At 35.8% G+C, this 57,671-nt stretch carries 51 protein-coding genes (1 of these 51 running past the window's edge); 14 read left to right on the plus strand and 37 right to left on the minus strand.

Features of this window, described 5'->3' with window-relative positions:
• Positions 1 to 534 precede the first annotated feature (534 nt).
• Positions 535 to 717, plus strand: a complete 183-nt coding sequence (locus A8143_RS01710; protein ID WP_066755361.1) for a hypothetical protein — start codon at positions 535 to 537, stop codon at positions 715 to 717.
• Here the strand turns inward: A8143_RS01710 and A8143_RS01715 are convergent.
• The 3 genes from A8143_RS01715 to A8143_RS16815 are packed head-to-tail and all read right to left on the minus strand — an operon-like array spanning position 701 to position 6,549.
• Entirely contained in the window at positions 701 to 1,372 is a 672-nt protein-coding gene (locus tag A8143_RS01715; protein WP_066755364.1) for a hypothetical protein, read from the minus strand. The two genes, A8143_RS01710 and A8143_RS01715, sit on opposite strands and share 17 nt — an antisense overlap.
• Positions 1,373 to 6,106 carry a fibronectin type III domain-containing protein gene (locus A8143_RS01720; protein ID WP_217494775.1) on the minus strand — a complete coding sequence of 1,578 codons (4,734 nt, stop codon included), beginning with the start codon at positions 6,104 to 6,106 and terminating at the stop codon, positions 1,373 to 1,375. It lies immediately after the preceding gene.
• Positions 6,107 to 6,123: 17 nt separating this feature from the next.
• Positions 6,124 to 6,549 carry a hypothetical protein gene (locus A8143_RS16815; RefSeq protein ID WP_139134240.1) on the minus strand — a complete coding sequence of 142 codons (426 nt, stop codon included), beginning with the start codon at positions 6,547 to 6,549 and terminating at the stop codon, positions 6,124 to 6,126.
• A gap of 124 nt (positions 6,550 to 6,673) precedes the next feature.
• Between A8143_RS16815 and A8143_RS17275 the strand changes: the two genes are divergently transcribed.
• On the plus strand, positions 6,674 to 6,808 hold the full coding sequence (locus A8143_RS17275) for a hypothetical protein (protein WP_262485613.1): 135 nt from the start codon (positions 6,674 to 6,676) through the stop codon (positions 6,806 to 6,808).
• 313 nt (positions 6,809 to 7,121) lie between these two features.
• On the opposite strand, the gene A8143_RS16955 is transcribed toward A8143_RS17275, so the two are convergent.
• Positions 7,122 to 7,289 carry a hypothetical protein gene (locus A8143_RS16955; protein WP_175437460.1) on the minus strand — a complete coding sequence of 56 codons (168 nt, stop codon included), beginning with the start codon at positions 7,287 to 7,289 and terminating at the stop codon, positions 7,122 to 7,124.
• A 530-nt stretch (positions 7,290 to 7,819) separates the two neighbouring features.
• Here A8143_RS16955 and A8143_RS01725 point away from each other — a divergent pair.
• The 4 genes from A8143_RS01725 (at position 7,820) to lptB (ending at position 14,211) form a co-directional block, all read left to right on the plus strand.
• The gene (locus A8143_RS01725) at positions 7,820 to 10,045 is read left to right on the plus strand and encodes a hypothetical protein (protein WP_066755370.1); all 2,226 of its coding nucleotides are present in this window, start codon (positions 7,820 to 7,822) and stop codon (positions 10,043 to 10,045) included.
• A gap of 96 nt (positions 10,046 to 10,141) precedes the next feature.
• Positions 10,142 to 10,915, plus strand: a complete 774-nt coding sequence (tatC, locus tag A8143_RS01730) for a twin-arginine translocase subunit TatC (RefSeq protein ID WP_066755373.1) — start codon at positions 10,142 to 10,144, stop codon at positions 10,913 to 10,915.
• A gap of 11 nt (positions 10,916 to 10,926) precedes the next feature.
• Entirely contained in the window at positions 10,927 to 13,434 is a 2,508-nt protein-coding gene (locus tag A8143_RS01735) for a DUF5686 family protein (protein WP_066755376.1), read from the plus strand.
• A gap of 12 nt (positions 13,435 to 13,446) precedes the next feature.
• The gene (lptB, locus tag A8143_RS01740) at positions 13,447 to 14,211 is read left to right on the plus strand and encodes an LPS export ABC transporter ATP-binding protein (protein WP_066755379.1); all 765 of its coding nucleotides are present in this window, start codon (positions 13,447 to 13,449) and stop codon (positions 14,209 to 14,211) included.
• Positions 14,212 to 14,278: 67 nt separating this feature from the next.
• Here lptB and purS read toward each other — a convergent pair whose 3' ends face one another.
• Entirely contained in the window at positions 14,279 to 14,533 is a 255-nt protein-coding gene (gene purS / locus A8143_RS01745) for a phosphoribosylformylglycinamidine synthase subunit PurS (RefSeq protein WP_066755381.1), read from the minus strand.
• Positions 14,523 to 15,404 (minus strand): CDP-alcohol phosphatidyltransferase family protein, encoded by an 882-nt coding sequence (locus tag A8143_RS01750; RefSeq protein WP_066755383.1) that lies wholly within the window; start codon positions 15,402 to 15,404, stop codon positions 14,523 to 14,525. Before A8143_RS01750 ends, purS begins: the two co-directional genes overlap by 11 nt.
• Positions 15,405 to 15,587: 183 nt before the next feature.
• Here A8143_RS01750 and A8143_RS01755 point away from each other — a divergent pair, with 183 nt between their 5' ends.
• Positions 15,588 to 16,685, plus strand: coding sequence for a putative type IX sorting system protein PorV2 (locus A8143_RS01755; protein ID WP_066756125.1), 1,098 nt, complete (start codon positions 15,588 to 15,590; stop codon positions 16,683 to 16,685).
• Positions 16,686 to 16,687: 2 nt separating this feature from the next.
• Entirely contained in the window at positions 16,688 to 21,847 is a 5,160-nt protein-coding gene (gene porU2, locus A8143_RS01760; RefSeq protein ID WP_066755385.1) for a putative type IX secretion system sortase PorU2, read from the plus strand.
• A 2-nt stretch (positions 21,848 to 21,849) separates the two neighbouring features.
• Here the strand turns inward: porU2 and A8143_RS01765 are convergent, their stop codons facing one another.
• The 9 genes from A8143_RS01765 to A8143_RS01805 form a co-directional block, all read right to left on the minus strand.
• Entirely contained in the window at positions 21,850 to 22,617 is a 768-nt protein-coding gene (locus tag A8143_RS01765) for a M15 family metallopeptidase (protein ID WP_066755387.1), read from the minus strand.
• Positions 22,618 to 22,646: 29 nt separating this feature from the next.
• Positions 22,647 to 23,231, minus strand: a complete 585-nt coding sequence (locus tag A8143_RS01770) for a hypothetical protein (protein WP_066755389.1) — start codon at positions 23,229 to 23,231, stop codon at positions 22,647 to 22,649.
• Positions 23,228 to 23,863, minus strand: coding sequence for an alpha/beta hydrolase (locus A8143_RS01775; protein ID WP_066755391.1), 636 nt, complete (start codon positions 23,861 to 23,863; stop codon positions 23,228 to 23,230). The genes A8143_RS01770 and A8143_RS01775 overlap by 4 nt, the downstream gene beginning before the upstream one ends.
• Positions 23,841 to 24,590, minus strand: coding sequence for an alpha/beta fold hydrolase (locus A8143_RS01780; protein WP_066755394.1), 750 nt, complete (start codon positions 24,588 to 24,590; stop codon positions 23,841 to 23,843). The genes A8143_RS01775 and A8143_RS01780 overlap by 23 nt, the downstream gene beginning before the upstream one ends.
• Before the next feature lie 56 nt (positions 24,591 to 24,646).
• Positions 24,647 to 25,213, minus strand: coding sequence for an elongation factor P (gene efp, locus A8143_RS01785; protein ID WP_066755397.1), 567 nt, complete (start codon positions 25,211 to 25,213; stop codon positions 24,647 to 24,649).
• A gap of 9 nt (positions 25,214 to 25,222) precedes the next feature.
• Positions 25,223 to 25,999: an acyl-ACP--UDP-N-acetylglucosamine O-acyltransferase gene (gene lpxA, locus A8143_RS01790; protein WP_066755400.1), complete on the minus strand. Its 777-nt coding sequence runs from the start codon at positions 25,997 to 25,999 to the stop codon at positions 25,223 to 25,225.
• Positions 25,996 to 27,399, minus strand: a complete 1,404-nt coding sequence (locus A8143_RS01795; RefSeq protein WP_066755403.1) for a bifunctional UDP-3-O-[3-hydroxymyristoyl] N-acetylglucosamine deacetylase/3-hydroxyacyl-ACP dehydratase — start codon at positions 27,397 to 27,399, stop codon at positions 25,996 to 25,998. The genes lpxA and A8143_RS01795 overlap by 4 nt, the downstream gene beginning before the upstream one ends.
• Positions 27,400 to 27,402: 3 nt before the next feature.
• Entirely contained in the window at positions 27,403 to 28,452 is a 1,050-nt protein-coding gene (lpxD, locus tag A8143_RS01800; protein ID WP_066755405.1) for a UDP-3-O-(3-hydroxymyristoyl)glucosamine N-acyltransferase, read from the minus strand.
• 80 nt (positions 28,453 to 28,532) lie between these two features.
• Complete coding sequence (locus A8143_RS01805; protein ID WP_317040027.1) at positions 28,533 to 29,780, minus strand: HD domain-containing protein; 1,248 nt, start codon at positions 29,778 to 29,780, stop codon at positions 28,533 to 28,535.
• A 41-nt stretch (positions 29,781 to 29,821) separates the two neighbouring features.
• Here A8143_RS01805 and porX point away from each other — a divergent pair, with 41 nt between their 5' ends.
• From porX to A8143_RS01825, 4 genes are all read left to right on the plus strand, one after another.
• Positions 29,822 to 31,366 (plus strand): T9SS response regulator signal transducer PorX, encoded by a 1,545-nt coding sequence (gene porX / locus A8143_RS01810; RefSeq protein WP_066755407.1) that lies wholly within the window; start codon positions 29,822 to 29,824, stop codon positions 31,364 to 31,366.
• A gap of 44 nt (positions 31,367 to 31,410) precedes the next feature.
• Positions 31,411 to 31,824: a tRNA (adenosine(37)-N6)-threonylcarbamoyltransferase complex ATPase subunit type 1 TsaE gene (tsaE, locus tag A8143_RS01815; protein ID WP_066755410.1), complete on the plus strand. Its 414-nt coding sequence runs from the start codon at positions 31,411 to 31,413 to the stop codon at positions 31,822 to 31,824.
• A complete protein-coding gene (locus A8143_RS01820; RefSeq protein WP_066755413.1) occupies positions 31,821 to 33,041 on the plus strand; it encodes an alanine dehydrogenase in 1,221 nt (406 codons plus the stop codon). The genes tsaE and A8143_RS01820 overlap by 4 nt, the downstream gene beginning before the upstream one ends.
• Before the next feature lie 119 nt (positions 33,042 to 33,160).
• On the plus strand, positions 33,161 to 33,466 hold the full coding sequence (locus A8143_RS01825) for a hypothetical protein (RefSeq protein ID WP_066755415.1): 306 nt from the start codon (positions 33,161 to 33,163) through the stop codon (positions 33,464 to 33,466).
• Between the two features lie 55 nt (positions 33,467 to 33,521).
• Here the strand turns inward: A8143_RS01825 and A8143_RS01830 are convergent, their stop codons facing one another.
• The 5 genes from A8143_RS01830 to A8143_RS01850 are packed head-to-tail and all read right to left on the minus strand — an operon-like array spanning position 33,522 to position 39,224.
• Positions 33,522 to 34,796, minus strand: coding sequence for a serine hydroxymethyltransferase (locus A8143_RS01830; protein WP_066755418.1), 1,275 nt, complete (start codon positions 34,794 to 34,796; stop codon positions 33,522 to 33,524).
• Between the two features lie 42 nt (positions 34,797 to 34,838).
• Entirely contained in the window at positions 34,839 to 35,297 is a 459-nt protein-coding gene (locus A8143_RS01835) for an XrtX-associated membrane protein (protein ID WP_066755419.1), read from the minus strand.
• Positions 35,281 to 35,823, minus strand: a complete 543-nt coding sequence (gene xrtX / locus A8143_RS01840) for an exosortase X (protein WP_066755422.1) — start codon at positions 35,821 to 35,823, stop codon at positions 35,281 to 35,283. The genes A8143_RS01835 and xrtX overlap by 17 nt, the downstream gene beginning before the upstream one ends.
• 40 nt (positions 35,824 to 35,863) lie before the next feature.
• The gene (locus tag A8143_RS01845; RefSeq protein ID WP_066755424.1) at positions 35,864 to 36,109 is read right to left on the minus strand and encodes a PID-CTERM protein-sorting domain-containing protein; all 246 of its coding nucleotides are present in this window, start codon (positions 36,107 to 36,109) and stop codon (positions 35,864 to 35,866) included.
• Positions 36,110 to 36,116: 7 nt separating this feature from the next.
• Positions 36,117 to 39,224 carry a T9SS type A sorting domain-containing protein gene (locus A8143_RS01850; protein ID WP_083261175.1) on the minus strand — a complete coding sequence of 1,036 codons (3,108 nt, stop codon included), beginning with the start codon at positions 39,222 to 39,224 and terminating at the stop codon, positions 36,117 to 36,119.
• 264 nt (positions 39,225 to 39,488) lie between these two features.
• Here A8143_RS01850 and A8143_RS01855 point away from each other — a divergent pair, with 264 nt between their 5' ends.
• Complete coding sequence (locus A8143_RS01855) at positions 39,489 to 41,891, plus strand: GumC family protein (protein WP_066755428.1); 2,403 nt, start codon at positions 39,489 to 39,491, stop codon at positions 41,889 to 41,891.
• A gap of 20 nt (positions 41,892 to 41,911) precedes the next feature.
• Positions 41,912 to 42,487 (plus strand): class I SAM-dependent methyltransferase, encoded by a 576-nt coding sequence (locus A8143_RS01860; protein ID WP_066755430.1) that lies wholly within the window; start codon positions 41,912 to 41,914, stop codon positions 42,485 to 42,487.
• Position 42,488: 1 nt separating this feature from the next.
• Here A8143_RS01860 and A8143_RS01865 read toward each other — a convergent pair whose 3' ends face one another.
• The 17 genes from A8143_RS01865 to A8143_RS01945 all read right to left on the minus strand — a co-directional run.
• On the minus strand, positions 42,489 to 43,640 hold the full coding sequence (locus tag A8143_RS01865) for a glycosyltransferase family 4 protein (RefSeq protein ID WP_066755434.1): 1,152 nt from the start codon (positions 43,638 to 43,640) through the stop codon (positions 42,489 to 42,491).
• Positions 43,641 to 44,618 carry a glycosyltransferase family 2 protein gene (locus A8143_RS01870; protein ID WP_066755437.1) on the minus strand — a complete coding sequence of 326 codons (978 nt, stop codon included), beginning with the start codon at positions 44,616 to 44,618 and terminating at the stop codon, positions 43,641 to 43,643. It lies immediately after the preceding gene.
• A 96-nt stretch (positions 44,619 to 44,714) separates the two neighbouring features.
• Complete coding sequence (locus A8143_RS01875) at positions 44,715 to 45,695, minus strand: glycosyltransferase family 2 protein (RefSeq protein ID WP_066755440.1); 981 nt, start codon at positions 45,693 to 45,695, stop codon at positions 44,715 to 44,717.
• A gap of 37 nt (positions 45,696 to 45,732) precedes the next feature.
• Positions 45,733 to 46,662, minus strand: a complete 930-nt coding sequence (locus tag A8143_RS01880; RefSeq protein ID WP_066755441.1) for a hypothetical protein — start codon at positions 46,660 to 46,662, stop codon at positions 45,733 to 45,735.
• A gap of 5 nt (positions 46,663 to 46,667) precedes the next feature.
• Entirely contained in the window at positions 46,668 to 48,125 is a 1,458-nt protein-coding gene (locus A8143_RS01885) for an MBOAT family O-acyltransferase (protein WP_066755444.1), read from the minus strand.
• Positions 48,126 to 48,152: 27 nt separating this feature from the next.
• On the minus strand, positions 48,153 to 49,097 hold the full coding sequence (locus A8143_RS01890; protein ID WP_066755447.1) for a glycosyltransferase family 2 protein: 945 nt from the start codon (positions 49,095 to 49,097) through the stop codon (positions 48,153 to 48,155).
• Positions 49,098 to 49,181: 84 nt separating this feature from the next.
• Positions 49,182 to 50,426, minus strand: a complete 1,245-nt coding sequence (locus tag A8143_RS01895) for a glycosyltransferase family protein (RefSeq protein WP_066755450.1) — start codon at positions 50,424 to 50,426, stop codon at positions 49,182 to 49,184.
• Positions 50,427 to 50,473: 47 nt separating this feature from the next.
• Entirely contained in the window at positions 50,474 to 51,748 is a 1,275-nt protein-coding gene (locus A8143_RS01900) for a hypothetical protein (RefSeq protein WP_066755453.1), read from the minus strand.
• Positions 51,748 to 52,239 (minus strand): KdsC family phosphatase, encoded by a 492-nt coding sequence (locus A8143_RS01905; RefSeq protein WP_066755456.1) that lies wholly within the window; start codon positions 52,237 to 52,239, stop codon positions 51,748 to 51,750. Before A8143_RS01905 ends, A8143_RS01900 begins: the two co-directional genes overlap by 1 nt.
• Entirely contained in the window at positions 52,239 to 52,988 is a 750-nt protein-coding gene (locus tag A8143_RS01910) for a crotonobetainyl-CoA--carnitine CoA-transferase (protein WP_066755459.1), read from the minus strand. The genes A8143_RS01905 and A8143_RS01910 overlap by 1 nt, the downstream gene beginning before the upstream one ends.
• The gene (locus A8143_RS01915) at positions 52,985 to 54,031 is read right to left on the minus strand and encodes an N-acetylneuraminate synthase family protein (protein WP_066755462.1); all 1,047 of its coding nucleotides are present in this window, start codon (positions 54,029 to 54,031) and stop codon (positions 52,985 to 52,987) included. The genes A8143_RS01910 and A8143_RS01915 overlap by 4 nt, the downstream gene beginning before the upstream one ends.
• Positions 54,021 to 54,776 carry a cytidylyltransferase domain-containing protein gene (locus tag A8143_RS01920; protein WP_083261176.1) on the minus strand — a complete coding sequence of 252 codons (756 nt, stop codon included), beginning with the start codon at positions 54,774 to 54,776 and terminating at the stop codon, positions 54,021 to 54,023. The genes A8143_RS01915 and A8143_RS01920 overlap by 11 nt, the downstream gene beginning before the upstream one ends.
• An 11-nt stretch (positions 54,777 to 54,787) precedes the next feature.
• Positions 54,788 to 55,198 carry an adenylyltransferase/cytidyltransferase family protein gene (locus A8143_RS01925; protein WP_066755465.1) on the minus strand — a complete coding sequence of 137 codons (411 nt, stop codon included), beginning with the start codon at positions 55,196 to 55,198 and terminating at the stop codon, positions 54,788 to 54,790.
• A gap of 3 nt (positions 55,199 to 55,201) precedes the next feature.
• Positions 55,202 to 56,131 (minus strand): NAD-dependent epimerase/dehydratase family protein, encoded by a 930-nt coding sequence (locus A8143_RS01930; RefSeq protein WP_066755467.1) that lies wholly within the window; start codon positions 56,129 to 56,131, stop codon positions 55,202 to 55,204.
• Positions 56,124 to 56,657 (minus strand): SIS domain-containing protein, encoded by a 534-nt coding sequence (locus tag A8143_RS01935; RefSeq protein WP_066755469.1) that lies wholly within the window; start codon positions 56,655 to 56,657, stop codon positions 56,124 to 56,126. The genes A8143_RS01930 and A8143_RS01935 overlap by 8 nt, the downstream gene beginning before the upstream one ends.
• Positions 56,638 to 57,519 carry a PfkB family carbohydrate kinase gene (locus tag A8143_RS01940; protein WP_066755472.1) on the minus strand — a complete coding sequence of 294 codons (882 nt, stop codon included), beginning with the start codon at positions 57,517 to 57,519 and terminating at the stop codon, positions 56,638 to 56,640. The genes A8143_RS01935 and A8143_RS01940 overlap by 20 nt, the downstream gene beginning before the upstream one ends.
• Positions 57,520 to 57,521: 2 nt before the next feature.
• On the minus strand, positions 57,522 to 57,671 hold the 3' portion of the coding sequence (locus A8143_RS01945) for a hypothetical protein (RefSeq protein ID WP_066755473.1). Its footprint extends 861 nt past the window's final position; the window shows 150 of its 1,011 coding nt (coding positions 862-1,011); its start codon lies beyond the right edge, outside the window — the gene reads right to left on this strand; it ends in the stop codon at positions 57,522 to 57,524.

The following is a 57,671-nucleotide window of genomic DNA, read 5'->3' on the forward strand; positions in this document are numbered from 1 at the left end:
ACGTGTCAGTCTAAGACTGATGGGAGAGTTAACTAGTTTAGGACAGCGTTCTTTTAAATAATTCTTAATAAGCAAAAATTCAAAGACTTCTTTAATAAAAATGTGGCTACGCTTTAGGGTTTAAATGGAATATGATACCCTAATGCTAATTGCATAACAATCAGGGGGGCTTCACGACCTACTTTTCAAGGAATAATTTGTTAAAGACCGGTTTTAGACAGCAAAGCTGTTTAAAGCTTTCTTTAATACCTTCTTGCAAATCAGGATAAATTATAATTTCATATTATTACAATACACTTATGTAATAAAGAAAATAAATAACAAAAACCTGTATTATTCGGTATATTTGAAGGAAATTCTTTTGTCAAACATATAGTTTTCCTTAAAAGTAAAGGCATTACGTAAAGCAAACCGACTGGTCGAAAAATACACATCCATTCTACTCATCTCCCTAAAATGGAAAACGGACACCTTTCTCCTTCTATTGAAATTGTACAAGGGCTCATGAAAGTTTTTGACTAGAGTGCTGATCAATTGCTCAATGAAGATGAAAACACTGCTGTAGATATTCAGGACAAAGAATTAAACGAACAGCTAGCCCTCATTAATCAATTGGACGAAGATGAAAAGAACGCGCTTATTAAAATGATCAACTCTATGCTGACTAAAAAGCGCATGAAAGATCTATTGGATGGGAAGATTAGGATGGTGGGGTAGATTTAGTTATTTCATTCAATTCTTCAATAGAGTGATTATCTAAATAATTGATAACTTGTTTACAATTATCATATAGAAAATGCCCTTGAAATTTAGCATCAACTTCTTTTTCATAATATGCCTTCAGCTCTCCATAATTAGGATTGTCATTTAGTTTCGCTGAAATAAGCCCTGTAATAATATGTCCTCCCAAATCGTTTAATTCAGGAACTCTCTTGGAAGGGTCTGAATTAAGTAAAATATCTATGTCTGCAACAGTGCTATATTTATTGTAAAAGGGTTCTGCAACTTTAGAATAAAAATCAGCAACTATTTTCATCCATTCTGCAATGTCATCATCTGTTTTTATTACAAAACGATAGTTAATATCTTGGAAGTAATCATCTTTTTGAAGCATTACTGTAGCTGACAAACCTTCCTGATTCAACGCAATTTTCTTGGTAGATGCAATTTCCTTAAAACATACACTACCAAATACACCTGTTTTGAACTCATCAATATAGTTTTCAACGCCATAACCAAAATTTAAGATTAGCTTATCCTTTTCACAAAAAAAAGAACATCCTTGATGATCCGCCTTCGACTTAAATCCTTTTGGTTTTAGAAGAGTTGTAAACTCCTTCTTTAATTTTTGCTTAACTTCTTTGTAATCCATTTATTTAATTCTTGGTCGTATTAAATATTGCGTAAAATCTGTTGTTGAACTATTTACCCAAAACTCAACACCTGTTTCTAATTGTATTTGTGATTTGCCATTTATGAAGTCAACACCACTCCCTTCAAAAGCATTAACAGCATTACTACCTCTCATTTCTACCTTAGATATAGTTACTCCATTATGAGTTCCTCCTCCGTCAACTAGAGGGTAAATATCCTTTTGGTTTTTAGTACAAGTACTTGTTAAATCTGTTTTATTGACCAAATCTTTTGAACTTGTTTTCGCATCAATAATTTTATATTTCTTAATCCCGTTAACTTCTATTTGAATTAAATCATCAGGGATTATCGTCTTCACTTTCGTTACTCCATTTTCAATATAAGTAACGTCCAATGTTATTTGACTACCAATTTTACTATTTGGATAGAGCGTTTTTAATTGTGTAGAAACTCTATTTTGAAATGTCTTCCAGTTCTTAAGTCCTACTTCTGCAATATCTAACACATTATCATCAAATGCTTTTGCACCATCTAACAGAACATCAAAGGCATCATCCACCCCGTTAGCCAGTATCCAATTATTATTTCCTCCTGAAAATATATCATCAATGTTTTTAGAAGAATTAAATCCTTTGTATGAGCTTGCCATTTTCTGCATCTTGGCAACTGTCACAGCAACAATTGCCGGTTCAAATAGCATTTCAGCATAAGCTTTGAAGTACTCAAAACCTATGAAAAATGCGCAATCAGCATCGTACCTTAAAATGTACTGGTCATATTCATTTCCTGAATAAATTGAGCAGGCTTTTCCTGATGCTTCAGCCTGCTTTATCGCTGTATAGAAGCTTGCTCCCTGATGCATTTTAACCTGATCTCGCATGATTAGATCAAGAAAATCATACTCATACGGCTCAAACATTCCCAAAAGCCAAAAACAGGTAATGATATTGGTTCTGAGCAGTAGTTTTGTGTTGAGCCAAACTGTTGGCTGCGCTCTCACATCTCCCACAAACCAAGGTATTTTATCATATTCAGGAAGACCAACGATATCCGGATTTTGTGCTGCCTGAAAATTGTACAATTCCTCAATATAATCCATCACTTCCAGCATGGGGCCAGGTACTGGAGGCATCCAATTTTTGACATGTGGAATTGGGAAACTGGTGTAATCAATTGTATTGACGTTATAGGTTGCAAGTATTCCGTTCCAAAGGTCTCTGGGTGAAAAAACAATGTCATAGTAATCATCTCCTTGAGATACCTTATTAAAGTAAACATCGAACGTTGGCTTGCTAATGATGTTAAAATCTTTAAAAAAGTCAACTATATCCCCGTTGTGCGTAATTTTTGATGGGTCGTCCATTGAATGCCAATAAGTTCTTCCATTAGAATACTGAACACCCATATCAGCATAAAATGCAAAGGTTTGGCTTCCAATTGTTGTATTAAGATGCTGTACGAGTTCAGCTAGAGAATCTAGTTCCAAAGTAGATAAATCCAATTCCTTCGACAGGCCTACAAAAAGCATTTCAGCAGGGCCATCAATATCATAAGCGTCATAGTCAATGCAAGTTCCTTCCGTACAATTAGAATAAGTGACTGAATCAATGTTAATCACATGTTTGTAATCTTTAGGATAATACCATGCGTCTAATTCGGCATATTGATGAGCATTAATTGTGGTATCTTCATTCCACGTCCATACACAATAGCAATCAGTATAAGCGCCATATTGAATTTTTGGAGCTTTAGTGAAAACGGTTGTTGAAGGATTTAAATCTGAAAACCCTTTAAAGCGTTCATTCTTTAAGAAATTGTTTTTTTCCTCTGAATTTTTAGGCAAAGTTTTGATGGAGTCTAGCTGTTCGGGCGAATAATAACCGCAATAATAATTTTGATCTCCACTCAAAGATTGCGCAAGAAAAGGTCTGTATACAGTTGATTCGATCATGAACTTATACACTTTGCCATTGATATCGAATACTGCTTTATTGGCTCCATCGATGATTAAAGGTGTGCCGTCTAAGAGAGGAACAGCAGTTCCTTCAGGTATATTTATCCATAGGTTATCATCGTCATTATAAAACCTTAGACGTTCTTTAATATCCCTATATGCACTCCCATCCTCCTCATTATCCAAAAAAGAAAAGACAGGTGTAAAATGCTGCATATCATACCACTGTTTATGGGTTAGATGGGTGGCTCCGACAGTGTAGTCTAATAGGTTATTTGTCGTCGCTTGCGGAATGGTAGGAAAGGTGTGCTCAAGTCCAAAAACACCATGACCAAGTTCATGAGCGTATGTTTGAGCAGGTTCACCTGACTTTATAAATCCAAGGGCTTTGCCACGGACCATGTATCCGTCTAAATCACTGTCGAAATTTGGAACAATAAATAGGTAGTAAGCATTGTTTACTTTTTCGTGCGAATCGAAATAAACATCTCGGAGCATTTTCATCTCTGAGGAATATTTATTCATTAATCTGGTAGATGGACTTTCAAGACCGTTTTCATTAGCGTCAAAAGTTAAATTTTCATACTCATCTGCGATTGAAACTTCAAAATTAATACAAGCTTGACCGTAGATGGTATTGAGACTTGCTTCAAGGTCTTCGGGTATTGAAGCTTCATTGACAGGAATGACGATTAATTGTTTCGATTTATTGGCATAAACACTTAAATTGAGTTTGCCTATTTTTAGGCCATAATCGTCTAAGGCATAAATAAACTTGGAGGTGAGTGTGTTGCCAACCGTAATTTCGTAAGTAGAGTCGTTAATTGATCTTGCGTCAAGGGGCGTTCCATCAGCATATATGAATGCTGGATTATCAACTCCTTCTTCTGATCTGATGATGGCGTGTACAAGGTCTGTTTGATTAGAGGCTACGGATTTATAAGAGGAAAAGTAAAGACTATTGTCTTGAAGTTTTATGCAGGGATAGTGTTTGGACCATTGGTCATATTGCTTAGCATCAAAACCATAGACTTGATTTTCTGAAGGTTTGAAAATAATTTGATGATCCGCCCGAGCAGCCAAAACATCTTCATCCCAAGAAATTAATCCATCAATTTCAATGGTTCCGTCAGGATATACGGTGTAAATAAGTCCTGATTCATCTTCAAAGACAAGAGGCCCTCCACTTTTAGGAAAATCATACGTTCTTTCTTTATCTCCGAAATAGACGGTAATGGTAGAATCATCATTAAATGAAAACCCATCTTCGTTGATGATGCCTGGAATTGTAATTCGACTATTTTCGTCAATCCATTCATCCATGGCTTGACTGAGAGCCTCGACCCTTCCTTCGCGCATCACCATGTCCTCATCGATATAAATATTGTTGAATTTAACGCCCATATTCATGAGCATAAAAGGAATGTTGATTTTTCCTCTCCCATTAAATCTACCGGGCTCAAAAGCGGGCTCAGCCGAATAAATAACCATTTCAAACTGGCCAACAGCAACAATGTCTCCGGGTAATAAAAATACAAGCGGTGTGTTTATAGGGGAGACTGCTGGTAGTGCAGTGCTGCCACAAGCGTAATCATTTTTGGCTTGAGTAGTAAAAGTTGCCGTATTGCTCCAGTCGGAAGAAGCGCTTCCGGTTACTCCTTTCACCCGGCACTCGTATTGAGTTTCTGGTTCGAGATTATTAATTTTGAGAGATTTGTTTTCAGTAGAATAGGGGAACCAAGCGTAATCATCATTTCCAGTTTTCCGGAGTTCTAATTCATAGTTTTCAAATAAATCGCTACCATTCCACCAAGCAAAACCCTGTCTTACTCCTGTTCCATTAGCCTTTAATTCTAATGAAACACCGTCAATTAAACTTCCAGCAACAGAGCCATAGGTGAAAGTACATACCTCGGAATAACCATTATTTCGATACAAAGCTCTACCAGAAGGATCTATGGCCTGAACACGCCAAACATAGGACATTCCTAATTGCAGTGGAGGTTGAAGAATACTATAATTGACCATAGAATTAGTGGTCATTTCGATATAAATGGGCAACGAGCTTTCCACCACTACATTCGGGTCGCTGCCATCAGGACGAATTTCAAATAATTCAAAAATATATTGTGTTGGGCCAGCGAGAGGCGATGCCATGTGCAGGGGTGACCATGTAAACAAAACGGCTTGCGGGTCTGTAGTAGAGATTTCGTTGCCACAAAAAGGAAGGTTAAGTAAGGGAGGGTCGAAAAGTGCAAACCAAGTCTGGGCACAAGCAGGATTCCCGATGACTGGTTGATTTGCCGAAGAAACATCTATGACTTCAACACAAACAGTAGCAGGACCTTCAGGGAGTATTTTAGAAGCTTCATATTCCGCTGCTGATAACCCGGAGAAAATTAAATTTTCAGTTGCTAAATAGGGCGCTAAGTCATTTCCAGAAATTTCAACTGGAACACCAGGTGAAAGTGTTATTGTTGGAAAAGCAATGATATCTGTTGAAACTATAGTGTATCCACTTCCATCAATACTAAAACGTAGTTTAACTTGGGCGGCAGGTACAGCGAAATCGGTTAGCGTAAGAATGACACGCATTTGGTTGCTGAATGGATCAGCATAATCAGGTAAATAAGAGTTATAGGGGGGACTAATTTGTATAAAAGTTTGAACTGGATAAGTTTGAGCCTTCCCTGTGCTTGAAAGCAACAAAAGGAGCACCAGAAAAACTGTATTAAAAGGTGCTTTCCAAAGGGAATTAATATGCTTAAACGAGTTCAAATTTTTGGGTTATTGGATTAACTTAGAGGTAAATATAGTAAAAAAGGTTTAAAAGACACTGGTGTTATGTTGAATATTGAATGATGAAGTGAGGTTGTTGGGTGATTCAAACTTCTGCCTTCTGCGATTGACATTGGATGTTCTGAGTTTAAGTAATGATGAATGATGAATGATGAATGATGAATGTTGAATGATGAAGTGTGGTTATTGGATGATTCAAACTTCTGCCTGCTGCTATTGACATTCGATGTTCTGAGTTTAAGTAATGATGAATAACGAATGAAGAATGTTGAATGATGAAGTGAGGTTGTTGGGTGATTCAAACTTCTGCCTTCTGCGATTGACATTGGATGTTCTGAGTTTAAGTAATGATGAATGATGAATGAAGAATGATGAAGTGAGGTAGTTGGGTGATTCAAACTTCTGCCTTCTGTGATTGACATTAGATGTTCTGAGTTTAAGTAATGATGAATTACGAATGAAGAATGTAGAATGATGAAGTGTGGTTATTGGATGATTCAACCTTTTGTCTTTTGCGATTGACATTCGATGTTCTGAGTTTAAGTAATGATGAATAACGAATTTAGAATGTTGAATGATGAAGTGAGGTTGTTGGATGATTCAAACTTCTGTCTTTTGCGATTGACATTGGATGTTCTGAGTTTAAGTAATGATGAATTACGAATGAAGAATGTAGAATGATGAAGTGTGGTTGTTGGATGATTCAACCTTCTGCCTTCTGCCTTCTGCAATCGACATTCGACATTCGATATTCTGAGTTTAAGTAATGATGAATGATGAATAACGAATTAAGAATGTTGAATGATGAAGTGTGCTATTGGATGATTCAAACTTCTGCCTTCTGCGATCGACATTCGATATTCTGAGTTTAAGTAATGATGAATAACGAATTTAGAATGTTGAATGATGAAGTGAGGTTGTTGGATGATTCAAACTTCTGCCTGCTGCTATTGACATTCGATGTTCTGAGTTTAAGTAATGATGAATAACGAATTTAGAATGTTGAATGATGAAGTGAGATTATTGGATGATTCAACCTTCTGCCTTCTGCGATTGACATTCGGTATTTTGAGTTTAAGTAATGATGAATAACGAATAACGAATGTTGAATGATGAAGTGAGTTATTGGATGATTCAAACTTCTGTCTTCTGCGATTGACATTCGATATTCTGATTTTAAATAATGATGAATTACGAAGTATGCTTATTGTTTGATAAAATTTGCTAATACCTTGGTTAAATTTAGACTGTTAAAGTGATTGATTGAAAGGAGAGGTTGATTAACTGTTAACTAGTTGATGCACTCTCCGCTAAGGATTGGAGCGATTGTTTAAGCTCTTCGCCCGTCCGTCCGTCTGAGACGGACGGACGGGCGAAAGCGAGTGCGGAAAGCCTGACGCTAATGGAACGTAGTGGAATTAGGGGAGCGGCCAAAAAAATAGGGTTACCTTTTTAAAACATTAACATAAAGTAGTGTAGATTCCATTTGAGGGTTAGGTTTTTACAGATATATTTGGTTATGCTGCCACGAAGATGATTTGTGGCAGTTTTTTTTTGTTCGATAATCTGTTCACTGATGGCTTGTTGATAAAGTGATGAATGAGTTGGTTTTTGACCTGTGAATTTGACTACATTTACGTGACCAAAATTATATTTGGCGTTGATAAAGTGAATTAATTGATGTTATTTTAAATGAAAAACTTTTACATTTTAATTCTGTTTTTAGTGACAGGAACTGGATTTTCTCAAGATTCTTGGGATGATTTGACTGGTAAGGAACGGGCTTTTTTATTTGATATTACACGTAAGGTGGAAGTTTTAAAGCCTGAATTATTTCATTTATTTGAGTTTACGGATTCAATTCCTTATATCAACGATACTTTGCCGGATTATAATTACGTTGAGCGGCAAATTGTTCAGCAGCCGGACTTGTTAATGTTTCATGAGTCTGAAATCGCCAGGAAATCGCCAGGTGTTGTGGCGGATTTAGCTGTACGTTATGCGATTTGGGAACTCGGTCAAGTTTTGCAATATCGAAATTCAACTGATGAAAAAGATGAGCCTTTAAAAGAGAAGCTTAAGATTTTTGAAAAGTATGTTTTAGAAGAGGCTCCTCAAAACGCGGTAAGAACTTTAAATAATGGAGATTATACGCTTGCCAAAACGGTTCAAGGTTACTACACTGCTTCATTGACAATTGCAGATAAAATGGCTGGGATTTTAAACTCTGGCTATACACGGATTGAACAAATGTTGATATTAAACGCCATCATGATGGCAGAAGAAAAATATGTTCACACCAGGGCAAAGGAAATTTACGCGCTACTAGGAGGTCCAGAAATAGCAAGTAATGATTATTTGTCAGCAGTGGGAGACGGTGGAAATTGGGCTGAAATTCAAGGTGGGGTTACAACGCCTTATTCGATGGGATTGCCTGACGATAAAGGGCTTTTTCGTTTTGTGATAGAAGAGGATGTTGATGAGGATAATAATAAAACAACTATTCGCGTAAAGGATGTTGTTTCTTCTCAACAAAATACTGCCGCTGATGCCAGTACATTTGTACATATTGATGTGGAAGGTTATCACCCCGAGCGGCAGACAACAATTGCTATACATAAAGGAGATAAGGCATATGTACTTTATGGAAAAAATGAGCATCGTTTAGTATCTCCGGATTCATCTTATGGAGAAGGTACAACGTATTGGAGGTTGATGAATAGACTTGAAAACTATTACATTGCAAATACTCGGGAAGACCTTTACGGTAAACGTGGTTATGAATATCAAATTGATTTGTACGAGAAAAAAATTGAAGGTACATTACTTCAAATCAAGAAAACTGAAATAAAGTTGGATAAGTTAAGGCACACGCCCGAGGGGAAGCCTAAGATGAAGAAGAAAAAACTAAAGAAAAAGAACTTAGGGACTTCCTACCAAGATAATCAAGGTCACCCTACTAGTGCAATGAGTAAACTCGATAAGAAAAAAAATATAGAGCAAAAACGTTTGGTTTATTTAAATGGCGTTTTATCCGGGCAAAAGAAAATGTTAGCACAATTAATTGAAGATATGGAACAAGCGCACGAAAACCTTATAAAATATGAGGCAAAGCTTGATTATATGCGCAAAAATATGGGATATATCATGATGGAGTATGAAGAAGAAAACGGGGTGTATACCTATAAAGACGGGGCTAAATTTAATTTTAGAACCCAGGATTTTGTTTTTCCGCCAAATGATCGAAATGAATCCTTTCAAATCTTTCATATTTCATTTGGGAAAGAGGTTTTTTCTGAACAGATAGAAGAAAATTTTGCACATATAAATTTGGCCTATAAAAAATCGGATGATGTTTTTGCATTAAAACGGGTAGTTCGTGATAACGGTAAAAAGGAATTGAGCAAAATTGATTCACTTCAAATTTTGGAAGTTTTTAATTTTTTGAAAGAGAAAAATACAAAAGCAGAAATTACTGTTGCAGGTGGGGGGATTATTGATGAGAAGAATGGGGAAATTCGAAGAAGTCAACGAAGTGAACTTTCAGAATTTGACGGTGAAAATACACCAAATTTTGGAGCTGTAGTTTATAAAGCTACAATGGACGCCCATGTCCATTTTGAGTTAACAGTTTATGATGATCCGATGTTACCGCAAAATTTTACGCAGTATGAAGAGGATTTCAATCGCCTTTCCAATAGGCCTGCAGATATGAATGCCGTTGATTTCTATTCTGGGATTCGAGCTAAAGCTGAAGCGGAGGTGTGGATTGAAACTTTAAAAACCTATGCTGAATTATGGGTAAAGCAAACTGATGACCGTAAAAGGATAATAAAGAAGCTGAACAAAATAAAAGTGAAAAAAGTAAGTTTTATGAATGGCTTATATTCGACTAAAGTCCCAAATTTGCAAAATTAATTTTTCGCTGAATCGTCTATGCAAGTAGATAAAAAGCGATTTAAAATGAATAATAAGTAGTAATTTTACCCGGTGTCAGAATCAAATCAAAATAATATGCCATTCCTTGCTCATTTGGAGGAGCTGAGATGGCGATTAGTACGCAGTGTAATTGCAATTTTAATCTTTGCAATTGCTATTTTTTATTTTACAGATTGGATAACGACCAATGTCTTTTTAGCGATGGCTAAACCTGACTTTCCGATATTTGAATTGTTTTGTAAGGCTTTTGGAATTTGTACTGAAGAAATAGCAATAAACCTTCAAAGTATCCAAATGTCAGGTCAATTTAGTACCAATTTAATGATGGCAATTGTTGGTGGATTTATTCTCGCTTTTCCTTTTGTTTTTTATCAAATTTGGTCCTTTATAAAACCTGGATTAAGACAAAATGAAATCAAGTCAGCAAGAGGATTGGTTCTTTTTGTGAGTGTCTTGTTTTTTCTTGGTGTGGCTTTCGGATACTTCGTAGTAGCGCCTTTATCGGTTCAGTTTTTGGGGAACTGGAAAATGACCGATGCAATTCAAAATAATATCACAATCAACTCATACTTGAAGACAATAGTTACCACTGTTCTGTTTACAGGCTTATTCTTTTTACTTCCCGTCGTGATTTTTATTTTTTCAAAATTGGGATTGGTTACTCCTACTTTTCTAAAAAAGTATAGAAAGCATGCTTTTGTTGTTGTTTTAATAATATCTGCTATTATTACTCCGCCAGATTTGTTTACGCAAATAATTGTAAGTATACCTATTTTGTTTCTGTACGAATTAGGAATACTGATTTCAAAAAATATTGAGCGTAAACGAATAAAGGATGGTTTGCAATAAGTGAAAATTAGATGGAACCCAAACCGCTATATTTTTTATCAATTCGAAATTGGTTGACAAAGTTTGTACTTTTATGCTGTTTACAAGTATCGTCTAATATTTATGGACAAATTCAGGTATCAGGTACGGTTACGGATTCATTAACGGGGGAAGTTATTCCTTTTGTCAAGATCAAATTTTTAAGTGCCAATACTTTTGAAGCGACCAATATTGAGGGTAGTTTTTCAATTGAATCACCCTACCATTATGATACCTTAAAATTGCAATATATAGGATATCGACCCATTGAAATTCCATTAACAGACACCGTAATTAGTGGATTAACAATTCAATTATCTGAATTGTCAATGAATTTGACCGCCGTTGTAATTGAGGCAGGTGAAAACCCAGCTTTTGAAATCTTGCGTCAAGTTAAAAACAACAAAAAACGCAATGACCCTGAAGCTTTAATGGCTTATGAATGTGAGGTTTATAATAAGATGCAATTTAACCTGCATAATTTGTCCGAAGGATTCGAGTCTAACCCATTATTTAGGAAGTTCGATTTTATCATGAATTATATCGATTCTGCAGATGGTGACAAGTACTTACCGGTTTTATTGACTGAATCGCTTTCAGATTATTATTATAAAAGTAATCCTAAGCAAAAGAAAGAAGTTATTCGTGCTACACGTGTTACTGGTGTTGATAACCTTGAACTTGGTCAGTTTACGGGTGATTTATATCAAAATGTAAATGCTTATGAAGATTATATAGGCTTGTTTAACAAAGAGTTTATGAGTCCAATCGCGAATGAAGGCAAATTATTTTATAAATATTACCTTCAGCCTAACGACACACTCGACGGCACTCCTTGTTACCATATCAAGTTTATCCCAAAACGGAGAGGGGACGCATTGTTTGAAGGAGAGATGTGGATTACACACGATCAATATGCTTTGAGACTGCTGAAGGCATCAATTCCAAATGGAGTTAACCTCAATTACGTTTCTGATTTTAAAGTGGAGCAACAGTATGGTATGGTTGACTCCAACTATATGCTTGTTCAAGAGCAAATGACCGCAGATTTTGATTTATTTAATGAACAAGAAAATACACGATTAATTGGTGTAACTATCCATAAGAATGTTACCCGAAAGAATTTTCTGCTCAATGCGGTGAAACCATTTAATTTTTATGTGAAAGATATTGTAATTGAAGATAGTGCAGACCACCGTTCAGAAGAGTATTGGCAAATTGAACGACATTCAGACTTGTCGAAAGAGGAAAATGGCGTAATTAAAATGGTAGATTCATTAAAACAAAATAAAACCTATCGATTATTTGAAAACTTTACTTACATGGGGTATACCGGTTTTTGGCGGGCCGGGCCGGTGGAATTTGGTAGTATTTATACTGGTTTCAATAGAAATGTTGTTGAGGGTACTCGACTGATGCTTTCTGTTAGAACATCAAATCAATTTTCAAAAAAGGTTGAAATATCGGGGTTTACGGCTTATGGAACGTTGGATCAGGATTGGAAATATGGAGGCAGTCTGCGATGGAAACTACAAGAAAGTCCTCGTGAAATGCTAAGGTTTGCCTACCGTAAGCGAATAGATCAGTTAGGGCTTATTGCGACAATTGGAGATGTTGGTAATAATTTCAGTACACTCCTGTCTGCAGCACCGTTGGACAAGCTAACTATGGTAAAGCTGGGGTCCGTCGAATTTGAGAAAGATTGGTCTTTTGACATGCGTACGTTTAACGCTGTGGAATGGAAAAACTACGTTCCCCTCGGTAGTTCAGATTATAGTAGGATAAACCCAGAGTCCGGGGATACAAATAAAATCAATTCATTGACTTCCTTTCAGGTACGAAATCAAATCATGTTTACCAAAGAAGAGAAGTTTTTGAAGGGGCAATTTGATCGAATCTCACTTGGCTCGCGATACCCCATTATTTCCATCACTCATACTTGGGGAATAAAGCATGTGCTAGAAAGTGAGTATGACTTTCATCGGTTGGATTTTATTTGGACTCATCGTCCGCGGTTCGGAATGCTCGGTCGTTTGAATTATACCATCCACGCTGGTAAAATCTTTGGACAAGTACCCTATCCATTTTTGCAAATTCATCAGGGCAATGAAACCTACTACCTACAAGCCTATAACTTCAACTTAATGAACTATTATGAGTTTATAAGTGATCAATGGGTTCGTGTGCTTTTTGAACATCAGTTTCAAGGGTTTATTATGGATCGAATTCCGCTGATTAGAAAATTGAAATTTAGGGCTGTAGCGTCAGGTAAAATGGTTATAGGAACTTATTCGGCTAAGCATAATCAAGAAATGTTATTACCTTTTTATTCGCAAAGGCTAACAAGTCCTTATTACGAAGTTGGTGCTGGCTTGGAGAATATTCTTAAATTTATACGCATCGATGCTATTTGGCGTTTATCCTATAGGGACAATGTTGATTTATATGGTGACCCGGTAGCAAATTTTGGAGTGAAATTTATGTTCACTTATGATTTTTAGAGATTTATTAGAATGAAATTAAGAGCAGAAGATATAAAGAAGAGTTACAAGGGAAGGCATGTCGTTAAAGGTGTTTCAGTTGAAGTAAATCAGGGAGAAATTGTAGGTTTATTAGGTCCCAATGGAGCAGGAAAGACGACTTCATTCTATATGATAGTTGGATTAGTTCGCCCCAATTCAGGCAAGGTATTTTTAGACGATTTAGAGATTACCAAACATGCCATGTACAAAAGGGCACAGTTGGGGATAGGTTATTTACCACAGGAGGTTTCCGTATTTAGAAAGATGTCCGTTGAGGATAATATTATGACGGTACTTGAAATGACTGATTTATCGAAGCAAGAGCGACATAAAAAATTAGAATCTCTCCTGGAAGAATTTGGATTAAATCACGTTCGAAAAAATTTGGGGCAAAGTTTATCGGGAGGAGAGAAACGTAGGACAGAAATAGCGAGGGCTTTAGCCGTAAATCCTAAATTTATTTTATTGGATGAGCCTTTTGCTGGGGTTGATCCTATTGCAGTAGAGGATATCCAAAAAATAGTATCCCAATTAAAGCGCAAAAATATTGGGGTATTAATCACAGACCATAATGTTCAAGAAACATTGTCTATTACTGATCGAACATATTTGCTTTTTGAAGGAAGCATTTTACGGGAAGGTACGGCAGAAGTATTGGCAGAAGATCCTTTGGTAAGGAAGGTTTATCTCGGTGAAAGTTTCGAATTAAAAAAGAAAAATTACGACATCGATGCTGAAGAGAATAAAGCGGATTAAACTTCTGTATAATGCAAAAAAAAATCGCCCAAATATGAGCGATTTTTTTTGATATAAATTCTTTTAACTATTCTGCTTCTGTTACCGTGAAAGTATATCCTTCCATGATTTCATTCACTAATAATTTTTTACAAGCTTCTTCTGTTTTTGCTTCAGCCTCTTCTTTTGATGCTGCTTCTATGAAAATACGGATGTGTTTTCCTATTCTAACATTAGTAATTTCTGATAGTCCTAAATTTCCCATTGATTGGCTAACAGCTTTCCCTTGAGGGTCTAACAAAGCCTCTAAAGGCATTACATCGATTTCCGCTTTAAATTTCATTCGTTCTAGCTTTTACAAACTGGTTATTAATTATCGACAAAAGTACATATAATATTATTATCAAAGGCAGTGCCCAAAAGAATAAAATTGCCAACAAGGCAATTGCTATTGTTAAAAAGAGATAGCGAATTTCATTTCCTTTGATTTTGAAATGTTTAAACTTTAAAGCAAAGAGTGGTATCTCGGCTACCATTAAAATTGACAAAACAAGGGAAGATAACATTAAAAACAATGGGTTAGAGATAATAGTTGCAGCACTATATTCCCAAGAAGCCGTCGAAAGTTCGCCCAATGCTATTTGATTCATTGTAGAACTATAGAGTAACGGCAATACAGCGATGTACAAAGTCATGGCAGGCGTAGGTAGACCAATAAAAGAATCAGATTGGCGTGTATCAATGTTAAATTTGGCTAATCTAAATAGCGCAAATACCGGGATTATAAATGCAAAATAAGGTAGAAATTTATGCCAACCATAATTAATGATCGTTGGACTAATTCCATTTTGTTCCACTATTATTTCTCCGTCAATGATGATATCTTTGATGTAATACGAACTTATAGATTCTCCAAATGTACTAAGCTCTGGAAAAATAGGGAGTTGACTACCTAGCATGACAAAAACAATAATGCCCGGTGCCACTCCAAAAGTAACCATGTCAGCTAGTGAATCTAATTGTTTACCAAGTTCACTGGGAACTTTTAGTAACCGGGCCATAAAACCATCCAAAAAATCAAGTAGAGCAGAAATAAAAATACAGTACGGTGCTAATACAATATGACCTGTTAAAGCAAATAGAATGGCCAATATTCCACCCACTAAATTACCAGCTGTAAACAGGTTTGGTATGAGACGTTTAATTGCTGTCATACTACAAAAATGCAGATTTATATTCGATTTTTATTCAAGATTTTTTCAAAAGTCAAGAACCAGAATTTAAAATATGCGTAAATACAATCGCGTGAGTGGATTAATGCGCACAATTTTTTTTTAAAACAAAAGTTATAGATGCATGACGTTTTATTATTTCCTATCTTTATGCTATTGAAAATTATGAAAAATCTACTTCTATTCTTCGTACTAACCTGTGTTGGTACAATAGGTTTTGCTCAAATAAGCGATTTAACGCCGAAATATTCCAATGATTTTTTATCAATTGGTGTTGGAGCAAATGCTCTTGGTATGTCAAATGCTGTTGTAGCTGGTGTTGATGATGTAACAGCTGGTTACTGGAATCCAGCAGGCTTAACAGATGTAAACGATTTTTTACAAGTAGGAGCGATGCACTCGGAGTATTTCGCCGGTATTGCTAAATATGATTACGTCGGGATTGCAAAACCGATTGATGATAAAAGCACCGCTGGCTTCACTTTCATTCGATTGGGTGTTGATGACATCGCAAATACCACTCAGCTATTGGATAAGGATTTAAACGTCAATTACGATAATATCACTACTTTCTCTGTAGGAGATTATGCTTTCCTCTTTTCCTATGCACGCAAACTACCAATTGAAGGTTTAAGTTTTGGAGGGAATTTTAAAATTGTTTATCGACATGCAGGTGATTTTGCTAGAGCCTGGGGCTTTGGTATTGATGGAGGTTTAAAATATCAAAAGGGTGAACATTGGAAATTCGGACTTTTAGCACGAGATGTCACAACTACATTCAATGCCTGGCGCTATTCATTGGACGATGAAATGATTGAAGTTTTTGAGAATACAGGTAATGAAATTCCGAAAAATGGTTTAGAGATTACCTTACCTAAATTTATCATGGGTGCCCAATATAAAACAAACATTATTAAGGAATTTTACGTTAAGTCTGAAGTGAACATGGCTTTAAATACTGACGGAAGAAGAAATGTACTAATTCGTACCAATCCAATTTCCGTAGATCCATACGCTGGTGTTGAATTAGGGTATGGAAAATGGGTGGCCTTGAGGTTTGGAGCAGGAAATATGCAGTGGATTAAGAATACAGATTTATCAGAATCTTTGACCTTTCAACCAAACATTGGTATTGGTGTAGGTTTTAAAGGGGTAAATATCGATTACGCCTTCACAGATATTGGTGATGTGTCTGTCGCTCTTTATTCACACGTTTTTTCGTTGAGGTTTAAATTGAACGATCCAAAAATTAACAATGAATAATTATGGCAAATAAGTACTTGATCTTTTTCGTTCTATTGTTTTGTTTTAATGTACGGGCTCAATATGGGAACGAATGGATTGATTACAGTCAGCGGTATTATTCTTTTAGGATATATGAAGATGGTGTCTATCGATTAGATTACAGTTTTTTGGCTGCGGCAGGTGTTCCCGTTGGTTCTATCGCTCCTGATAATTTCCAAGTTTTTGGATTTGAAAAAGAGCAAGATATTTGGATTGAAGGTGGTGAAGATGGGAGCTTTGATCCCGGCGATTTCATTGTTTTTTACGCTAAAAAAAATACAACATGGTTAGATTCATTACTTTTTGATGAACCTGATGAAGTAACCAATCGTTACTATCCACTCTATAATGATACAATCAACTATTTTTTGTCTTGGAATAATGAGGTCGATAACCAACGAATAACGGCAGAGGTTGATACCGATTTTGGAGCATATACCAGTCGAGCATATTATATGCGAAAAGTCTATAAATCAAGTCATAATTACTATAATGAAGGATATAAGGTTGCCGGATTATCGCATTCGAACTATTCTGCAGGTGAAGGTTGGTTAGGACCTCGTTTGTTCATGTCATCAGCAGTGAATTATCAAGATGATTTTTTGGTGTCTACAAATGCTTATACTGGACCAGGGGCTCCAACTGTTAAAATGGAATCAATCACTGTTGGAGCGTCTAATGCAGCCTTTGACGGAATGGGAAACCATCACCTAGAAGTTCAGCTAGGACCTTCTCATATTACTATCATTGATACGGTTTTTACTGGTTATCAAATGAATCATTTTAAATACGATTTATTACCAAGTAGTCTAGGTTCTTCCACAACAAAAATTAGGTATCAATTAATTAATGATTTAGGTGTTGCTTCAGATTATCAGGCAGTTGCTTTTACTGAGATGATATATCCGCATTCCACCAACCTTGGAGGAACGTCATTTGCCAAAATGATCATTCCTAAAAATGAGTTTGAGGCCAAATCATTCTACGAATTCTCAAACTTTGTTGCTCCTAATCCGTGGGCTTTTGTATTAGGGGATGAAGTCAAAAAAATTCCAGTAGTTGTATCGGGAAGTAACTATCGTGTTTTAATTCCTAATCCTGCGCTCACGAGCGATGAAAATTTTGTGATTTTTGATGAGTCGCAAATGAAAACACCAACTACCTTAACTCCTGTCAATGGAAGTGGCTTGTTTACTGACGTTTCATCCTTTTCTTACGAATCGGCTTACTTGATGATTACGAATCAGCTTTTGATGTCTAGTGCCAATGAATATAAAACGTATAGAGAAGGAACTTTAGGTGGGTCTAATAATGTTATTTTGATGGACCAACATGAATTGAACCTCCAATTCGGTGGCGGTGTTCCTAAACACGTTATGGGAATTCGAAGATTTGCACATTATGCCTACAATCAAGCAACCACAAAGCCAGAACATCTTTTTATAATTGGTAAAGGAATTAGAGAAGCGAATGAGAGTATTGCAGCTCCAGGAGGTACCCGAAAATTACCGAGTTCCTACCAGTCTTGTATGGTCCCAACTTTCGGCTATCCAGCAAGTGATATGTTAATTACAGCGCAACTCGATGGGAATTTATGGGCACCATTAATTCCAACCGGCCGTATTGCCGCCAAATCTAACGAAGAAGTTTTAGTTTATTTAAACAAGGTTAAAGAATATGAATTGGCGCAAGATCCATTGTCTTATTATTCGGTAAACGATAAGCTCTGGCAGAAAGAGATTTTACATTTTGGGGGCGGAGCAAATGCAGTTGAACAGTCTACGTTTAAAATTTATCTCGGAAGGTATGAGGATGATTTAGAAGGACCGAATTTTGGGGGCAATGTAACCTCTTATTATAAAACAGTTTCTGATCCTGTTGATCCTTCAGTATTGACAGAAGTTACCGACCGAATAAAAGAAGGAGTTTCCTTAATCACTTTTTTTGGTCATGCAACGGCGGACGGATTTGATACGAATATTGATGATCCTGCAAATTGGAATAATCAAGGCAAATACCCTATAGTTGTTGGTAATGCATGTTTAACCGGTAATATTTTTGAACCAACCGTATATTCTGCCTCTGAGGAATATGTCTTGATTGAGAACGCCGGTTCAATAGCCTTTCTTGCGAATGTTAAACAAGCTTTTTCAAATTCGCTAGATAGTTATTCAAGTGTGTTTTTTAATCGTATGTCTAATGTCGATTATGGTCAGTCATTAGGCACGCTTTCACAAAAAACGATTGCGTCCGTTGAATCAGAAATTATGTCATTCGGTTTGCAAAATGTGTGCAATCAGATGACCTTGCATGGAGACCCGGCTATAATACCGAATCACCATGACAAACCTGAATTAGAAATCAACCATTCGAGTCTGTTTTTTACTCCAGCAGTTATTGATTTAACCGTTGATTCATTGGATGTTAATGTTGTACTTTATAATTTGGGGAGGTCGGCAGTTGATACCTTTGCAATTGAATTGAAAAGGTCATTCCCTAACGATGGAGGAGATTCCGTTTACACCAAATTGGTTCATGGTATCGATTATATTGACACGGTTGTATTTACAATTCCTTTCTACAATAATATCGGGGTAGGAATTAACTCGTTTACGGCTTCGGTTGATATTCCCAGTATCGTAGCGGAGCAATTTGATGAGGTTGGAAATAATACGTACACAAAACAGGTGTTATTTGATGTAGATGGCATCTACCCTGTTTGGCCATATGATTTTGCAGTTGTGCCAAATGATAAAATTACGCTAAAGGGATCAACTGTTAATCCATTTGCTGGTTTAGCTAATTATCGTTTTGAAATTGATACAACGGATTTATTTAACAGTCCTGCGAAATTGGTTAAATCCAAAAGCTCACTGGGCGGCGTAGTCGAGGTTAATTTTGACGAATGGGAGAGTGCAGTTAGTGGATCCTCGGCTGAATTGACATTAGAAGATAGCATGGTTTACTTCTGGCGCGTAGCTGTTGAAGATACAGGTGATTATTATTGGATTGAACATTCATTTCAGTATATCAATGGCAAATCTGGATGGGGGCAAGATCATTTCTTTCAGTTTAAACGAAATGATTATAACTTCTTGGATTATGAACGCGGAATAAGAAAACGGCTTTTTGGACCTTCTTATAAAACTATAGATTGTACAGTATATGGAAATGCTTCTGGTTGGTATGAGTTTGCTTTTACGCTTTTTCATATTGACGGAAGTTTGGACCCAGGCTATGGAGAATATAATTTCTGCTCTACCCAACCTCAATTTTTAGTTGCAGTAATTGACCCTTATACATTAAAATCATGGGGTACAAGATGGGATGCGGGTGGTGCAATTGAAATGCAAAACCCGGATCATAATTTCGGTAATGCCAACGATAATGGTGGTTGTCGTGCAAGGGTTGAGGATCACTTTGGCTTCTATCAAAATAATGCGACACAATTGGAGGCATTTGAAAATATGATTTTGAATGAAATTCCGGACAGTTTTTACTTCCTCATTTATACTTCTCGCTATGCGAATTATTCAGAGTGGGACACCGAATACCCCGCAGTATATGATGTCTTTACTGAAATTGGATGTGATAGTATTTATCCAGGGCGGGAAGAAGTACCATTTATTGTTTTTGGTAAAGCCGGAAATCCAGCAGCCACTAAAGAGGTTTATGGACAATTTTTAGATGATTTAATTCAATTAGATGATACTTTGTGGGGCTATGATCATTATGGTGAAGAGGCTTCCACTATTATCGGTCCGGCAAGTGAATGGGGAACTTTGTATTGGGACCAAGACGCAATGGAACCAATGACGAATGATTCGTCGCGACTTTTACTAACTGGAATTACTGCTGAAGGAACAAGAGCACTAATTCTTGATACCTTATTCACTGCTAACGATTCAATTTTATACTTAAATACGCTCGTCGAGGCCGATGATTATCCTTATATACAATTATCAGCAAAACATTGGGATTTAACTGGTTTTACCCCTGCTCAAATTGATGGGTGGCATGTATTATACGAGCACGCACCTGAAGCAGCATTAGATGGTACGGCAGGTGTTTATTTTTTGCCCTCTGACACCTTACTCGAAGGGCAACGGTTAGCTGTGGCATTTGATATTAAGAATATTAGTGACAAGCCGATGGATTCATTACTCGTTGATTATTGGGTAGAAGACGCTAATCATAATTTGGTTCCTATTACTTACCCAAGACAAGATTCTTTAAGGGTTGGTCAAACCATTCGAGATACGTTGTTAGTACCCAGTGTTCATCTTCCAGGATACAATAGTTTATGGGTGGAGGTAAATCCATATAACGATTTGGGAGCTAAGGATCAATTTGAGCAATATCACTTTAACAACATGGGGCAACTGCCTTTTTATGTCAATGCTGATGTTGAAAACCCAATATTGGATGTGACTTTTAATGGTTATCATATCTTAAATAATGATTTAGTGGACCCGTATTCAGAAATTGTAATCAGTCTTAAGGATGAAAATCCGTATTTAATTATGGAGAATGAAGAGGATACGGCAAATTTTGGCATTTATCTTACAGATCCTAAAGGCATACAGAAGCGATTGAATTTTAGAAATAGTCTGGGAGAGCCAATGATGGAGTGGGTTCCGGCCGATCCAAGTAACCAAAAGTTTAAAATAATCTATAAAGGGAATTTTGATCAAAATGGCACTTATCGATTGTTGGTGCAAGCTGTTGATCAATCTGGAAATATCTCAGGTGATTTTGAATATGATATCGAATTTGAAGTGGATCATAAATCCTCGATTACTAATTTGATGAATTATCCAAATCCATTCAGTACGAGCACACAATTTGTGTTCACATTAACAGGAGCTAGAATTCCGGATGAGTTCACCATTCAAATTATGACGATTAGTGGCAAAGTAGTTCGAGAAATCACAAAACATGAATTAGGACCAATTAAGATTGGACGTAATATAACCGAGTTCGCTTGGAATGGTACAGATGAATATGGAGATGCTTTAGCGAATGGTATTTATCTATATAGGGTGATTGTAAAACTTGATAACGAGGATGTAGAATTGCGCGAAAGTGGAGCGGATCAATATTTTGTAAAGGATTTTGGAAAAATGTATTTAATGCGTTAATATCATTCAACAATCTCAAAAAGCTCCCTTGCTTTTGCTCGATTGTACCGGTTAAAATGCCACCATTCTGTCTGGATATTCCAAAAACCTCCGGCCTTCATAACTTTTCTTAATAACTCTCTATTAGCCACCTGATATTGAGTGAGCAAGCCCGAATCTAAATACGCTTTTTCATATCTAGGATAAGCAATTTTGCGTATGTCATCGTATTCCGCGCCCATGTCTAAAGGAACGCCAGAACTATCCGCAATTGTTAAGTCTATTGCAGCACCATAATTGTGTAAAGAACCATTTTTTGGGTTAGAAACAAATTTAGTTTTTTCATGAATTGGCATTTCCAAAATATCCCACATGTATTGTTGTACAGATCTAGGTCGAACTCCATCATAAACATAAAGCGAAAGCGTACTATCTATTTCCTTTAAAGCGGATTGAGATTTCTGAAGATCTTCGGCTACGGACGGTTGAAGGTAAATCCGTGCTAAACTTCCATACATGTCTCGTTGCATGAAGTTATTAGGTGTTGAATAACGAACGTCAACAATAATATCAGGTATAAGTGTTTGAATGTTGACTAATCCTGCTGTAATTATTTTTTTTTCTAAACTATCAATAGCGTAGAGGGGAGCCGGCTTAAAATCAGTTTTTTGTCTTAAAGAGTCAGAAAATATGATCGTCACGTTCGTCTCATCTTCGACATGTTCTTTTTCTTGTACTGGGGAACAACTTCCTAATAGAAAGAGGACAAAAAAAATAACTAATTCACGCATGGGCCTTTTGTTTTAAGAGTATTCGTTTGTTATTCGAGATAAAAAACCAAACCAAACTTTAAATGAAGTGGTTCAAGAATAAAACCTGGTAAGGGCATGTTGGGATCATTGATGAAATCGTACATTAACAAGATTTGATAGTAAGAGCGACTGCCCATAGCTCCAGCATATCCTGCACCTGCCATAAAAGCAGGAACGTTAACTCGGTTATTATAATTATTCACATAATCAGGTGTGTTGAACAAGTTATATTCTACTTGCATTAGAATTGGGTCAATAGGTCTGAACCGGGTAAATACACCTCCTCCAAATGCGCTTAAGTTTACGCTTGCATTCGTAAAAACAACACGTTGAAATTGATACATTGCTGAAAATCCCGCTGAAAATTTCTCAGTGATATCATAACCTATCATTGGGGCGGCATAAATATATGTTCCGAAAGTACCAAGGGATAGTGAGAACTCACCACCGACGTAGATATCCTGTTTAAGATTATACAATGAAAAGTTTTTATCCGAATCTTTTTCGTTCTCTTTTTTGGCGTCTTCAATATCATATTGCCCAAAAACAACTGTAAAGCTTGCGATAAACAAAAATGTTAGCACCTTTTTCATATGACCAATTTATACAATAATTCTTTATTCAAATCATGATTCCCCTTAAACGTATGAAAAGCAAATTTCATGCCTTCTTTCGACAATTTTTGGTGATATTCTTTCGCTTTTTCAACAGTAGAAAATTCATCGGAATCTCCTATTACCATGTGGTTTTGTGTAGCGTAAAAATTCTGCTTAACGGTATCATCCATATCAGGAGGAAAAACAGCTGCCCAGAGAATAAACTCGTTAAACGGTGTATTACCGTAACCAATCCAACGTGAAGCTGTTGCGCCGCCTTGAGAGAAACCAAGTAATATTCGACGATTAAAATGATGATCCGCATCGATACTTTCAGCAACGGCATCTAGCAAGCGAATATAGTTTTTAATGTCATTCAGTCGATCCTCTTTTGTCATCCATGATGCACCAACTCTGCCACTCGTGCCTTCTCGATAAAAGCGATGTGGTCCTTCGGGGCAGATCACATAATATTTATCCGGATCCAGAAAATGAAACTTGCGGATAAAATACTCGGGGAGTTGACTATAACCGTGAAGAGCAATTAACAAGGTACAGGCTTTATCAGGATTCCCAAAGGTAAAATAGCGTCCGGTGTGTTGGTAATTAACTTGAACTTCTTTCGTCATCCATCCATTTTTTTATTTCGGAAATTACTTCTTTTTGGGATTCTTTGTGTGGGGCATGCCCACAATTTTCGAGGATCAATTTTGTAGACACCCCTTTTGTTTTTTCGATGATTAAATTGACTTGTTCTTCTGTTCCATATTGGTCGTTTTTACCTTGAATAATAAGATTTGGAACATCAATTTTTTCTAATAATGAGATTATTTCCCAGTTTTTGAATTCTTCAGATAACCATATATCATTCCAAGCGAAAAATACTTGATGATATTGATTCCCGTGGTATTTTTTTAATCCTTCAAATTTCCCCAGATCAAATAGGTCACGGGCTTCTTTCACACCAGCAATTGTAATGTCTTCAACAAAAACATGAGCGGCTTCAGTGATAATTCCTTTTATGCGATGCCCGTATTTAGCAGCAAAAATTAAAGCGATACTTCCTCCATCAGAATGACCGTAAAGGTAAATCGGTTTGTCGTTGTGCTTACTTGTAGAAATAATTTCAAACAATTCTTCTGCCGCAAGATGAAGATAATTGGCTTGCCGATGAGTAAGGTCACCTAAAGACTCCCCATATCCCTTTCTATCGTAGACCAATCCGTAAGAATTGGTTTTGTCGCAGAGTGAGTTCGGAAAATTCTTCCATTGCTTAACAGAACCAAGTCCTTCGTGAAGAAATATAATTAATCGATTTGAAGATGGATCTCCAATGTATTTAACATTTAATTGCATATAAAAAAAAACCGTCCCTACAGAGTAAAGACGGATGTTTTAAGCGATTATTGTGTTTAGGATTTAATTCGTTCTGAATACTCTCCCTTACGTGTGTCAACTTTAATCTTGTCACCAATGCCAATGAACAAAGGCACCTTAATTTCAGCTCCAGTATCTATCGTAGCAGGTTTAAGTGTGTTTGTTGCCGTATCTCCTTTAATTCCAGGTTCTGTATAAGTAACCTCCGCATCGATGTAGAATGGCAATTCTACTGTTAATGGCAACTCTTCTTCAGCATGGAAAACTATTGTACAGACAATTCCTTCCTTTAAAAATCCTGGATTGTCAATCATCGACTTGTTGATGAATACTTGCTCGAAAGTTTCAGTATTCATAAAATGATAACCATCACCCTCAGGGTAAAGATATTGGTAATTTCTTGTTTCTACCCGAACGATATCAATTTTATGTCCAGCAGAAAACGTGTTGTCCACAACTTTTCCTGTTTCGATATACTTTAGTTTTGTGCGCACGAAAGCAGGTCCTTTGCCGGGTTTAACATGTTGAAATTCTACTACGGTAACAATTTTACCACCGTGCATCATACAAAGTCCGTTCTTAATATCTGATGTAGTTGCCATAAATTTAGTTTATAAAGGGCCTTTGATAATCCCCTTTTTTGATTCTTTAATAAAGTTTAATACTGTTTCCTTTTCTTCGCAATCAGGAATTTCTGTTTCAATGGACCGAACGCCATTTGTGACCGAATTATGAAGAATAAATAAATTTCGATAAATATCTTCAATGTTTTTTAACGTTTCATCGGTCATTCCTCTCCTACGTAAACCTATTGCATTAACACCTGCAAATGTAAGCGGCTCTCGAGCTGCTCGAATATAAGGAGGGACGTTTTTACGCACACTAGTCATTCCCGCCACAAACGCATGTTGACCGATTCTTACAAACTGCTGAACACCACACATTCCTTCAACTATGGCCCAATCTTCAATTACAACATGACCGGAAATCCCTGAACTATTCGCAATGATTACATTATTCCCAATTGTGCAATCATGGCCAATGTGAACGTAACACATCAGCAAACAATTTTTGCCGATGGAAGTTTTTAATTTATCGTCTGTTCCTCGATGTATGGTGACGCATTCTCTAATGATCGTATTGTCACCAATTTCAGTTGTAGTATATTCCCCATGAAACTTGAGGTCTTGAGGAATCGCAGAAATTACTGCACCCGGAAAAATTTGAACATTTTTGCCAATTCTGGCACCTGGGTAAATGGTGACATTAGGTCCAATAACAGTTCCTTCACCGATTTCAACATCCTCATATATTGTTGTGAACGACTCAATGGTGACGTTTTCGGCAATTTTCGCCGCAGGATTAATATTTGCTAATTTACTAATCATTCCGTTTTATCTTTCACGACTTGAGCAAGCATATCAGCTTCCATAACAACTTTACCGTTTACATAGGCTTTTCCTCCCATGTTTACTAACCCTCTTCTAATTGGAGATAAAAGTTTAAGGTCAAAAACGACGGTGTCACCAGGGCGAACCATTGTTTTAAATTTAACATTATCAATTTTCATAAAATAGGTCGAGTAGAGGTGAGGATCTTCGACTTTGTCCAAAGCAAAAATACCACCAACTTGTGCCATAGCTTCTATTTGTAAAACACCAGGGAAAATTGGATTACCTGGGAAATGACCTGTAAATTGAGGCTCGTTCATGGTGATGTTTTTAACCCCAATTATTCCATCCTCAGTGATTTCAAGCACTTTATCTACCAACAAAAATGGATAGCGATGAGGTAACATTTTTTCAATAGCGACAATATCGTAAAGCGGTTCCTTTTCTAAATCGAAAAATTTCCCCTTATTCGCAGCATTTTTTGCATGCTCTTTAAGAATTTTGGCAAACCTAACGTTACCGCTGTGCCCCGGTCTAGCCGCTAAAATATGACCTTTAATTGGTCGGCCTAATAAGGCTAAATCGCCAACAATATCAAGCAATTTATGACGAGCAGGTTCATTTTCGAAATGTAATTTTGTATGGTTCAAAGTACCAATACCATCAACAGTGACGGACAAATCTTCTTTACCCAGTAATTTTGCTAATCGATCAAGTTCTTCTTGCTTAATATTTTCACGTTCGATTAATACGATGGCATTATCCAAATCCCCTCCTTTGATGAGGTCATTCATTGCTAAATACTCCAACTCACGCAAGAAAACAAAGGTTCTACATTTTGAAATTTCAGTTTCAAAATCATCAATTTTGTACATGCTAGCATGCTGCGTTCCTAGTACGGGAGAATTGTAATCAACCATTACTGTAATTCGATATTCTTTATCGGGAATGGCTAAAAATTCAATTCCTTTCTCTTCGTCCTCCCACTTTATATTTTCATCAAGAATTAAATAATCTCTCTCTTGATTTTGCTCTTCTAATCCTACTTTTTTGATGGCCTCTAAAAAAGGAAACGAACTTCCATCCATAATAGGAACTTCCGGAGCGTCTAATTTGATCAAAGCATTATCAACCTGCATGGCGTACAATGCAGCCAATAAATGTTCTGTTGTATAAACTTTAGCACCATTTTGCTCAAGGGTAGTACCTCGTGCCGTAGAAACGACATTGTCAGGGTCAGCTTTTACAGTAGGTTGCCCTTCGATATCAATTCGTTGGAATTTGTAACCATGTTTTTCTGGAGCAGGACAGATGGTTAAATTTACAATTTCTCCAGTGTGTAATCCAACACCACTCAATTTGATTTCACCTTTTAAGGTATGTTGTTTATCAGCCATTAATTACGGGTTATTTGCTTTGATTTTTTTCAATTCTTCTTCTAATTCTCTTAAACGATCCAAAATTTGAGGCAATCGTCTAAATCCCATATAAGATTTTTTATAGTCATCTGCGTCATAAGCTGGAGAGCCTAATAACGTAGTACCTTCTTTTTTTATTGTCTTAGGAACACCTGCTTGCGCTCCAATTAAAGTTCCATCAGCTAAACTAATATGTCCTACTATACCAACTTGGCCACCAACCATCATGTTTTTACCTAGTTTGGTTGAGCCGGCAACACCAACTTGTGCAGCCATTACAGTATTATCTCCAACTTGCACGTTGTGTCCAATTTGAACGAGGTTATCGAGCTTAACTCCTTTTTTAATAATAGTCGAACCTAATGTAGCGCGATCAATGCACGTGTTTGCTCCAACCTCTACGTGGTCTTCTATGATCACATTTCCAATTTGTGGAACCTTTTGATAATTATTTTCTGAATTTGGAGCAAAACCGAAACCGTCAGCACCTATGACCACTCCAGCGTGTAACGTACATGACGAACCAATAACGCAGTCACGGTATATCTTTACACCAGGAAAAACTTTAGTGTTTGCTCCAACTTTTACATTGTCTCCAATATATGTGTTGGGATAAATGTGTACGCCATCTTCAATAATAGCACCCTCACTTATATATGCAAATGCTCCGATGTATACATCTTTACCAATTGTAGCAGAGTCTGCGACGTGAGAACCATTTTCTATTGCAGGTTGTTTTGCTGTGGCTTGATCATATAAACCTAATAGTTTTGCAAAGCAACTGTAGGCCTCCTCAACTTTTATTAATGTTATACCTTTTGGTAAATCTTTCTGCGGTTCAAAACTACGATTTACAATGACAATTGAAGCTGCCGTATCGTAAATATGTTCCTCGTATTTAGGATTGGCCAAGAACGATAATGTTCCCGTTTTTCCCTCTTCAATTTTTGAAAGGCCGTTTACAGAAACCTCCGGATTACCGACGATTTCGCCTTCTAATATAGATGCAATTTGTTGTGCAGAAAATTCCATTGTGCCAAAATTAATAATTAATAGTCCGAGTACTTATGGATTCTAACGAAGTTTTCAACAAAGTAGTTGAAATAACAACATTATGACTTGGTTTTTATTTTGCAAAGATAGTACTTCTCAACTGGAGTAGACAAAGCAGAGATGTTTAAGTTGTCAGAAGCTTTGGCTAAATCCATTATTTTTCCTTTTCTAAGCTTAATTAAAATTTGATTGGAATCACCGTCGTATGCGCTGTTAACTAGCTTTTCATTACGAATAAAATAACCTAATTCACTCGGTGAAATGTCTAAAGCAGTTTCAATTTTTTTTGATGCTTTATCCAATTGTTTTTTTGTGAAAGGTGATTTAGAGATGGAAGTTTTAAATAACCGTCTACTCGAAATGTCTTTGCAAAGTTTTGATAAAATTGGATCCGAGCTAAATTGCCATACCTTAATGGATGAGCTGATATCACTATCATCGATTAATGCAAAATGCTTGAGCATGGTAGGATCATTCTTAAATTCTTCGAATGAAATATCATTTTTTAAAAACAATTCCAAGCTAGGACTAGCAAATAAGCTCTCACCGTGCTGATAAAGGTGTTTAGCTCTTTTTAAAATACTTGTCAGCATAAATTCAGAAGAAACCACAGTTTTATGCATGTATACCTGCCAGTACATTATTCTTCGTGCACCGATAAAGTTTTCGATTGAATAGATCCCTTTCTCTTCAATAACTAATTGGTTATTTGCGACATTTAACATGGCGATAATTCGCTCACTTCCTATTACTCCCTCTGAAACACCTGTAAAAAAACTGTCCCGTTGAAGGTAGTCAAGCCGGTCCATATCTAATTGACTGGAAACAAGCTGGTGTAAGAATTTTTTAGGGTGCTTATCCGTAAATATTTCAATACCAACCGTAAGTTTCCCCTTAAACTCTTCGTTAAGCCGTTCCATGAATAAAAGCGAAACTTCTTCGTGATGAATTGATTTTAACAAAGAATGTTCGAGCGTGTGAGAGAAAGGACCATGCCCAATATCATGGAGCAAAATAGCTATCAAAGCACCTGTTTTCTCTTTTTCAGAGATATCAACTCCTTTTGAACGTAAAACTTCAATGGCTTGATTCATAAGGTGCATTGCTCCCAAGGCATGATGAAACCGCGTATGATTGGCACCCGGATAAACTAGATGAGACAAGCCCAATTGTTTTATTCTCCTAAGTCTTTGGAAGTAAGGGTGCTCAACAAGGTCAAATATTAATTCGTTAGGAATTGTAATAAAACCGTGTACAGGATCGTTTATTATCTTTCTTTTGTTGTGCGTTCGTGATTGCAATTTCAAATGATTAATTTAACAGTTCAAAACTAACCAAAAAATAAAGAATGGAAGCAAGAATTTTGTGGGCAGATGATGAAATTGATTTACTTAAACCTCATATTTTGTTTTTAGAACAGAAAGGATATGAGATTGATACAATAAATAATGGAGCTGATGCCGTGGAGATGGTGGATGAAAAACACTATGATATTATCTTCTTAGATGAGAATATGCCAGGACTTAATGGTTTGGAGACCTTAGCAAAAATAAAGGATAAAAATCAAAATGTGCCGATTATAATGATCACTAAAAGTGAGGAAGAATACATTATGGAGGAGGCAATTGGAGGTCAAATTTCTGATTATTTGATTAAACCTGTAAATCCGAACCAAATCTTGTTGGCATTGAAGAAAAATTTGCTCAAGAAAGATTTGGTCAGTCAAAAAAATTCTCATGATTACCAAGTTCAATTCCGTCAGATCGGTATGCGTTTAAATGACAGGTTAGACGTAGATGAATGGAGCGAAATTTATCAACAACTTGTGAATTGGGAGATAAAGCTAGAAGAGTCCTCTGATGAAGGGATGAAAGAAATTTTTGCAATGCAAAAGAAGGATGCCAATAACCAATTTTGTCGTTTCATAGATGATAATTATGCAAACTGGGTAAATGGGGATGAAGATGCCCCTTTGATGTCTCATCAATTATTGAAAGAACGTGTTTTTAGTTCTTTAGGAGAAGAGCCTGTTTTTTTAATCGTAATTGATAATTTACGGTACGATCAATGGATGGTATTGAAACCGTTGATTGGCGAATTTTTTAACGTAGAAAAGGAGGAACCATTTTATTCGATTCTCCCTACGGCAACTCATTATGCAAGGAATGCAATATTTGCTGGTTTAATGCCAAGTGAGATCGAAAAAAGATATCCAAAACTGTGGCTCAACGAAAATGACGAAGGAGGAAAAAATCTGCATGAAGAAGAGCTGTTAGCAGAGAATTTAAAGCGCAACAATAAAAAAATCAAAATGTCCTATAATAAGGTGGTAAAACTTGATTTTGCAAAAAAGTTGGTAGAGCGTTTTCATGATTTGTTGCAGAACGATTTGAATGTTATAGTTTATAATTTTGTGGATATGTTATCCCATGCAAGAACTGAGATGGAAGTTATAAAGGAATTAGCTGATGATGAATCGGCATATCGGTCTTTAACAGTTTCCTGGTTTAATCATTCTCCCTTAAAAGAAATCTTTAAAAAAATTGCTGAAAAAGGAATTAAAACATATTTAACCACGGATCATGGAACAATAAGAGTTGAAAATCCTGTAAAAATTGTTGGGGATAAATACACAAATACCAATTTGCGCTATAAAGTAGGAAAGAATTTGAGCTATAAAGCAAAGGATGTCATTGAATCCACTAATCCAGAAGCAATAAAATTACCGAAAGAAAATGTGAGTTCAAATTATGTTTTTGCAAAAGAGAACGACTTTTTCGCCTACCCCAATAATTTCAATTATTACGCCAATTACTATAAGGACACTTTTCAACATGGTGGTGTTTCGCTAGAAGAAATCATCATCCCTTTTGTCGAATTGTCGGCAAAATAAATGGAGGAAATTGAAATTTGATTTATCTTTGAATAAAAGGGTGAATGAAATTAGAAATGAATGAACTGGCTGATATTCCCAACACAGCCGTTCAGTTTTTGAAGCAGGTGGGTGAACACAAAATGTTTGCGTTTCATGGAAGTATGGGTGCGGGAAAAACGACATTTATCACGGGTTTATTGAGTGAAATGGGTATTGATGACCATGCCTCATCTCCAACATTTTCTATCGTAAATGAGTATTTTTCTCCACAATATGGGAAGGTTTATCATTTTGATTTTTACCGAATTGAAGATGAAATGGAAGCTTTAGATATAGGTGTGGAGGAAATATTTGAGGAGGATGCGTATTGTTTTATCGAATGGCCCGAGAAAATCGATAACCTTCTACCAGAGAATTGCGTATCGGTTTATATTGAAAGCGAGATTAATGCAAGAACAATTCACATAGATTTATGATAACCGATCCAGAAACATTAAAAGCATTAATGAAGGAAGGTAGCTTATTACCTCAAGAAGAAATGCTAGCCATTGGAAGTAAAAAAGACAAACTATCCATAGGAATTCCAAAAGAAACCACTTATCAAGAATGTCGTGTTGCGCTTAATCCAGAGGCTGTGCAGTTTTTAGTAAGTAATGGACACCATATTATCGTTGAAGCGGGGGCAGGAAAACACTCTCGCTACGAGGATGTTGATTATTCTGAGGCCGGAGCCGAAATCGCTTATGACAAACAAAAAGTTTTCAAAGCAAATCTTATCTTGAAAGTTGCGCCACCCGCCGACGATGAAATAGAAATGATGCCTGGAAACCAAACCTTAATCTCGGCATTGCAATTGACGCTGCAACCAAAAAAAACATTGGTCAGTTTAATGCAAAAAAAAATAACGGCCATTGCTTGGGATTATATACAAGATGAACATGCCATTTTTCCTGTCGTACGAGCTATGGGTGAGATTGCAGGTAATACCTCCGTTTTAATTGCATCCGAACTTTTGTCTGATTTTAAAACAGGAAAAGGAATTATGATGGGAGGAGTTGCTGGCGTTCAACCCAGTGAAGTCGTGATATTGGGTGCGGGAACAGTAGGGGAGTACGCGTGTAGAAACGCGCTTGGATTAGGGGCGTCAGTAAAAGTTTTTGACAGCTCAATTTCAAAACTAAGAAGATTACATAATGATGTTGGAAATCGAGTTTATACTTCCGTGATTCAACCTAAGCTACTTAGTAAAGCTATTCAACGGGCTGATGTTGTAATTGGTGCAATTCGTGCACCATATGGACGCACACCATGTGTTGTCACAGAAGAAATGGTGAAGTCAATGAAGCCAGGTTCTGTAATTGTCGATGTTAGTATTGATCAAGGCGGATGTTTTGAGACTTCTCGAATTACAAATCACGACAATCCAACGTATACTGTTCATGATGTAATCCACTATTGTGTACCAAATATCGCTTCCCGTGTATCAAGAACTGCCTCTATTGCTTTGAGTAATATTTTCTCACCCATATTATTAGATATAGGAGATGTAGGTGGATGTAAGGGCATGATTCTTAAAAATCATGGGTTTAGAAGTGGTGTTTATATTTATCAAGGGCAACTCACCAGTCAAATTCTTGGAAAAGTATTTGATTTACCTTATAAAAATATCGAGTGGCTATTAGCAGCTAGATAGTTGGCGCTAAATTGGTTGCTAAGAAGTATATTATATTTCGTAATGCCGTTGTATATGTTATAGGCATTAATTTACTACTCTTTTTGTTTTTACCATTTTATGCTTCATGGTCACCTGCTATGAGTGAGGTATTTGAGGGCGGATGGAACCAAATATTTTTATACGAAGATGAATTTCTTTTTATGGGACTATCTCCTTTTTATTTGCTTTTCCCACTAATGTTATTGAGTAAAAATAGAATCGTTAAGATGGCTTTAAAAGGAGTACTTTTAATTCTTGCAAGTTTTTATTTTGCATATGGGGTAGTTGCTACAGGAATGCCAGTGCAAGATTTTGTGCCAAGAATGGGAGTATACTTATTGATTCCTCTTATTCCTGAACTTATTTATTTGTACTATCTGGATTCCTTGGGTAAAAGAAAATAAAAAAAGGGATTAAAGTATGCCTTAAATCCCTTTTCAATAAATGCTGATTACGTGTTTACCAAGCAAAAAGTGGTAAGTCACTCATAAGTTGATTCACTTCTTTTTTAACGGCTGTTAGCTCCGCTTCATTATCTTTATTCATGAGTACGCGGTCAATTAAATCAACAATTGTTTCAATTTGATTCTCTTTAATTCCTCGAGTGGTAATTGCTGCGGTTCCAATTCTTATGCCTGAGGTTACAAATGGTGATTCTGTATCGAACGGCACCATGTTTTTATTGACTGTAATGTCTGCAGCAACGAGGGCATTTTCAGCATCCTTACCAGTTAGCCCCTTTGAACGCAGGTCGATAAGCATAGAGTGGTTTTCTGTTCCACCAGAGATGATCTGATAACCTTTTTCAACAAATGCAGCCGCCATTTTTTTTGCATTTTTTACAACCTGCTCCATATAGATTTTAAACTCAGGAGCGTTAGCCTCTTCGAAAGCAACTGCCTTAGCAGCAATAACATGTTCGAGTGGACCACCTTGTGAGCCTGGGAAAACAGCTGAGTCTAACAAAGAACTCATTTTTCGCACAGTGCCTTTTTTGGTAGTAATGCCCCAAGGGTTATCAAAATCATGTCGCATCATTATGACACCACCTCTTGGACCTCTTAACGTTTTATGTGTTGTTGTTGTTACAATATGGCAATGATCAAAAGGATCGTTTAACAAACCTGCGGCAATTAATCCAGCTGGATGCGAGATGTCTGCTAAAATTATTGCTCCGCAAGCATCTGCAATTTTTCTAATTCTTTCATAGTCCCAATCACGTGAATATGCAGAGGCTCCGCAAATAATAAGTTGAGGTTTTTCTCGCATGGCTATTTCTTCCATTTGGTCATAATCAACCAAACCAGTTTCTTTATTCACTCCGTAGAAGAAATTTGTAAATCTTTTACCAGAAAAATTCACTGGAGATCCGTGGGTAAGGTGTCCGCCATGAGAAAGATCAAAACCTAAAATTTTATCTCCTGGTTGAAGACATGCCAGAGTAACAGCGTAGTTTGCTTGAGATCCTGCATGGGGTTGAACATTTGCCCATGTTATGTTGAAAAGCTTTTTAAGTCGTTCAATTGCTAAGTTTTCGACCTGATCAACGATTTCACAACCTCCGTAATATCGTTTTCCCGGTAAACCTTCAGCATATTTGTTGGTCAATACTGATCCCATTGCTTCCATTACCTGTTCACTCACAAAGTTCTCTGAAGCAATTAGCTCAATTCCCTCTTTTTGACGTTTATTCTCCTTTTGAATGAGGTCGAAAATTTCCGTATCTCTAGCCATAAAATTTTTTTTTGTAAAAATAGGAATTTACAGGATTGCAAATCATTTTCCTTGCGGGAAAAATCGAAACAAAAGTACTAGAATCATAAAAGGCATAAAAGATTGAGCTATTCCCATTACTGTTCTAACAACTCCGTAAAGGTCATTCATTTTACCTGTAATTAATCCAAGGGAGTAGAATAGTGCTGAAATGGCCAATAAACCGACATAAGAATAGATGACTATTTTATTAAATTGAGGATTATTGAAGAGAAGTTTGACAATCCAATAAGTCAAATAAAAAAACAGGAAAGTAAAGAGAAAAGTCAATATCCATTTTAGGACATTAATTTGACCGGGTGTCCAATCTAGAAAAAAATAGAATTCATACCTCGCCTGATTCATCCGTCCTTTGGTTAAGGTAGCATAAATCCAATTGATATTATAGAATAAATAACCGCGAAGAAAACCAAGGTTAACGATTAGTAGGGTTAATATAATAACCTTAACTTTTCGACTCATGGGGTGTGTATTTTTTTGCCCAGAAATACCACAGGGCGAAGATCACGGAGTAAACGAAAATTGTAAACGTGTACAGGTGGTTAAAATCGAGGTATTTAGGGTAGTAGTTGTTGATTAAAACGAGAATCATTATCCGCAGAACATTTGCGGCATGTATGATAATTAACCCCATGGGGATGTACCAGAGTTTTTTTAACCATTTGCCCGGAAAAGCGAGAATAAAAATTGAAAAGATGGAAAAAAGTTTAAATCCATTACATTCATGCCCAACCCATATTCCTTTATTGTTACCTCCGTCTAATATCAATACAACATGATCACTCTCAATGTCAATATGGGTAATAACATCAAAGATTGAGAAAGCTTCACGCGAGAGATAAACAATACTATAGCTAATCCAATAATCCCAATCAGTATAGGGTTTGATAAGAAGATAATACGCCAATAACCATAGCGTGTATAAACTTGCAGCAATAATTAGGAATCGGGCGATAGAATTGAACTGTTTACCTTCGAATAATCCCATGTGATTCCTTGGTTAATACAATACAAGAAGTTAAAACGCCTTAGGCAGTCTTTAATTGTGTGTAAAACATACGAATCGCTAAAGCAATACCCGCAATGATTAAGAAAACTAAACCACTGTCAATTGGCACACATTCTGGTTCCCAGCAAGGAGGAGTACCACCTGCGGCTCCGCCACCACCTGGTGGTGGACCTCCTGGAGGTTGTGCGAATAGGGATAAACCTCCAATTAAAAAGCTCAGGGTTAGTACAACTCTGGCGGTAATTAAACGATAGATATTATTCATTTTAACGCTATAATATTACTTTCTTGTTAACAATTTGGTTTTCAGTTTTAACACTGATAATGTGGAAGCCTTTTAAATGCTCAGGCAAAGTTATAATATTTGAACCACTTATCAAACTAGTTTGAATCGAATATACTTCAGTTTGACCTAGAACGTTTGTAATTGTTATTGTGCTTAAACCGACTTCCTCTTCTGATACTGCAATATCAATTACATGTCCCATTTGGTTAATTACTACAGTACCACTTTGCATTTCACTTTCATTTATTCCAGCGAATGCTGCGCCATGGTTTCCTTCGCCATTCGTTAAAATAAGCGTGAAACGACTGATGTCTGATAAATCTTCTTCTGCATCCGCATCTGCATGGAACACATATGATTCTGCTTTTAAATCGATTGTTTGGTTCGTTTCAGCATCATATAAATAAATATGGCGATAATTTCTAAAATTAGCCCAGTTATCAGCTGAAATAGTATAGAGCCCTGTGTTTTTGATTTTTACATCAAGTTGAAATGACTTGTCTCTGCCGTCAGGAGCGATAAAGTTTTTTCGTAAAACACCCTCTTCAAATTCAAATGCTAAAGAAGGTCCATCTTGATGAGGTTGTATCAATTGTCTTAAGTCCATGTCATCTTCTAATCCATCTTGCGCCAAATTCTTTTCTTCTAATTGTGCTACACAATGGTAAGTTGAAGCGTTTTCTTTCAGAGTTACCAATAATGCATTATTTTCCTCGTGTTCTCTAATGTAAGTAGCATTTCCTTCAATTTTGTTTGCTTGGCTGAAAGTAACTGTTCCTGCTCCAGACGAAAATATCCAGACAGCTTGACCTGTAGCCATTAGTCCGTTTTCTGTTATTTCAGGTATACTAGAAGTACCAGAAGTTCCATCATACCATTCAAAGCCACCTGAAGATGGGTCATATACATAGAAATATTCTCCAATTCCTCCAGATAATCCAACAGAACTGAAGGAGATAGGTGATGCATAGGGGTTTCCTATTGTAGACCAACCTGATCCAAATGAAAAATCAAGATTGCCAGAAGCGTTCAATGTTCCTACTGAATTCAGTGTACCGCCATCCCAGCTTGTCATCGTATTTCCTACAAAAATTTCGTACCCTCTTCCGTTTACAATCGGATCAGAACTACTTGTCACGTCGATAAGTACATCATCTTGATTATAGGTTACAGAATGGAAACAGCCATCCGGTCCCCAGGCACAACCGTCAGGGAAATCGTCACCACTCATCGGTAAATCTGGATCCCATCCATTAAAAGTAGCCCCAATTACGGGAGAGGCTAAATCACGCCACCCTGCAATTCCTGCTGGAATAAAACGTTGTACATTAAATTGGCCAGTTATTGTTGATCCTGCCATAATTGGTCCAACTCTACCACCCTCCGCAGCGCTAGTTGATGCGATGACAAAGTTCGTGGACGGGTCAATTACTAAATGTCCCGCGTTAGGCGATAATGTTCCGTGTAAAATATAATTTTGCTGCTCAAAGGTTATGGTTCCTCCGGCTGTGTTGTTCAGGATAACATTGTTTAAACGAACCGTGTCTTCTGATTCACTTAATATGTTTACATTTTGATTTACTTCACCAACAAATGCAATTGTACCGTCGTTGAAATTAGTTTCTCCTGTGATTTCCCAGTTTCCAGAAATATTTAATGTGAAATCCTCATCCATTGTCAATGTAGCACCTGCGTCTACATTTAAGTTTGTCATGAATCCATCAGTATCTACAAATACTTCATCGCCATTAAAGATGGTTACATTGTCCAATGCTGTTGGGATACACCCGCAATCCCATGTCAACGGGTTACTCCAGTCTCCGGTGGTCACTGAATTAATATCCAGTGAGTTTTTAGGTGCTGCGACAGTAATTAATGTTCCTGCTGTAACGTTGATGTCTGCACTTACCGTTTTATTCACACCGTCGTAAGCCGTTGGAATGGCGACAGTAGCATTGGTGAAGTCGCCATCACCGTCTGAATCAATTAAAATAAAATAATCATCTGGGATACCAAAATCTAGGCCTGGAGCACTTAAATCAAATGAGAAATTTAAAGTTCCAACGTCTCCAGTTTCATCAATACGCCACTGACGTTGCATTCGTTCATACTCAAGCGCTAATAAAATAGGAGGTACATTTTCAGTGTCATATTCATCAATCGGCTGATTATCATGTCCCACAAGTAAATATTCTCCGGAACCCATGTCGTCTGGCGATGAAATCGTTAGGATGCCATCACCCGTAGATTCGTTGTGCACGTTGGTCCCATCATTACCAATTCCAATAACACCTCTGCTGTGGGTTGCTTCATAATCGTATAAATCGGTTGGGATAGCCATATTGTATTTCGCCCCCAAGTAATTTTCAACTAATACACGTTCTAAATCATTTAGGCTTGTGTTGAACACAATAAGCTCTGAAACTAGTCCGCCGAATACATATCCACCGAAACCGTCCGTTCTTTTATTCGCTAATACTACATTTTGATGACCAGAAGGTACTGTATATGCTCCGGAAGTTGTTCCGCCATGAACACCTTGATTATACATGCTGATTGCTGTTGGTGTCATGTGTTGAGAGTAGAATGAAGGTGCACCTGATCCTACAAATGAAGTTGATACTCTGGTAGGAGAGTATTGTGCCCCAAATAAAGTAGAATATCCACCCACAGCATAAGTTTCCCACTTTCGAGAGGCTGATGCATATTTTGAAGTTATAAGCATATCTGATAACAGCGTTGTTTTTTGATATACCATAAAAAAGGTTAAAGACTCGGAGTCTAATTCTGGTATTGCGCCGGAGAATAAGACATCATTATAACCGTCGAAGGTGAGAGCTGGCATTCCATTCATTCCCGTACTGCTGTATATGGGAAAACGATCTGCACTCACACTTGTGAAATTTTCACCATTTTCGGATTTATCTCCCCAGAAATTTACGGGGTCTCCATCCACATGATTTAACGTTGTTGCATCCAGCCAAATTTGATTTTCGGCAGCGGCACCAACACCTGCAGGTCCTCTTTGAGCAAGAGTAGGAATGGTCATGCATAAAACTGCAAATACCATCGTTAGCTTGTAGAAAATATTCATATAGTAAGTTTTATATTGAGGTCAAAAGCTTTATTCTAAACTCAAAATTAAGGAATTAATTCAATATGACGTAAAAATCTGTATTTTATCTCTGTTAAATTATTGTTTTTAGACCAAGACAAGGATTACATCGATTAATTTGAAATTATTCATAGAATCATGGTAGACTGATGTATACAAATGATTTTTCTTATTATCTTTCGGCCAAATAACTTGTGCAGGCCCTTAGAAATAACTGATTAACTGAGCCTGAAACTTTTTTCTATGAGTGAGAATCAAATTGCACCTCCGAGTCCTTCCAATAAGCTGGTTGAAACAAAAGATTTATTGTTTGTTTGGCGTTTAATCTTAAAGAATTTAGGCTTTTTGATTTTACTGCCCATTTTAGCCTATGCTGTTGGTTATATTTACACTTATCGGTTGACCAATATTTATGGGGCAAAAGCTGAACTCTTGTTAAAATCGAACGACACCTATGATTATCAAGATCCAATTTATAAAGGGTTAGGAGCTTATGGTGTTTATATGGATGTGCAAAACCAAATCAGAATTCTTAATTCGCGCGATTTAGTTGGGGAAGTGGTGGATAAATTAGACATTGCGACGTCATATTTTATTGTTGGTAGAATCAAGAAGGTGGAGGTATTTGAATCCATCCCTTTCAAGTCAACATTCAATGTCATCAACCCGCAGATTTATGAAAAACCTATTGCGGTTTCTATTTTAGATAAAGATCACTATGAAGTAACCTACGAAATTAATGGTAAAGAATTCGTTTATCAGTATCCTTTTAATGAGGAAGTTCGGAATGCTGAATTTTCGTTGCGCTTGGACAAACGTTATGGGCTTAATTCTGATGATGTGAGTGGTTTACAAGAGTCGGAATATGAAATTGTTTTTCATTCACGCAATTATTTGATTAGTAAATTCCAGTCAAGCTTAAAGGTGGAAAATATTGAGCATACAAGTGTTTTAGAATTAATGATTACTGATGAATTGCGGGATAGGGCGGTCGTTTATTTGGATTCCATGACCCACACTTATGTGAATTATTCAAAACGGGTACAATTGGAAGTCAATGAAAACACGTTGAACAATATTCAAAAACAAATTGATACGGTGCGCATACTCATCGAAGAAAAGGAAGCTGCTTTACTGGCCTTTCGAGATGAAAATGCAATTTTAAACGTGGACAAAGAAGGAGAAGATTATTTTAACGAGTATATTTCTTATTCAAAGGACAAGCGTTTGTTGAAACAGAAAGAGAATTCGATCTTATCGTTAATGGAATATTTGAATAGTGGTGAGGATGCGCGCGTATTACCCCCTTCTTTTTACATCGAAGAGAATGATGTGTACTTAAGAGATGCAATTTCTACTATTCGACAAAAACAAGTGCAATATGAGGTAGATCGGGCATCTATGTCTGCTGATAATCCATCAATGATGAACGATTTAAAAGAATTGGCTTTATTAAAAAGTGATGTATTGGCTTATCTTCAAAATTTAAATAGTGCCATAAAAGCTGAAATTGAATTAATTGACGAGTATATTGCAGAGTATCGTAGCAATATTAAAAAATTGCCAAAATCAGCGCAAGGGGTAAAGAACTTGACGCGAGAATTAGAAGTCAACAATAATATGTATGTTTTTTTATTGGAAAAGAAAACAAATACATTGATTGCACGTGCCGGTATAATTCCACAAGTACGAATTATTGAAAACACGGTGAGTACAGGTATTGTTTACCCAAATCGAACACAAATTATTCGATTATTTGTGATGGGGGGCTTGTTATTGGCTTTGTTTATTGCGATTATTCGAAAACTGTTTTTTGAACGTATTGAAAGTGTGACAGAGTTAGCACAGTATAGTGAGATACCGATTGCAGGTGGGGTGCCATTTTTGAAGAATCAAGATGAATTATTGGTCACCAAAGCGCAACCAAAATCTCATTTTACCGAAAGCTTTAGAACGATTCGTACAAATCTATCTTTTATGAACCGAGGGGAAGAAGGTAAAGCGACGAAAGTTTTATTGTCATCCTTTTTTCCAGGGGAAGGAAAAACATTCTGTTCTTCAAACCTCTCTTTGTTATTAGCAAATGGAAACAAGAGGGTTTTGATCATGGACTTTGATTTACATCGACCGAAAGTGCATAAGATGTTTGATTTAAAGAATGAAAAGGGGGTTTCCAACTATTTAATTGGTAAAAACGAATTTGATGAAATTGTTCATCGGGGAATTCATGATAATTTAGACGTGATTACAGCTGGACCAATTGCCCCAAATCCCTCTGAACTCGTCTTGCGAGAAGAGGTGAAAGCCTTAATTACTTATGCTGAAGAAAATTATGACTATGTAATCATCGATACACCTCCTTTTGGATTATTGAATGATACGATGGAATTATTGAATTATATCGATAATTTCTTAGTGATAATGAATGCACGGCATACCCGTAAAAAAGGGGTAGACCATATCAATGAAGTGCTCGGAAAATATACGAATGTTGGTAAAGGAGTGGTGCTAAATGGAATTAAGGAGAACCGTTTCCAGTACTATTATTCTAAATATACCTATAAATACAATTACGGTTATAATTATGGCTACGGTTATGGTTATGGTAAGTCATATGGTGAAAATTATTCGAATGATATAAATTAAATTAAACTAAATCAAAACTTATGAAAAGATTGGATATTAATTATTCCTTACAAGCTATGGATGTGCTTGTAAGTCTTGCACGCTATAATTTTGTCTTGCGAACAACAAACGACTACACTAAAAAAGTTCTTGATTTTGGGTGCGGATCAGGATATGGAACTAAAGTGTTGAAAGAACGGTTTAAAAATGTTGATTCTTTTGATGTTTACCCCGATGGTTATCTACCAGAAGGAATGGAGGTAAATCAAGACATAAATTCAGTGAAAAATAATAAATATGATTTAATTACTTGTTTTGAAGTTATTGAACACATGGATGAAGCTGCGCAACATCAATTGATGGACGATTTAAAAAGTTTGCTAAATCCAAATGGAATATTGTATATTTCAACTGTCCGGAAAATGGATCCCCCTCCGACAGAAAACCGAAAAGTTGAGCATATTAGAGAATTGAGTTTTGAGGAGTTACTAGCGTTTTGCACGGGTCGATTTGAAAATGTATTCACATTTGGACAAATCGACCAAAATATATCAACTTTTTACAAAGAAAATCATTACCACTTTGTATTTATAGCAACTGGACCGAAAGGTGATTAAGTTATAATTTACTTTCTATACTCATGATCATATTTTTAATGAGTGAGTTCCATAAGAATTGAGTTTTAATTTTTTGTAAGGAACGCCTTCTTAGATTTTCTAGTCTTGGTAGGTCTGTATTTATGAGATTTAATAAGGCGGAGGTGAGCGCATTAGCATCGTGTGTTGGGATACAGAAGCCATTGGTATGGTCGACCAACATTTCGACGGCTCCGGTATCGGTGGCAACAATTGCAAGGCCTCTCGCCATTCCTTCCAAGATTACATTTGGCATACCCTCAGCATGACTTGGACAAACGAGTACATCCATATTGTCCAAAATGTCACAAATTTCTGATTTAGAATTCAATTGACCATGATAGGTAAACTTTGGGTCTTTTAGTTGTTTTTCTTTTGGAATAGGCCCAATAAAATGAAATTCATAAGTTAATTCAGTTGGAAGATTTTCTAAAACGCTATTGAGATCTTTGAGACCTTTTCGTTCTTCGTCCCTTCCCATGAAAACAAATTTTAATGGCGATTGGCTCGATTGTATGTCATTGCGAAGCCAATCGCTATTGAGGCCTGAAGTAAAATCAAGTACGTTTTCACGTTTAACTTTAAACTCTTTTAAAATTAAATCTGTGATTTTTCCACCATAAGAAAAGATATAGTCGGCATTTTCATTATTCCATTTCGTTGGCTTTTTAAGTAATTTCGATTCAATTTTTTGTTTCAAAGATGGCATGTCTTGAAACATTTCATATCCATGAAACTTAACCCCAATTGGAGGTAGCTTGATGTCTTTCTTTTTTAATGCCAACGCATGCCAAGCTGTATATCCCTTGGCGTAAATAAAATCAAACTGCGAAAAATCAATCGACTCATACACTAGTTGACTGTATTTATATGAATTACGAATATAGTGCCCTGGAAATTTTCCCGGTTTAGGAAAGTGTAAACCAATTATTTTGTCCAGTTTCGTTGTTGTATCACCAAATAACTCTTTATTAACATCAGTTTCACTTGGTATACTTTGATGATGACTGACACAATGCACGAGGGTAACTTCGACACCTTGTAAGGTAAAGTATTTTGCCAAATTGGCAGAATGACGTTGCATGCCACCTGTTACATACGGTGTAATACCATCTGTGATTAACAGAATTTTCATTTAATTTAGTTTTAAGAGCTTTTTAAAGATGAACTTCAATCCTTTAGGATGGAATGGTGTTATTTTTTCAATCCAAATATAAAGCTTAAACAGTTTTAACTGATGGCTTGATTGAATTGTGCTTAGAATTTTTTCGATTAATCTACGATAATTACTCGAATCAATTGTACCAATTCTTTTTTGGTAATTAATAATGGATAAGGCTTCAAATAAGGTGCCGCCCAAAAGTTTTTTTTTATGCGGATTCAGTAAAGGATAAAAATCACCATAATACTGAATGCAGGCATCCACAAATTTGGTGTAGAATTTATTTTTTTTATCCGTCAGTCTTTCATTGTCTATTCGATAGTATATGTCAATTGTACTTTCGTTACAAATCTTCAGTTTACTTTCGACCAATAGTGCTCGTGTATGCAATTCAACATCTTGAAGCCTCTGGTAAGTAATGTTAAACCCATCTAATTTTTGAACAAACTCCTTTTTCCAAACAGGCTGCATCGTTTGCCAAGGCAATTGATGTTTAATGAATAGGTTTAGAGTTTCTTCATTTGACCATTGTTTTAGCCACCAGAACTCAGAGGAAGATATGTCATTTTGAGTTGATCTAAAGATCCCCATATTAAATACCCACAAATCAAAATTAGGTTCCTGACGAATTATTTCGATTCTATTCTCGATACAGGAGGGAGTCATTAAATCGTCAGCATCAAAAAACAAAATATAATCTCCTTTGGCCAATTTTATGCCTTGATTCCGGCAGCTGTTCGCTCCCTTATTTGTGCCATTTAAAATAGGGGTTATTTTTTCACACTTTTTCGCGTAAGATTTAATGATGTTTTGTGTTCCGTCGTTCGAATTATCGTCAATTAATATTAGCTCCCATTCATGAGTTGACTGAGCCAAAATAGAATCCAACGTATCACCTAAATAAGCTTTCTTATTGTAGCAAGGAATTATAATGGAGACGGTTAAATTCAATTCTTAAGTTTTGTGGATACAATTATAATAAATAGATCTGTTTAATGTGAATTAAGCTTGTTAAATAATTGAAAAGCAATAGCTTTCTGATTTTGATCAATGTAATTTTAATTTTCTCTTAAAATAAAACTTTAATCCTTTGACGTAGAAAGGAATTGCTCGTTCAATTTGGAGGTAATTGTTTATGATTCGTTTGCATTGAGGATCATGTATGTTATTCAAGAGAGACAAAGAAAGCTCTTTAAATAGTTCATTTGAAATTTTATTGGTTTTTTTTTGGTAGCTAATAATGGTTAATGCTTCAAAAATTGTCCCCACTAATAAGTTGCGCTGATGCGTTGAAACTTCAGCGTAAAATGTTTGATAAAATTTGATACAACTCGCTACAAATTCGCTGTAGAAAGTTGGATAACTAACCGTCATTCTTTTGTCACTTATCCTATAGAATGTTCCGTATTTTGAATTTGGAAATGTTTTAAAATTTATTCCAGAAAGTAGAGCCCTCGTGTGTAATTCAACATCTTGTAATCTTGAGAACTCAGTATTAAATCCTTGAATTCGAGTAATTGCTTCTTTACTCCAAATAACTTGTGGGGTTCCCCATGGGATTTGATGCATTAAAAATTTTTCGACTATATAATCTGTTTTTTCTGGAACTTTCCAAAAATATTTTTGGGAAGTGTCTCCAATTTCCTCATTAAATACACCCATGTTGAACACCCAAGCATCAAAATTTTGATTAGATTTAATTTGATTAAAATGATTTTGAAAACAGTCATTTAAAATTAAGTCATCGGCATCAAAAAAGAGGATATACTTCCCACTAGCCATGGATAGGCCCTGGTTTCTACAATGGTTCGCACCTTTGTTTTCAGTATTTAAGACATATTTAATCCTTTCTGATTGGTTGGCATTCTTTTGTATAATCGCTGCGGTATTATCCGTAGAACCATCATCAATCAATATCAATTCCCATAATTTAAATGATTGACCCTGAATGTGGTCAATGGTTTCTTGTAAAAACTCTACTTTATTGTAACAGGGGATTATTATGGATAATTCCGACTTCAAATTCACTAAATTTTACCCCTAAAGATAGTATAATTCTTTATTCTTACTCAGCTTGGGATGGTTTCAAATTGCGTGAAACCCCATTCATCCAATCGGCTATGAATTGGCTTGCTTTTGCACCAGATTCGGAGTAAAGGTGGTTACCATCGGTGTAGATGTAATCACGATTAAAAGGTGTCATGTCCAAGTAGCCGTTTGACATCTCAATCATAGGTTCTATTATAGAATCAAAATCAGGCATTAATTCGTTTTCGATGGCATAGATTGATGATGAAACGGGGAGACGAATAAGGTAAACTTTTCCGTATTCTTTGAAGTATGAGATTGTTTGTTCAAGATAGTGTAAACGAACTTGTGATAGTTTTGCTTGTTGAAGGTATTTACTTCTGTAATTTTTCACTTTTTTAGTAACGCGTTTCTGAACCTCTTCTGAGCTCATGTCAATGTCAAAAACTTCTAACCAACCGTCATTGTGTAGTAGGATTTTATCGTTGGCTTTAATTAATATATGGCGATAATTGCCATCTAAATTTTTATATAAATATTCATAGTTGGGAAATGCATTTACATTTTCTGTAATGGCAACACAACTATTTCTTTCTCTAAATTGTGATTCATCATTTGGGTCGTGGCAATAACTGCTAATCGACCACGGATCGACGGAGACGATGAATGTACCTCCTTTTTCTTTGTTGTGTTTCTTTTTGATACTTTCGAAATACGATCTTCCGTATGGACTGTGTGAAACGGTAAAAGAGTAGTTGTAAAATGCTATACCCAATTCTTTCTCTAGTACTTCAGGTTGTATCCCTTGCGCGGATTTTGACGTACCTACAATCAAATTTTTTTGAGGAGGACTGGTAAATCGTAAATAGAACGGATCTGTGGTACCACCCGCAAGAAATCCAAGACCGAATAAAAACAATACAACAGGGATTAAAAAAAGCACGGTTAATTTAATAAATCGTTTCATCAGACTTAGAATTGAAAATAAATAAATTCTTGCGGACTTCCATTAAACCAAAAAATCGCTAAGAGAATGAGATAATAAAAGCCATATTTTAGACTTTTGATTCGGTAAAACCTGAAGTGTTCAATGGCAAATTGTTGTTTTCTTCCTAACCATTCAACCAGAATGAAAAGGCATATTAATACTAAAACAGTCAACGGGTGAAACCGGGTTCCTACGAAGTCGATTCCACTGTATTGGATTAATGATTTTGAAAAAATACGGTTGATTATTTCAAAAGCATGGTGAACGGAATCTGCCCTAAAAAAAATCCATGCGATACACGTGAGCGAAAAGGTGAAAATAATTTGCATGAATACTTTAAAGGGTGGAATATTGGAATTGTCACTCACGTTATTCAAGTATTTTCGGTTTTTTTCAGTCAGCAGTAAGGGTAGAAAAAATAGAGCATTTAATCCTCCCCAAACAATAAAAGTCCAGTTAGCGCCGTGCCAAAAACCACTTACCAGAAAAATAATAAAAGTATTCCTGATTTTTTTCAAGATATTTCCTTTACTGCCACCTAGAGGAATATAGAGGTAGTCTCGAAACCATGTAGATAAAGAGATGTGCCACCTTCTCCAAAATTCGGCAATGTTCCGCGAAAAATAGGGGAAAGCAAAGTTTTGTTTTAGATCGAATCCAAATAGGCGTGCTGTTCCAATGGCAATATCCGAATAACCTGAAAAATCACCGTAAATTTGGAATGCAAAGAAAAACGCGGCTAAGGCAAGTGAGTTTCCACTAACCTCTCCAGATTGGCTATAAATTTGATTAACAATTTCCGCAGCATTATCAGCAATCACAATTTTCTTAAAAAGTCCCCAAAGTATTTGCCGCATACCATTAACAGCATTTTTATAGTCAAATTTTCGTGCATTTTCAAATTGGGGAAGAAGGTGTGAAGCCCTTTCGATAGGACCTGCCACCAATTGAGGGAAAAAGCTCACGAAAGCAGCAAATGATAGAAAACTATGTGTTGCTTTAATATTTTGGCGATAAACATCAATTGTATAGCTTAAGGTTTGAAAGGTGTAAAAACTAATGCCAACTGGAAGGATAATATTTAGACTGCTTTGGTTAACGTGTATCCCAATTGAATTAAAAGCAAGTGTGAAATTTTCAATGAAAAAATTGTAATATTTAAAAAATCCTAATAGTCCTATGTTTACGAGAATGCTAATCCATAATAAAAGTTTACGCGCTATTTTTTTATGCGATCGACTGAGAAATATTCCGATGGAATAATCAACAATGGTGCTAAATAGTATGAGACCTAAAAATTTCCAATCCCACCATCCGTAGAAAAAATAACTGGCAACCAGAATTAACAGGTTTTGATAGGATAACTTTCGATTAGGAATTAGCCAGTAGCATCCAAAAACAAGGGGTAAAAAAAGGATGAATTCAATCGAATTAAAAAGCATGGGTTAAAATGTATTTGGCCTACTAATTTAAAAAGGTTTTTTATTTGTGATCATTTTTTTTAGAAATTCGGCAGCCTTGAACCCTAATAATTGATAAAATGCTATATAAAGGCGACCGGTAGTTGGAGAAGGTTGAGGATTGAATTTTTTGTGAATGTATTGTTTGTAATATTTATAGGCAAGATCTTTATTGTAAGGGTATAACAATCGAATTGCATCAAATAAATTTTGATAAACTTCTGGGATAATTTTAGAAGGTCTTTTTTGCTGTAAATGACTAAAAATTTTGACTCTTAAGTTAGTGTAATTTTCCCATTTTTTTTTAAAGTTTTGTTGAGAGATAGATCCTTCTACTCGTTGTCTAATGGTTGTATTAATTTCAGAATCAAAAACGATTTCTTTATTCTGTTTTAATATTTGAAACATTAAATCATATTCCTGCGAACTGGAAAGAGATTCTGGCCATTTAACGGATTCATTAAATATGTCTTTTTTAAAGAAATTAGCACAAGTATTCCCTAAATCGGTATTCATCAACATTAGCCACATGTTCTTTTGGTCATCTTCATGGTACACTCGCTTAAATAATAGGTCTCCCATCATTGAAATTCTGATGAAACTACCAATAATCATGACTGGATTATTATTTGCTATGGCAAGTTGAACTTGATGCTCAATTTTGTGAGGTTGCAAAAGATCATCTGCATCTAAAAATTGAATGTATGTTGCGTCCGAATGTAATATTCCATTGTTTCTTGCGCTAGCAGCACCTTTGTTTGTTTGCTGTATAATAGAAATTTTACGAGTCGAATTATTTTGGATTTTTTTTAATACCTCAAGTGTATTATCCTCGCTGCCATCATCGATACAAATTATGTCTAAATCAGTGTAAGTTTGCTCTTCGACACTTTTGATACAGGCAGTGATGAATTCAGAAACATTGTAGCATGGAATAATTACTGATACCTTCATAATTTTGTCAATCTGAATCCAAATCCTTAACCCCCAAAATTAATAAAATTTCCTGTTGCTTAGAATTTATCAGTACTTAAACGCCTATGACTCGCGCATAATTTCAAGTAATTTTTCAGTCAAATGATTGATGTCAAATTGATTTATATTGAATGATGGATTGAAAGAAAGCGATTCATTTTTCCATTCATTATAAAGTTTTTTGATACCGGGAAGCATATTATTAGCGTCGACCCAATAGCCAATTCGATTATCTTCTATATAACGTGCAGTGTCGCCCCATTTTGAGAACACCACAATTGGTTTTTTAAAAGCAACATATTCGCAAAACTTAGTGCTTAGCGAATAAGTAATGTCATCTGAGAGAAAGAGTAGACCTGCAGTGGACAAATTTATTTTTTCATGTATTTCGGCAATAGGTAGAGGCTTATTATTTTGAATAATATCATATTTTTTACTCAGCTCATCAATGTAATTTGATTTACTACCATAAAATTCAAAGCTTAAAGCGTTGTATATTTCAGGGAAGTCTTTTTTAAGTGTTTTTAATAAGGATTCAAGATTTTCTGTAACGATTATTGAATTATTATAAAATGTGCCAGCAAAAATAAGCTGAAGCTTTTGAGAGTTGGGTCGAGACAAAATTTGATTCTCGATTTCGTCAGTATCGAAACCGTTTGGCAACACATAAAACTTAGATTTTTGTTTTTCGGACTTCATCAAATCTTTCGATATTTGATTGGCTACGGTGATGATTTTATCAAATTTATCGATAACAATTTCTTCCGCTTGTACTTCGTATTGGAAACGTGAATGATTCATACTTTCAATACCATAAGAAGTGCGATTTGTAACCCATGGATCTCTGAAGTCTACAATAAATTCTATATTGGGATAAGCGTCTTTAATTTCAGTTAAGTAAAAGGCAAGTTTAAAAGGCGCAACGCTTACGATTAAGTGGGTGTAAGTATTTGAATCCAATTCATTTTTTACTGCGGTAAGAAAAGTCTTTTTATCGGTTGCGGTTTTATCGTAATAATTACCCTTGGCTTTGAGCTTGTAGAGAAATAAGTTAATTCTGTAGGAAAGTTTGGCGTATATTGATTTCGGATTTGTACCCAGAACTTTCGGGTATTTAGATTTTAACCGGATGATATTTTGCTCTAATTTTTCTAGTTTTCCTTGATTATTTCCATTTGTTTTTTGGGCAAATGTTATGACCTTAAAGTCAATGTTTTTTTTCAATAAATAGGTCGAAAACTTAGTCCATCTTCTACCACCAACTTCCCTGTTTGGGGTAAATGCATAAGATATAATTAGGGCTTTCATGGTAATATACAAAACGTTTAGCAGGTAAAGATAAGTTTATTTTAAACCTATCCTAAATCTCGGCCTTTACTATATTCCTCTATTTTGTTTTGAATAAAAAATTCTTGTTCGGTTAGTTCCATGCTCTTCAAAATCAACTGTTTTAATTCAATTTCATTCTCAGCACAAATTGATTTGATTTTAGTATTTGGTAATGGGAACAATGCATTGTTCGGGAATAAAATGGATTTAAATCCCATATATATTCTTTCATGAATGAGTGAAGTGTTGAACGCTACAGCTAACTCAACTTCATCGAAAGTAAAATGGGAAGGCTGATTCGGATTATTGTAAGAAAATTTAAGATTACCTAAGACCTGATTATAATGTTTGTTGACGGCTTCCATTCCAAGTTTTCGTTCTTTTGGATGCAGAAATATGATCAATTCATATGCGGGGTGCGATTCAATAATTGCCTTGAGGGATTTGAGGACAGTTTTTTCTGCAGCCATCATATCTACGCCTTGATCTATATGGTCGAGCTGAGCTCTAACGTAACTTGCCGTCGAATAGAAGCCAATTTTATTACGTCCTTTTTCAAATGTTATATTTTGGTATGCGCTGTGGTATTCGTAAATTTTTTCAGGACCCCAAATAGCCAAATCATCATATTCAATGGTGTCTTTTTGATAATCAACTTCTTCTTTTTGGTATCCACCAGTAAGTATAAGTGAATTTGTCGAAATATTTTTATTCCACAAACTTAGTGGGGCCATGGATAATATTTTTGTTATGTAATGCCCCTTTTTCATTAAGTGGTGCGAAATATAATTGGAACTTAAATCATAGATGCTGAAAAAGTAAACATTAAGCTTCGTATCGTTCGGTATGATTTTTTTCAGGTTTTGCTTAATGATTAGGTGATTAATTAATTCGGCAAAACTCGTTTTATCCTTATAAAAAAGGCTTGTAATAAAGCTAATAATAACAACAGGACAGAATTTGAAAAGTGTTACAAACTTTTGGATATTGGTTTCAAAGCCGATTAGTTCTTCTGAGAACACACCAGAAAACACACCATCTTGTTGGTAAAATTTAAGGTACTTTTTACGCAGCTCATAGCTCGAGCTACTCACATCAAAAATGACGTTTTTTGATGTTATTTTTTCGAGTTTTATAGGTGGCTTAAAAAAAAGCTTGATATAATTTCGGAGTACTAATAATGGTCTGCTAGCATCTCGTTTACCAAATTTAAAAGAACGTCCAAACGTGTGATTAACAATTATTTGGTTTCGTTTGGTTTGAGCTGCCGAAAAAACTTTATAAAAAAGTAATTTGTACATTATAAATTAAGAATGTTTAAGACAGCGTCTTCTCCAACAATATATTCAATAAATTCTCTAAATGCACCATCTCCGCCACGCGTTTTTGTCACGTAGTCAACTTCTTTTTGAATATAAAGTGGTGCATTTGAAGGAGCACAACTGAAACCGACTTTACGAAGTAAATGCAAGTCGCCAATATCATCACCTATATAGGCTACGTCTTGCCAATCTACTTTAAACTGAGATAAAATTTCTTTTGCTACACTTACCTTATCAGAGATTCCTTGGTGTAGAATTTCAATTTTTAATTTTTCGGCTCTTCTTGCAACAATTTCCGTGTTTTCACCAGTAATTATGCCTACGGGAATATTTAGTTTTTTGCAGATTAAAACACCTGCTGAATCGGAAGTATTGAATTTTTTTAATTCATTTCCATTTTGGTCGTAGTACATCCCGCCATCCGTCCAAACTCCATCAATGTCGGTCAAAACTAGTTTCGGATACTTCATTATTCGTAAACTATATAAGATTGAATTCCTGAGTATTTATTTCGTTCGATTCTATAATTATTAGTACCAAGAACCTCTCTTACTGCTTCCGTTTCCCCGGGGAATCCTGGGTCACATAATTCATCAAATCCAATAATAGCACCTTTGGTCAAATATGGTTTAATCAGTTTAAGGCATTCTAGTGTCGGTTCGTATATGTCAAAATCAAAATAGGCAAATGCAATAATTGTCTCGGGATGTTCGGCAAGGTATTTTTTTAAGGTCTCAGTTGCATTTCCTTTAATCACATAGTTTTTTTTGATGTGATTCAAAGGAGACTCATTAACATGGCACTGTAAGAGCTGTTCCAAATATTCTTCATAATTTTCAGAGACATTAAATGCTCCTTTTACATTATAATCGGCTTCCCCATCTTGTGAGGAAACAGAAGGAAATCCTTCAAATGTATCGAATCCTATAATTTTTCGTGAATGATTAAAAGGCTCATGAATTCCCCTTAAATTACTGAGCGTTACCAAATTTTGCCCCCAACGTACCCCAAGTTCCATTATGACACCATGGGTGTGAATTAACTTTGAGTATATTTCATTAAAGAAAAGAATTTTTGAAAGCTCTTGTCTTTTTAAAAATAAAGCACTGTTTGCTACTTTTTCCTCTTGAAAAATAGGACTTTCGTCAAACAGTTTAGTGAGGTTTGATCGATTGCTTTGCTCTTCTTGCGAAGATATTGTCTTTAATTTTGTGCTCATATTATTTGATCTAAATAAACGATTTCATCTTTAGGGATATCAACTTTAACGGTTTTTCCAACAACTTTGTCTTTGTCAATCCATTTAACACCGTCACCAGGCGATAACAAATGAATATCCTCTAATTTAATCACTGTTCCTTTTTTAAGGTCTTTATTTGTAGCAATTGACCGCTCAAGTTTGTTTTTTGCGGCTTCCGTATCGTTTACAATGAATATTTTTTCTTCGCCCAAAGATTGGTCCAAAATTCGAATATCTCTTACCATTCTGTGAACTCCATCAGGACCAAGAGATCCGGCCTGATCAGTTCCTTTCATTCTTCTATCTAAGGTAATATGTTTTTCAATAATTTTTGCACCTGATGCAACAGCCGCTACTGGAGTTGAAATACCAATTGTGTGGTCAGAGTACCCAATCACATAATTGCCATAATTTTTCAAAAGGTAATTTATGGTTTTTAAATTGACATTTTTAGGGTGGGTGGGATACTGAGAAACACAATGTAAAATTGATAGGTCTTCGTGATGCTTTGTAATCACATTAATCGCATCATCTAGTTCTTTTTTTCCAGCCATTCCAGTTGAAACAATAATGGGAATTTTTGTTTCTGCCAAGGCGTTAAGAAGAGGAAGATTTGTTAAGTCTCTACTGGCTACCTTTAATTTATCCGGGGTAAACAATTTTAACATGGAAAGGCATCCTATCGCACAAAGTGTTTCGACAAAATCTAATCCTTTTGATTTTGCATGTTTATATACTTCAAAGTGCTCTTCGTCACTAAGTTCTAAGACTTCGCGATGTTCGCCATAGGTTTTTCCGAAAGAATTATCATTGATATATGGACGCGCCATTTGAGATTGTGAAAGCTCTTGACTTAAATCTCGTTTTGTCAGTTTAACCGCATCCATTCCCAAAAGATTTTCTCCGAAAACATCATCTTTAATTGGTCTTGAAATTAGATCGATTATGAGTTTGGCAATCTCAACAGAACCATTGTGGTTTTGGCCAATTTCTCCGATTAAATAAGTGTGATTACTTTGCATTTTTATCGATTTCCTTTTGCATTTTGTCTAAAAGTAGTGGTTTATTTTGAATGACTTTCAATAATGTATTCAAATCTTTGGATTCGTATGTTATCCAATCTGAGTAAACTTCTTGAGCTGTTTCAAAATCAATTTTTGTATCAATTGTTAATCGTACATTTTGATGTTGATTTAGGACTGGGGGTATCGGTAAAAACAAAGCGTTAAATTTATCTTTATTTGGATAAAGAAAGTTGGTTACATGTTCGCGATACAAACTAGCATTTGTTAAATGACTAATCTTTTTTAAAAATTCAAGTTTAAAACATTCGGCGAATAATCCGATATGCGATAACATCACCGGTGTTTGATCTTGCCATTGGTAAGAAACATATTCCAAATGCTCTTTATGATTTAGTTGTTCTATTAATGGAGAAATATATTCCGGTAATAAAAAAGGATTGTCTGCACAAATCCGTACAATTTGTTCTGCATTAAACTCCTGCGCTGCATCAATAAAACGAGTCAAAACATCATTTTCATTACCTCGAAAAAAATTGATATTATGTTTTATTGCCACATTATTTAATTGCGCATCTGATTCGTTTAAACTGGTTGCTAGAATTATATTTTTCTCATCAAATTTAGATTTGAGACTTTCAATTAAAATATCGAGAATTGTGTTTTCCTCGTGAAAATTGTGAAGTATTTTTCCGGGTAGGCGAGTTGACCCTGTTCTCGCTTGTATTATAATTTTTGCAGACATTTTTTGACCTTTTACTTTAGGGAATCTACAAGCTTACGCTTATACTTTGACGTACTCAAACCATGACTTCGGTCACAGTAATGAATTGGTATTTCTAAATCAGCTCCTGTAATGGGTTTCCCTTTATAATCATCTCCAAGAAAACGAATGTTGAGGTTGTTATTTTTCATGATTTCTAAAAGCTCGTTCTCGGACGAATAAGTGATGACTTCATCAACAAATTTGCAGGCTTTCATGATTTCAACTCTTTCTTGAATTGTAAAAAGGGGAGCCATTTTATTGGGGTTTATTTGCGGATTGATATGTTCAGCAGTATTAAGTGCGACTAACAAATAGTCACAATTTTCTTTACATTCTTTTAGCATAAGAACGTGACCTAAATGAAATAGATCAAAAACGCCGCAGACAAATCCCTTTTTCATTCTTTATTTATTGAGTGTTTGCGAGATGTAATCTTCTAACTTTAACCCCGGTTTCCAGTTCAACATTTTTTCTATTTTCGAAGTATCTGCAAAAGTAATTTCAGCTTCCCCTTCGCGCTTGTCAATAAACTCATATCGATCACCATCAATCATTTTGGCTAAATCTAAAATACTTGTAGTATCTCCGTAACCAACATTAAAAGCTGTATTCAGTTTTTCCGGATGAATTGCTGCTAAATAGTTTGCTTTAGCTAAATCAAGCACATGAACGAAGTCACGTTTTTGACTCCCATCACCAGTTACTAATAAAGGTTTACCTTCTTTTTTTCGATTTAAGAAGATTCCAACTACACTCGAATAGGCATTAAAAGAGTTTTTTGGATTAAAACTGCGGTTTCCGTAAGGATTAAAATAACGTAAAGTCACAAAGTCCAGTGGATAACGTGTCGCAATTAATTCAAGATACTTTTCAAATTCATATTTTTGAAAAGCATAAGGACTGAGACAGTCTATGCGTTCAGTTTCAGGTGTAGGTATTTGTGTTGGCGTTCCGTAAGCAGCACTTGATCCACTGTAAATTAGTCGTGGAAAGTGGTTTTCTTTAATCATTAATTCAATCAAATGAATTGCTTGATTTAAGTTAGCGTCAATATGTTCAGCAATTGCCTCAAAACTCGGTTGAATTCGTGGAAGTGCTGCTAAGTGGAAAACATAGTCGTACTCTTTTAACGATGAAATTTCAGCGCAGGTTTGCTCAATAAAGGTTAATCTATTATTCGTGAGGTGCTCCGCAATATTGTCTTGGTTACCAGTGGATAAATTGTCCACTCCGGTTATTGTCCAATTGGTCTCTTCAATTAAATAATCCAATAGGTTTGATCCAATAAAACCAGCAACTCCCGTGATTAAAATATTTTTTTGTTCTTTATCCATTTAAATTTTGACTTACGTGTTCATCTAATAATGCATGCAATATTACTTGGTGAAAACATTCTACAATTCCATAACTTTCCGCTTCAATATGGAAATTAACATGTCCTTTTCCGTTCAGTTTATTATTTTCTTTAAAGCCGCTAAGCGTGATAATATTTGCTCCAAGTTCATTGGCATAATCAACGGCATTGTTAATGTTTGGTGAATTTCCAGAAGATGAAATCGCCACAAGTAAATCACCTTTTTCCAAATAGATTTTTAACCACTCTTTCATAGCATTTTCATAGCCGTAGTCATTAGAAAAACAGGTGATTAAAGCAGGGTCGGAAAAAGCGAAGGTTTGAAAACGAGCTACTTTAGCAAAATCTTCCATCATATGAGAACAAATTGAGTTGGACCCTCCGTTCCCAATAAAAAATATTTTTTTTGCCGATTTTATTGTGTTTAATGCATTTCTAAACTCAGCAATAAATGCTTCATTCTCAAAATACGTATTATAAACTTTATTATAGTTTTTGATTACCATATTCCATTAATTTATCTTGGGTTACTTCTTGTTCATTACATAACCAAGTTGTACTTAAACTTGCGGCTAACGAGGGGATTGTTAATTTATCAGCATCATCAAATTCGAGGTGCGACATCAAACATGCAAAGGCAAAAAATGTATCACCGGCTCCAATAGTGTCTACAATTTTAGACTTTATTACGGGATGGGTAGATACTGATTTTCCGTTAGTGTACATGGCACCGTCACCGCCTAGTGTTATAAAAAGGTGTTGGGTGTTTAGCTCATAATTGTAGATTTCTAAAGCTTCTTGTTCCGAACAGGATTTCATTTTTTTATTGATCTGTAGACTAGCCTCTCTAAGGTCAAGACAAACACTTTTTTTAATGTGTTTTTTCCATTTGCTAAGTCTATTGAATCCAAAGTTGTAAGAATTGGTTTGACACATTAAATGAAATCCATCCTCAATTTCTAATTGGTCACAAAACCCATGACCGAAATCAGCAACAATAACCACGTCATAATCTTTGCTATTAACCTTAATCGGACCAAAGTTTTTATTGTCAATTTTATTGAATTCAATGTGTTTCTTCTTTCCGTCTTTATCAACAAAACGGGTTTTTACGATTTCATTCTCTGTATTTGTGATAAGGTCAACTTTTGCTACAAAGTCTTTTAAGTGGTTTGCTATAGCACCACTTCCGCCAATTTGAACATCTTTTTTTCCATCCGTGAACTGAAAAACAGGGCAAAAAGATTTCATCGACTGTCCCTGATAGATTACTTCAACAAATTCGTCTATAATTGTTTCACCAATAATTAAAACATTTAATGACTTTGCTTTTTGAACAAACTGCGCTAGTTTTTGATTAAAATCCATTCCTATTTTCGATTTTCAATAAAGGTAATTATTTCATCTTCACTAAAGGCAAATTTAAGTGGATGATTTTCTTTCAGTGAGGTTCTAAAACGAATCGTATTTTGCATGCTTCCAATATCCTCAATTTTACTGCCTCCTTTATATATGGTTAA

The organism is Crocinitomix algicola, assembly GCF_001661595.2.
GTDB lineage: Bacteria > Bacteroidota > Bacteroidia > Flavobacteriales_D > Crocinitomicaceae > Crocinitomix > Crocinitomix algicola.

What these genes read in the sequence shown, in the direction of transcription:
- A8143_RS01715 (WP_066755364.1), bottom strand. Translation starts at nt 1,372, where the DNA reads ATGGATTACAAAGAAGTTAAGCAAAAATTAAAGAAGGAGTTTACAACT.
- A8143_RS16815 (WP_139134240.1), bottom strand. Translation starts at nt 6,549, where the DNA reads ATGTCAATCACAGAAGGCAGAAGTTTGAATCACCCAACTACCTCACTT.
- A8143_RS17275 (WP_262485613.1), top strand. Translation starts at nt 6,674, where the DNA reads ATGATGAATAACGAATTTAGAATGTTGAATGATGAAGTGAGGTTGTTG.
- A8143_RS16955 (WP_175437460.1), bottom strand. Translation starts at nt 7,289, where the DNA reads ATGTCAATCGCAGAAGACAGAAGTTTGAATCATCCAATAACTCACTTC.
- A8143_RS01725 (WP_066755370.1), top strand. Translation starts at nt 7,820, where the DNA reads ATGAAAAACTTTTACATTTTAATTCTGTTTTTAGTGACAGGAACTGGA.
- tatC (WP_066755373.1), top strand. Translation starts at nt 10,142, where the DNA reads ATGCCATTCCTTGCTCATTTGGAGGAGCTGAGATGGCGATTAGTACGC.
- A8143_RS01735 (WP_066755376.1), top strand. Translation starts at nt 10,927, where the DNA reads ATGGAACCCAAACCGCTATATTTTTTATCAATTCGAAATTGGTTGACA.
- lptB (WP_066755379.1), top strand. Translation starts at nt 13,447, where the DNA reads ATGAAATTAAGAGCAGAAGATATAAAGAAGAGTTACAAGGGAAGGCAT.
- purS (WP_066755381.1), bottom strand. Translation starts at nt 14,533, where the DNA reads ATGAAATTTAAAGCGGAAATCGATGTAATGCCTTTAGAGGCTTTGTTA.
- A8143_RS01750 (WP_066755383.1), bottom strand. Translation starts at nt 15,404, where the DNA reads ATGACAGCAATTAAACGTCTCATACCAAACCTGTTTACAGCTGGTAAT.
- A8143_RS01755 (WP_066756125.1), top strand. Translation starts at nt 15,588, where the DNA reads ATGAAAAATCTACTTCTATTCTTCGTACTAACCTGTGTTGGTACAATA.
- porU2 (WP_066755385.1), top strand. Translation starts at nt 16,688, where the DNA reads ATGGCAAATAAGTACTTGATCTTTTTCGTTCTATTGTTTTGTTTTAAT.
- A8143_RS01765 (WP_066755387.1), bottom strand. Translation starts at nt 22,617, where the DNA reads ATGCGTGAATTAGTTATTTTTTTTGTCCTCTTTCTATTAGGAAGTTGT.
- A8143_RS01770 (WP_066755389.1), bottom strand. Translation starts at nt 23,231, where the DNA reads ATGAAAAAGGTGCTAACATTTTTGTTTATCGCAAGCTTTACAGTTGTT.
- A8143_RS01775 (WP_066755391.1), bottom strand. Translation starts at nt 23,863, where the DNA reads ATGACGAAAGAAGTTCAAGTTAATTACCAACACACCGGACGCTATTTT.
- A8143_RS01780 (WP_066755394.1), bottom strand. Translation starts at nt 24,590, where the DNA reads ATGCAATTAAATGTTAAATACATTGGAGATCCATCTTCAAATCGATTA.
- efp (WP_066755397.1), bottom strand. Translation starts at nt 25,213, where the DNA reads ATGGCAACTACATCAGATATTAAGAACGGACTTTGTATGATGCACGGT.
- lpxA (WP_066755400.1), bottom strand. Translation starts at nt 25,999, where the DNA reads ATGATTAGTAAATTAGCAAATATTAATCCTGCGGCGAAAATTGCCGAA.
- A8143_RS01795 (WP_066755403.1), bottom strand. Translation starts at nt 27,399, where the DNA reads ATGGCTGATAAACAACATACCTTAAAAGGTGAAATCAAATTGAGTGGT.
- lpxD (WP_066755405.1), bottom strand. Translation starts at nt 28,452, where the DNA reads ATGGAATTTTCTGCACAACAAATTGCATCTATATTAGAAGGCGAAATC.
- porX (WP_066755407.1), top strand. Translation starts at nt 29,822, where the DNA reads ATGGAAGCAAGAATTTTGTGGGCAGATGATGAAATTGATTTACTTAAA.
- tsaE (WP_066755410.1), top strand. Translation starts at nt 31,411, where the DNA reads ATGAAATTAGAAATGAATGAACTGGCTGATATTCCCAACACAGCCGTT.
- A8143_RS01820 (WP_066755413.1), top strand. Translation starts at nt 31,821, where the DNA reads ATGATAACCGATCCAGAAACATTAAAAGCATTAATGAAGGAAGGTAGC.
- A8143_RS01825 (WP_066755415.1), top strand. Translation starts at nt 33,161, where the DNA reads ATGAGTGAGGTATTTGAGGGCGGATGGAACCAAATATTTTTATACGAA.
- A8143_RS01830 (WP_066755418.1), bottom strand. Translation starts at nt 34,796, where the DNA reads ATGGCTAGAGATACGGAAATTTTCGACCTCATTCAAAAGGAGAATAAA.
- A8143_RS01835 (WP_066755419.1), bottom strand. Translation starts at nt 35,297, where the DNA reads ATGAGTCGAAAAGTTAAGGTTATTATATTAACCCTACTAATCGTTAAC.
- xrtX (WP_066755422.1), bottom strand. Translation starts at nt 35,823, where the DNA reads ATGGGATTATTCGAAGGTAAACAGTTCAATTCTATCGCCCGATTCCTA.
- A8143_RS01845 (WP_066755424.1), bottom strand. Translation starts at nt 36,109, where the DNA reads ATGAATAATATCTATCGTTTAATTACCGCCAGAGTTGTACTAACCCTG.
- A8143_RS01850 (WP_083261175.1), bottom strand. Translation starts at nt 39,224, where the DNA reads ATGAATATTTTCTACAAGCTAACGATGGTATTTGCAGTTTTATGCATG.
- A8143_RS01855 (WP_066755428.1), top strand. Translation starts at nt 39,489, where the DNA reads ATGAGTGAGAATCAAATTGCACCTCCGAGTCCTTCCAATAAGCTGGTT.
- A8143_RS01860 (WP_066755430.1), top strand. Translation starts at nt 41,912, where the DNA reads ATGAAAAGATTGGATATTAATTATTCCTTACAAGCTATGGATGTGCTT.
- A8143_RS01865 (WP_066755434.1), bottom strand. Translation starts at nt 43,640, where the DNA reads ATGAAAATTCTGTTAATCACAGATGGTATTACACCGTATGTAACAGGT.
- A8143_RS01880 (WP_066755441.1), bottom strand. Translation starts at nt 46,662, where the DNA reads ATGAAACGATTTATTAAATTAACCGTGCTTTTTTTAATCCCTGTTGTA.
- A8143_RS01885 (WP_066755444.1), bottom strand. Translation starts at nt 48,125, where the DNA reads ATGCTTTTTAATTCGATTGAATTCATCCTTTTTTTACCCCTTGTTTTT.
- A8143_RS01890 (WP_066755447.1), bottom strand. Translation starts at nt 49,097, where the DNA reads ATGAAGGTATCAGTAATTATTCCATGCTACAATGTTTCTGAATTCATC.
- A8143_RS01895 (WP_066755450.1), bottom strand. Translation starts at nt 50,426, where the DNA reads ATGAAAGCCCTAATTATATCTTATGCATTTACCCCAAACAGGGAAGTT.
- A8143_RS01900 (WP_066755453.1), bottom strand. Translation starts at nt 51,748, where the DNA reads ATGTACAAATTACTTTTTTATAAAGTTTTTTCGGCAGCTCAAACCAAA.
- A8143_RS01905 (WP_066755456.1), bottom strand. Translation starts at nt 52,239, where the DNA reads ATGAAGTATCCGAAACTAGTTTTGACCGACATTGATGGAGTTTGGACG.
- A8143_RS01910 (WP_066755459.1), bottom strand. Translation starts at nt 52,988, where the DNA reads ATGAGCACAAAATTAAAGACAATATCTTCGCAAGAAGAGCAAAGCAAT.
- A8143_RS01915 (WP_066755462.1), bottom strand. Translation starts at nt 54,031, where the DNA reads ATGCAAAGTAATCACACTTATTTAATCGGAGAAATTGGCCAAAACCAC.
- A8143_RS01920 (WP_083261176.1), bottom strand. Translation starts at nt 54,776, where the DNA reads ATGTCTGCAAAAATTATAATACAAGCGAGAACAGGGTCAACTCGCCTA.
- A8143_RS01925 (WP_066755465.1), bottom strand. Translation starts at nt 55,198, where the DNA reads ATGAAAAAGGGATTTGTCTGCGGCGTTTTTGATCTATTTCATTTAGGT.
- A8143_RS01930 (WP_066755467.1), bottom strand. Translation starts at nt 56,131, where the DNA reads ATGGATAAAGAACAAAAAAATATTTTAATCACGGGAGTTGCTGGTTTT.
- A8143_RS01935 (WP_066755469.1), bottom strand. Translation starts at nt 56,657, where the DNA reads ATGGTAATCAAAAACTATAATAAAGTTTATAATACGTATTTTGAGAAT.
- A8143_RS01940 (WP_066755472.1), bottom strand. Translation starts at nt 57,519, where the DNA reads ATGGATTTTAATCAAAAACTAGCGCAGTTTGTTCAAAAAGCAAAGTCA.